Source organism: Priestia sp. FSL W8-0524, assembly GCF_038005965.1.
GTDB lineage: Bacteria > Bacillota > Bacilli > Bacillales > Bacillaceae_H > Priestia > Priestia zanthoxyli.
In genome coordinates, this window is record NZ_JBBOUG010000001.1 from 1,268,771 (window position 1) to 1,326,441 (window position 57,671).

Consider the following 57,671-nt stretch of genomic DNA (forward strand, 5'->3'; position numbering starts at 1 on the left):
TAGTAGGTGTTCCTAACACAAGCCACTGTCGAGAAGAACTCGTGCATAACGAAAGTTACGGACTAACATCCGTTCACATTGAAGTGTGGCACGGCATGGTTTGGGTTAATTTATCAGACAATCCGATATCTGTTGAATATCAGCTAGACGCACAAATTTTTGATCGTTTTGGAGAGCTTTATACGTTTGCTAGGTATGAAATTCAAAATTTAAAATCCGCTCATCGTGAAGAGTACGAAGTCGAGGCAAACTGGAAGCTTATTGTAGAAAACTTTCAAGAATGTTATCACTGTTCCTCTATTCACCCTGAGCTTACGGCAACGCTCCCTGAATTTCGTTCGGGAGTCGGCACTCAAAATTCAGTAGGCGGTGGAGCTAAGTTTGGCAATGAGTTAGAAGGTTTTTCAATTAGCGGGAAAGGAAGCCGTCCTATGTTAAAAGGGTTGCTTCCTGAAGATGACCGCACGTATTTTGGCATTACCGTTCTGCCGCTTGTATTTATCAACTTAACACCGGATCACGTTATTATTCATCGTATTATTCCAATCAGTGCAGAAAAGTCCAAAGTAATTTGCGAATGGTTATTCGACCCGGAAGAAATGGCTAAGCCTGATTTTGACCCAAAAGATGCCGTGGAATTATTTCACCGCGTTAATTTACAAGATTTTGAAGCGTGTGAGTGGTGTCAAGAAAATATGAGCTCAAAATCTTATAAAGAAGGAGGGATTTTAGTACCTATCGAACAGCACGTTTCGCATTTTTACAATTATGTATTAGAAGCAATCGGTATGAAGGTCGAATAGTAAATAGAAGCGGTCTGGCACATTATCTCGGTGTGCCAGACCATCTCTAACAATCTACTTTAAAAATAAGGGGGAAATAAATTGAGTACAAGCTCTAAACTAACAGAACCCATTATCCGCGTTACCGATGTTTCAAAAGTGTTTGGCCGTCAAAAAGAACAGGCTCTTAAGCTGAGAGAGTCTGGACAAAGTAAATATGAAGTCGAACAATCTACTAAGACAACCGTTGCTATTTACAATGCTCATTTCGAAGTGAAAAAGGGAGAAACCTTTGTGTTAATTGGATTATCAGGAAGCGGTAAATCTACTTTACTTCGATGTTTGAACGGACTTATAGAACCAACAGAAGGGACGGTATATCTAGAAAATACAGATATTTCTCATATGCCAAAAAGACAGCTTCAGCAAGTACGAAGAAATAAAATTGGAATGGTATTCCAAAATGTAGGCCTTCTTCCAAACCGCACCGTAATTGACAATATTACGTTCGGTCTAGAAATTCAAGGCGTATCAGCAAGCGAAAGGGAAAAGCGAGGGAAAGAGGCGCTTGAAATGGTGGGGTTAAATGGACAAGCTTATAAAAGAATTTATGAATTATCAGGAGGTATGCAGCAGCGGGTTGGATTAGCGAGAGCCCTTGCTTCTGAACAAGAGATTTTGCTGATGGATGAGCCTTTTTCGGCGTTAGATCCTCTTATTCGAAGAGATATGCAAAAGCTATTTCTTGATATTCAAGGAGAAGTACAAAAAACAGTTATCTTTGTAACGCATGATCTAGATGAAGCATTAACTTTAGGGCACCGGGCTGCCGTAATGAAAGACGGAGAGATTGTACAGCTTGGAACGGCTGAAGATATTTTAAGTCAACCCGCAACCGATTATGTAAAACTGCTTGTTCAAGACGTTAATTATGGCAAAATCCGCCTTGCTAAAGACGCTGTTATTCCGGTAGAAACGGCTGCCTATGAGTATGAATCACCACAAGTTATATTAAGAAGAATGAGAACAAATCATTTATCTACGATTTTTGTTCTTGATAGTTCTGACCGCTTATTAGGTATGATGAGCATCTATACAGTGATGGAGCTTATTGAAGCTCATAAGCATGATTTAAAAGGAAAAGCATTGACACAGCCGCATTGCGTCAATCCTGATATGTCTTTACAAGAAATGATTCCTCTATTTACAGACAGTCATTCGCCTGTAGTCATTGTTGATAATCATCATCGCCTACAAGGTATGATTTCCCCGAGCACTCTTATTGCAAATCTCACTGAACGTATTGCAGTGACCGAGCAGCAAGAAGTTAAATCATATCAAGTGGAGGTTCGATAAATATGATGGTGAATGCTGCGATGATTCCTCGTATTCCTTTAGATAAATGGGCAAATTCATTTGTTGATTACATGATTGATAGTTTTTCAGGTGTATTTACTGGAATCAACCAGATAATGACCAGTTTAATCAGCAGCCTTGAATGGGCATTGACAGCCTCTCCTCCGCTAGTAACTGTCCTTGTTTTTGTTCTATTAGCGCTATGGTTGACAGATTGGAAGATAGCTGCATTTACGTGTTTTGGGTTACTTCTTATTATTAGCTTGGATTTATGGGAAGCATCAATGCTGACCTTATCTCTCGTTTTAGCTTCTACGATTATCTCACTTTTATTCGGCGTTCCTTTAGGCATATTATCACACCGCTTTAACAAAGTGGGGGCAGTCATAAAGCCTATTCTTGATATTATGCAAACGATGCCTGCTTTTGTTTACTTAATTCCTTCCGTACTTTTATTTGGATTAGGGAATGTTACAGCTCTTATTGCTACGTTTATTTTCGCAATGCCGCCTGCCGTTCGTCTGACGCTGCTTGGGCTTCAGCAAGTTCCGCACACCACTTTAGAAGCAGCGGAAGCTTTTGGAGCGACAGAATGGCAAAAATTAATTAAAGTCCAGCTGCCGCTCGCTTTGCCTATGATTATGTCGGGTGTAAACCAAGTTATTATGCTATCTCTTTCGATGGTTGTTATTTCTTCCATGGTCGGTGCGGGAGGCCTAGGTGCAGAGGTATTACGAAGCATCAGTATGCTGGATGTAGGCTTAGGGTTTATCGGTGGGATTGCGGTTGTTATTATTGCCGTTATCTTAGATCGTTTAACGCATCTTTCTACTCGAAAAAGCCAAGATATTCAATCAAGCAAATAAAATGGATAAAGGTGGGATTAGATGAAACATTCAAAAAAAATTTCTTTTATTATGCTAACAATCGTCGTCATGCTGCTTGTCTCTGCATGCGGAAATAGCAATACGGCAAGCGGCACGACGACTAAAAAAGAAATTACAATTGGGTACATACCATGGGACGAAGCCGTAGCCGTTACGTTTTTATGGAAGGAATTATTAGAGGAAAAAGGCTATAAAGTTAAAGCAGTTCAAAGTGACGTAGCCCCGCTTTTCTCAGGAGTTGCTCAAGGAAATATTGATTTATTTTTGGATGTATGGATGCCTACTACCCATAGTTCTTACATGAAAAGATTCGGAAAACAAGTAGACGTTCTCGGCACTTGGTACGATCAAGCAGACAGCGGATTAGCCGTTCCCGACTATGTAGACGCGCAGTCGATAGGTGATTTAAAAAATAAGAAAGGGGAGTTTAACGGAAAGATTATTAGCATTGAACCGGGATCTGGAATCAATGGTCTTACGAAAGACCATGCCATGCCCAGCTATGGGTTAACAGACTGGAATTTAGTAGAGAGCAGTACAGCTGCGATGCTATCGGAATTGGATAAAGCCATTGCTAATAAAGAACCTATTGTTGTTACGTTATGGCGCCCGCACTGGGCTTTTGAAAAGTATAATCTCAGATACTTAAAAGATCCCAAAAATACGATGAATCCAACTGGACCTGAGAAAATACAGTCAATCAGTAAAAAAGCTTTTAAGGAAGATTATCCAGAAGCAGCAAAGTGGCTTAAAGATTTTTCGATTAGCGCTGATCAATTGGCATCATTAGAATCAGAAATTAACAGTGCAAAAGACGAAACAAAAGGCGTGAAAAACTGGATTTCTAAAAATAAGAAAGTGACGGAAAGCTGGGTAAAGTAATAAAAAGGCTGTCTCTTAGGCAAGTTATTGACTAAGAGGCATTTTTTTGTGGTGATATACCTATTTTTGTATAAAGCTTATCTCTTTTATGGAAATGGGCATCCTACATTAAAAGGATGGTGAAAGGCAGTGGCAATCGATAGAATCTGTACAATCGGACCTGTTAGTAATAAGAAAGATGTACTAGAGAGACTGTTGGAAAAAGGAATGACAATTGCTCGGCTGAATTTATCTCATGGGTCGCATGAAAGTCATAAAACAATTATAGATACGTTAAGATCTTTAAATTCCTCTATTCAAATTTTAGGAGATTTACAAGGTCCTAAAATTAGACTTGGAGTGATAAAGTCAAAAGAAATAGTGTTAAAAGAAGGCGCATCTTTTATTTTATATACAGAGCAGATGTCAGGAAATGAAAAAGGAGCCAGCGTTGACTATAAGAGTATCGTGAAGGATGTTCAAACAGGAAGCAAAATCTTAATCAATGACGGTCAAGTAGAACTGGCTGTTGAAGGAGTAGAAGAAGATACACTTGTCACAAAGGTAAAAAAGGGCGGATCTATTTCGTCTCATAAAGGCGTGAATTTGCCAGGTGCTCGCGTCGGTTTGCCGGCCATTACTGAAAAAGACAAAAAAGACATCGTATTCTTATTGAAAGAAAAAGTAGATTTTCTTGCTTGTTCGTTCGTAAGAACCCCTGAACATTTAAAAGACATTAAAGATTTTATCCATTTAAAACATCTAAATGCACCAAAGCTGATTGCGAAAGTGGAAACAATGGAAGCTATAGAAAATTTCAAGCAAATATGTGAAGAAGGCGATGGAATTATGATTGCACGAGGAGATTTAGGGGTAGAGCTACCGTATGAATGGATTCCTTTGCTCCAAAAAATATTAATTCATGAATGCAGCTTGCACGATAAATATGTGATCACCGCGACACAAATGCTTCAATCAATGGTGAGCAGCGCAATTCCTACAAGAGCCGAGGTGACGGATGTGTTTCAGGCAGTACTGGACGGCACGAATGCAGTGATGCTTTCTGCTGAAACAGCAGCTGGGAAATATCCGATTGAAAGCATGGAAACACTTTATAAAGTATCACATCTTGCTGAAACGCTTCAAAATAAAAGAGTTGCGAGCTCCGCAGAGATTTTGGCAATGTTAAAGAGCTCGAGATAAAAAGTACAGCAAGTAGATATGTAAGTTTAAAAAATATATTTAAATTAAAAAAAGTGGCAATGTTTTCTACTATCCAAGTACAATTCAATTAATGAATGCTTTGCATTTTGCATATAAGTATTTATACCTATGTTGTCATAATTTATGTGATTCCCCAAAGCATAAATTACTTTTCATTACCTTATTGTGTACAAATATATTATGAGATAAGCCCATGCCTGTACAGGCATGGGCTTATCTTTATATGGCGTTTTAAAACGTCAATTTCTAATTGGGGAATTAATCTTCACCTCTTGCACAATAAATATTCTTCTGTACAAAAATAGAGTGTATAATAGGAATGTTGACTTGATAGGAAAAAGAGAGAAGCCTTATCAAGCAAAGGAAGATGGAGTGGAGAGTGTGTACTGAAAGTGAAATTGTCCAGCGGCAAAAATAAACATGTTTTTCGAATGCTTCTAGAAGAATATCTAGAATGAAAGTAGGAACATTATGGAAAAGAAAATGAGGTTTGGCATCAAATCCAAAATTATTATTGGATATTTAATTGTTATTGTCTGTTTATTTATTGCATTTATTGTTTTAAACAGTCAAATTTCATCTTTGCAAAAAGAGCGAAATTTTATCATTGATCATGATATTGAAGTCCATGATCTGACCAATCGAATTGAAAAGCACCTGCTTGATATGGAAACAGGACAAAGAGGCTATATTATTACAGGAGAAGCGAGTTACTTAGAACCTTATAACAGTGCAGCAACAAGTTGGGAAAAAGATTATAATGCGCTGTATCAGCTTCTAAATAATAATCCAAATCAGCAGGAGAAACTGGAGAAGATTAAAGGAAGTATTCAAGACTGGATTGAAGCTGCTGGTGAACCGACCATTGCATTAAAAAAAGAAAATAATACAAAAGAGCTTCAGCAATTTTTTGAGAAAGATCCTGGGCGCCAGTATATGGACGATATACGCAGCCAGTTTACTTCTTTTAGAAATGTAGAGAAAAAATCGACTGAAACAAGAGCAACAGAGTTAGACGAGAAAAATCAAAAAATTAAAATTGGACTTTACGGTTTGCTGTTATTCGTTACGCTTATTTCACTTGCTATCGCTATTGTGTTGTCTAATTCTATTGTGAATACGATTAAAGAAGTTACGCAAACGATCAAACGAATTACGGCTTCAAAAGGCGAGCTAAAAGGAAGAATTAAAGTTCGATCTAATGATGAAATTAAAGATTTAGGGCTAGCCACGAACGCGTTGTTAGAAAATATTGAAGAGCGAAACTGGCTTCAAACGAACATTGCTCATGCTGTAACGATGTACCAAGGCATAGCATCTGTAGACAAGCTTGCGGAAAAATTTCTCTTTACGGTTTCAGAAATGACACAAGCTTCTTTCGGAGCATTTTATGTTCGAGAGGAAAATGATAAAGGAAACTTATTCGTCAAACAAGCTGCTTTTGCAGATAGAAAAGGCGACGCGGGAAGAGAGAGCTTTTTGATAGGCGAAGGGCTCATTGGACAAGCTGCTTTAGAGAAAAGAACCTTTGTCATAAACGATGTACCTGACACGTACCAGCTCATTACTTCAGGATTAGGAGACGTAAAACCTAAGAGTATTTTTATTGTACCCGTCTTGTTTGAAGATGAAGTAATTGCTGTTATCGAGCTTGCATCGCTGCACGAGTTTACAGTTTTAGAGCAAGAACTTATTAGTCAAGTGATTGAAACGTTTGGTCTCACTATCAATGGCGTAATTAGACGTATGGAAATTGCTCGTCTATTAAAAGAATCTCAGGCGATGACAGAAGAGCTCCAAGCTCAGTCTGAAGAACTTCAAACACAATCAGAAGAACTGCAAATGCAGTCTGAAGAGCTGCGTATGATTAATGAACAGCTAGAAGAAAGAACAAAAGACGCAGAAGAAAAATCGTTTGAATTAGAGGCTGCAAAAGAAGATTTAGAAGAAAAAGCGCATCAGCTGGAGTTGAATTCTCAATATAAATCTGAATTTCTTGCTAATATGTCGCATGAGCTTCGAACACCACTTAACAGCATTCTTATTCTGTCTGAAATGCTTGAGGAAAACGCAGCTAAAACGCTATCTGAAGATGAAGAAGAATACGCTCGTATTATTCATTCTTCAGGAAAAGACTTGCTCGCGTTAATCAACGATATCTTGGATTTATCAAAAGTAGAGTCTGGAAAACTAGATATTTTACTAGCTGAGATGAATATGAGTGAGCTTCCAGATCAAATCGAACGTAATTTCAGCCACGTTGCTGAACAGAAAAACGTACAATTGAAAATTAATAAAGCACAAGATGTACCGGACATCATTCACACAGATGAAAAGAGATTCCAGCAAATTGTGAAAAATCTTTTATCAAATGCATTTAAATTTACAGAATCGGGATCTGTCACAGTATCCATTCAACGAGTAGCTGACCATCGTCTTACAACAGCTATGCGTACAGTTGATACGGATTGCTGGCTAGAAATAGCTGTAGCTGATACAGGGATTGGTATACCAAAAGAAAAGCATCAGCTTATCTTTGAAGCGTTTCAGCAGGCAGATGGAGCTACGGTCCGCAAGTACGGAGGAACGGGACTTGGCTTATCTATTTGCAGTGAGTTTGCAAAATTATTGGGCGGCTGGATTTCTCTAAGCAGTGAAGTAGGAAAAGGAAGTACGTTTACGCTATACCTTCCTAGCCTCTCTAATGGTCTTATTGACTATGAAAAAGTGAATTTTGCATATGAAGAAGTAGCGGTATCTGTAGAAGAAGCTGAACCTGAAGCAGAAATAACTGAAATTGATCATCCTGTACAACCAGTTGAATCTTCACTGCAAGATGGTGAAAATGTGTTTCAAGATAAGCGAGTGCTCATCGTAGATGATGACCAGCGCAACATCTTTGCCTTAAAAACTGCGCTAGCTAAACAAGGTATGACCATTATGACAGCTCATAACGGAATAGAGTGTCTTGAAATTATGGAAAATAGTGAACCATTTGATCTCATTTTAATGGATATTATGATGCCGCAAATGGATGGATATGAAGCCATGCAGAAAATTAGAGGAGAGCTAAAGCTCGTTGATTTGCCTATTATTGCATTAACCGCTAAAGCGATGAAAAACGATCGTGAAAAATGCTTGGAAGCTGGAGCTTCAGATTATATCAGTAAACCTTTAGATTTAAATCAGCTGTTCTCCGTTATGCGTGTATGGCTAGTAAATTAAGCGGGGTATGAAACATAAATGGATATGAAGCACCTAGATTTAAGTGAAGACTTAGTTATGAATAAAAAAACAGATTTAGAGATCGATTTACTGCTGACGGCTATTTATCGATTAACGGGATTCGATTTCAGACAGTACGCTAAATCTTCTATTTGTCGCCGAGTCTATAATCGAATGAAAATTGAACGTATTCCAACCGTGTCTCGATTGTTAGAAAAAGCGATTCACGAAGAAGAATTTATGAATCAGCTTTTAAATGATTTTTCAATAAATGTAACAGAGATGTTTCGCGATCCAAGCTTTTTTAAAGCATTTCGCACAAAAGTGATTCCGGTATTAAAGGATTATCCGGAAATTCGCATTTGGCACGCTGGCTGTGCAACGGGCGAAGAGGTATTTTCTATGGCGATTCTTTTAGAAGAAGAAGGGTTAATGGATAAAACGGTCATTTACGCAACCGATATGAACGAAGATGTATTAGAAAAAGCAAAACAAGGCGCCTTTTCTTTACGTAAAATGAAGTCATATACAAAAAATTATATTCAAGCCGGGGGAAAGAATGCCTTCTCGGAATATTATCAAACGGATCATCACTATGCATATTTTCATCCGTCGCTGTTAAAAAATATTATCTTTGCTCAGCATAATTTAGTCACGGATCAGTCATTTAATGAATTTCACGTCATCATTTGCCGAAACGTCCTTATTTATTTTACAGCTCAGCTGCAAAATCAAGTGTATAATTTATTTTCAGAAAGCCTGTGTGTAAAAGGGTTTCTTGGGCTTGGCGATAAAGAAACGCTTCGCTTTGCTGAGGGAGCAGCTTCTTATATTGAGTTTGCAGGGAACGAGCGCATCTATCAAAAGCAATAAAAAAAGACCTCATTGTGAGGTCTTTTTTATTATGCTTGTGCTTGAATCATAAGCACGCACATGTCATCAGGCTGATTTAACTTTTGTTCTTCTGAGAAAATTTCATTCATAAATGCCTGCGGATTTGTCCATTTTTGTTCAGTAAGTTGTTGAAGACGAAGAGCAGATTCATTTTCGCAAGGGCCCATCGATTCAAGAGCTCCGTCTGTAAATAGCAAAATTTGCACATCGTTCTCAAAGCTGACAACAGATTTCTGAACGTCCATTTCTTCAAAAAACCCTACAGGGCAGCTTCCTCGTTGAAGAGGAACGAGCGTATGTTCATCCACTAACATATAACCTTCTGGGTGCCCGGCATTCACATATTCTACTGTCTTAGCTTCCGTATCAATCACTAAATAAATAGCAGTGAAATAGTAAGGAATTTCATCTTTTTCGCTGTGCAATAATTCCATGTAGCGATTCAACTCTGTAATAACCTGCTCAGGGTCTATGAGGGACTTGATAGCTTCTCTGAGCACAGACGAAATAAACATACAAACAAGCGAGGCAGAGATGCCGTGCCCCATCATATCAAAAAGAATAATACCGTACCGGTGCTCGTCAATTTTGTGCCAATAGTACATATCACCCGCTAATTTAAAAGAAGGATAATATGAAACTTCCATTTGAATATCTTTCTCTCGTAAAGGGGGGCTGAGTAAGTTTTGCTGTACGTGCGTAGCTAAATCTAACTCAGTTTGAATTTTCTTTTCATGTTCCGTGTGCCAGTCAATTTCTGCTTTAAGGCGTAAGGCTACCCGCATACGAGCCAGCAGTTCCACTTTATTAATCGGCTTTGTGACGTAATCTGTTCCGCCAGCGTCTAGAGCTTCTACTAATTTGCTGCTGTCTTCTAGGGCTGTGACAAAGATAATTGGAATATGTTTTAAGCGTTCTACCTGTTGAATTCGCCTGCAGGCTTCGATTCCATCAATTTCGGGCATCATAATATCAAGTAAAATCAAATCGACCGAATTCGTTTTTGAGTTCTCATCGTCCAGGTTAAGATAGTCAAAAAGCGCATGGGCAGACGTAAGAGACACACAGTTATCGTAGCCAGCGCCTTTTAGAATTTTTTCAATCACAAATAGATTGACTTGATTGTCATCTACGAGAAGAATGGTCATGCTTTATTTCCCCTTATTATGTTTGAAGACTATTGATTGAGTATGTAGTTTTCAAGCATTTTTTATACTTTTTCTGTTTTTCTATTTATCTATTATACAGAAAACACAGCGTTTAGGGTATTTTTTAAGATTATTCTTTTCTATTAAAAAAGTCACTTGTCCCCAGAAAAGGAGACAAGTGACTTTTTATAGCAACTTGTATAACGCAAATATCCCGAAAGTCAGTACCACCGCTCCCGAAATACGATTTACCCAGATCAAGCTGTTATTCGTAAACTTCGACCGGGCAAGACTAATAGCAAAACTGAGCGAAAGCCACCAGCAGGCCGATCCTAAAAATACGCCTGCAACCATTGTCAGCGCAGAAGCAACATCAAATGCTGATTTACTAATGCCTACACCAGAAAACACGCCAATAAAAAATAAGATCGTCATTGGATTCGTAACCGTTAAAAAGAGAACGGATGTATACGAACGAAGCAACCCTTCTCCTTTAGCAGCAGCAGCGTGCTCTGCAGGCTGAGAACGAAAAGTTTGTACACCTAAATAGCATAAAAATAATCCCCCAATCAGCTGAAGCCAAATCTTTTGGGTTAATAAAAAGGTTGTAATGAACGTTAGGCCAAACGCAGCGATGCATCCATAAAGAGCATCTGCTGTAGCTGCTCCCAGCCCGGATACAAACCCGTGTAATCGCCCTTTAGATAACGTGCGATTGATGCATAAAATACCAATGGGACCGACGGGAGCAGCAACGGAAAAACCGATCACTAACCCCTTTAGAAAATAAAATAAGTTCATCTTTTACGTTGCTCCTATGAAGTTTTTCTTTAGTATAGTACAAAAGCAATTATGAATGAAGCTAATTTTGAGAAAGGTGTTAACGCATGTTTTTAGTCTGTTCGGGTACATCATAATGGTGTGATAGAAAACATTATTAGTGATTTTATTTTAATCATTAAAAAGTTCAAAGACTAAATTATTTTACACAGAAAATTAAATGTAGTAAAATAATTCACTGTTACATATATAGAAAGATCTACCACTATAAAGTAGTCATTCGTAATGAGATGAAGAGAGGTTAGTCATCATGAGTAATCTGTTTGCAAAAAAAGATGTTAATAAGCTGTTAGAGGAAAATGCAGCAAAAGAATCAACTAAGACACTAGGGTTATTTGATGTTATTTTGATGGGAGTAGGAGCAACCATTGGGACAGGAGTTCTGGTTATAGCAGGACTAGTTGCCGCCAGGGATGCAGGGCCCTCGGTCTCCGTTTCATTTATTATTTCTGCAATAGCCTGTATTCTTGTTGCGTTGTGCTATGCAGAATTTGGTTCAGCTGTTCCAAGTTCAGGAGGCGCATATACATACATATATGTTTCATTAGGAAAATTTGTAGCGCATTTAATAGGGTGGTCCATTGTAGGATGCTATACGGTGTCTTTAGCGTCTGTAGCAGGCGGATGGTCTTCTTACATAAATAATGTGCTTACTGAGTTTGGTATTAGACTTCCTGAATCGTTAACCGCCATACCGAGCGACGGAGGTATCATTAACCTTCCGGCAGTATTTATTGTGCTGTGCATGTCGTTTTTATTAACAAGAGGGGTAAAAGAAAGTAAAAAAATAAATAACTTAATGGTTTTAATCAAGATAGGTATTGTTCTTTTATTTGTAGCCGTCGGCGTCTTTTTTATTCATACAAATAACTGGCACCCATTTACTCCTTTTGGTGTGAAAGGGATCTTTGCAGGCGCAGCTTCCGTCTTTTTCGCTTATAACGGATTTGATGCCATTTCTACTTCGGCAGAAGAAGTGAAAAATCCGCAAAGAAACTTGCCGCTAGGTATTTTGATTGCACTGAGTGTTTGTGCAGTCATTTACGTAGTCATTGCATTAGTATTAACAGGGATGGTTCCTTATAAAGAGCTAAACGTGGGCGATGCGTTATCATATGCGCTCAATAGCGTTGGACAAGAATGGGCAGCGCTTATTGTATCTATAGGAGCAGTTATTGGTATAATGGCCGTCGTGTTTGCTTATTTGTTTGTTGTGCCCCGCATACTGATGTCAATGAGCCATGATGGATTATTGCCGTCTCTTTTTGCGAAAGTGAACCGAAAAAATAGCGAGCCTGTCATATCTACATGGCTTGTGGGGGCGTTAGGCGCGATCGTAGCTGGTTTTGTTGATTTAAAACAGCTGGCGGATTTAGCAAATATGCTAGCGATTGTTACGTTTGCTGCCGTTTCATTTTCAATTTTGGCTCTGCGAAAAACTCAGCCTAATTTAAAGCGCGGTTTCAAAGTACCTTTTGTGCCATTCATTCCGATTCTTGCTATTCTTTGCTGTATCTTTCTTATGTTTAACTTATCAATGGTAACGTGGATGTACTCAATCGGCTGGATGCTGATTGGCGTCTTTATTTACGTTGGATACGCCAGAAAGAACAAGAGCGTTTAACAAAAAGACTCTAAGCCAACGAGCTAGAGTCTTTTTTGTGTATATATTTCTTTTGAAAGGGATCTATGAACATAACGTAAAAATTAAAATTTTATTCGGGACATATGTCCTTTTTATTTTGGGAAGTGTTATTGTTTAATAAAAAGAAACCGTTATGATGGAGAGGAAAACATGAGGGAAATTACGAGTGAGAAACAACTGCTGGAGTATATAAATACTTATAAATTAGAGTCAGTTTTCAAGAAAGACTTACTACCGCATTTGTCACTGTATGATGTGGAGGCAGGAGAACGTCTTTGTTCTCAAGGAGATGCGTCTCATTGTTTGTACATACTGGTGAAAGGCAAGGTTAAAGTTTATACCATATCGCCCGAAGGCAAGACGCTTGTTCTTTCCTTTAAACAGCCCCTTGAAGTGATAGGCGATATTGAGTATGTACAGGATGTTGATATTATGAATACGGTTGAAGCCGTTTCACCTTTAGTTGTAATTGGTATACCATACAAACAATTAAAACAGCATGCGAGCGATGATCCACAGCTGCTGACGTTTTTACTGGAAATGCTCACAAAAAAGTTTTGCGCAAAATCGAACTCGCTCAGCTTTAATTTAATGTACCCAGTTGAAGTGCGGCTGGCTAGCTACTTGCTCTCTATTTTTTGTGAAGAATCACATTTGGTTATGGATCAAAAAACAGAAAGCCTAAAAGATATAGCCAATTTAATCGGAACGACTTACCGGCATTTAAATCGTGTTCTTCAGAAATTTGTAGCGCAAGGAGTTATTGAAAAACAGAAAGGCTCTATTATTCTCAAAGATAAAGAAAAACTGAGCTGTCTAGCAAACGACAATATATACGAGTAGAAAAAGCAATAGATTAGTTGAAGGGGAGAGAGAAGAATGAAAACATACAGAACGCTTCTATTTGACATTGATAATACGCTTTTAGATTTTAACGCAGCCGAAGAGCAGGCTTTACAGCTTCTTTTTGCTAACCACAATATTCCGCTGACTGATGAAAGCAAAAAACGTTATAGTTTGATAAACCAGGGGTTATGGACAGCTTTTGAAGAAAATAAAATAAGCCGTGAGCAAGTTGTAAATACTCGCTTTTCTACTCTATGTAAAGAATATGGAATAGAGAAAGACGGAAAGCTGCTTGAAGCAGAGTACCGAACGTATTTGAACAATGGCCATCAGCTAATTGACGGAGCAATTGAGGTAATTAAAAAACTGAGCTGTCACTATGAATTATATGTTGTTACAAATGGCGTATCGGCTACTCAATATAAGCGCCTTCAGGACTCAGGTCTATATCCTTATTTTAAAGAAGTATTTGTTTCAGAAGATACGGGCTTTCAAAAACCTATGAAGGAATATTTTGATTATGTTTTTTCACGTATAAAAGAGCTGTCCGTACATGAAACATTAATTGTTGGAGATTCTTTGAGTGCAGACATTCAAGGCGGGCAGCTAGCCGGTATTGATACGTGCTGGTTTAATCCTCAGGAAAAAAAGAATGATACAAATTGGAATTCAACCTATGAAATAGGAAGGCTTCAAGAGCTTTATACCCTGCTGAATGTAAATAATGAAGTAGCTTCGGTACAAGTATAAAAGTGTATAAACGTTAGAAAACGCAAAAAGCGCCAACCCTGTTCTTTAAATAAAACGGTTTGGCGCTTTTTCTGTTTTATAGATTTCAAAGGGCTTAAAATACGCTAGGGATATCGGTCTAGGTAAAGTAATCAATACAAATTTAAACAGTTTTATCCCAAAAGCAATAGGGTATTTTACCAATATCCCAGATAAAGTAAGTAACTAGGAGGTCGTAAAAGATGATTAATGGCAAAAGTTTATCTCGTTCAGGAAAGAGTTCATATAGAAGAGAAACAGCCGTTGGAAAAACAGGAATGGTAGCCAGTGCCCATCCAATTGCAACCGACGCCGGAGAACAGGTACTAAGAGCTGGAGGTAATGCAATTGATGCAGCAATTGCCGTTCAGTTTGGGCTCAACGTTGGAGAACCGATGATGACCGGTATTGGAGGCAGCGGCTTTTTTATGGTATACCACAATGAAAGCAAAACAACTAAAATTTTTGACGGACATTCTCAGGCTCCTAAAGCAGCTTATCCTGAAATGTTTCTTGATGAAAATAAAGAAGTTATTCCGTTTAGAAAGCGTTCTACTCATGCAACGGCAATTGGAATTCCAGGGATTTTAAAGGCGATGGAAGCAGCTCGTAAAGAGTATGGAACAAAACCCCTTGCTGAATTAATTGAACCGGCTGCCAAAGCAGCAGAAGCGGGTGTGGAAACAAACTGGGTGCTTGGAGATATTTTAAAAACATATGCCTATCGACTAGGAGAACATGCTAAGCAGCTATATTCTCCAAACGGCAAGCCTATGCAAGAAGGAGATATGATTAATAAAAAAGATCTTGCTAAAACATTCCGCATTCTTCAAGAAAAAGGTATCGAGGCTTTTTATGAAGGTGAAATTGCAGAAGCCATTATTTCAACGATAAAAGAGCACGGCGGTTTTATGGAACTGTCAGATTTGAAAGAATACCAGATTAAGATTGATGAACCCGTGTGGGGAGATTATAAAGGATACCGAATTGCTTCTTCCAACATGCCTAGTGCAGGAGGAGCTACGGTGCTGCAAATTTTAAAGCTATTAGAGAACTTCGATGTGTCTCAGTACGACGTGAAATCGTGGGAAAAGTATTATTTGTTTGCAGAAGCTATGCGCATTGCATTTTCAGATAAAATTGCATTCTCTGGAGATCCAGCCTACAGTGACATTCCATTAAAAGGGCTTTTAAATGACGAATATATAAAGGAACGTCAAAAATTAATTAATTGGAAGCATAAAAATGAGAAAGTTGATTTTGGCAACCCGTGGGATTATGAGAAAGGCCAAAAAGTGAACGTTGTGCGTCAGCCTTATGAACCTGAACGTGAGCTTAGTGAAACAACTCACTTCACGGTAGTTGACCGCTGGGGCAATATTGTCGCTTGTACATCAACTGTGGAACATCCTTTTGGTACAGGAATTATGGTTAAAGACCATGGATTTTTACTCAACAACGAGCTTACTGATTTTGATGCTATTCCTGGAGGGCTAAACCAAGCGGATGCAGGAAAGCGTCCGGTTAGCTGTAAAAGCCCAACCATCGTTTTTAAAGACAGTGAACCTGTACTCACTTTAGGGTCTCCGGGCGGACCAACCATTGTAGGCTCTGTGTTCCAAACGCTTATGAATGTCTTAGACTATGGAATGGATATAAAAGAAGCGATTGAAGAACCAAGAATTTTTAATAGTACAGGATCACTTATCGGTTGGGAAGCCGGAGTGGATATGAATGCCAAAGGAGAGCTAGAAGCCATGGGGTTTAATTTTGGAGATGAGCCATTCCCAATCGGAAATGTTCAAGGTATTCAAATTGATAAAGAAAACGGCCGTTTATTTGGAGCAGCTGATTCCAGCCGTGAAGGAAAAGCAACTGGCTTAGACTCTTAATATTAAAAAGATGCATCATACGCTCCCTCTTTTATAAGAAGGGATGGCGTATGATGCATTAAAAAAGATAAAAATATGTAGGTAAAAAGAAGGAATATTTTTTTCAGAAAACATACTTTAGACCTTTATTAGCATCATCCTAATCTCCAGAAAGGAAAAAAAATAGAACGTTTTCATGTCCGAATAATAAAAAAGAGTACTGATTTTTCAAGATATTGATGAAAACAAAATGATTGGAAAGCATAAAAAAACGGAATAGCGCTTTCAATGCTAGAAAGATAGAGTATTTAATCGTGTAAAGAGTATAAAACGCAACGGCTGGAAAACGTAGTTTGGAATGTAAAAAAAGTCGTACCCTTTTTTTGAAAAACGGTTACATAAAAAGTCTCTTGCACGTAAACTTTGGTCCTAGTTACAGCTCAATGAAAAAGATGAAAATGAGAAATAGCTACATTTGGCACGTTTGACTTTCGTCATTTATCCAAGTAATCTTTTGGTTGAACGGAACCGGTTCTGTTTTCGGATTTTTAATAGCTAATTGAATTAATAAATTTATATTCTTTACTAACCCAAAAGGAGAAAACATATGAAAATGAAACGAGTTGCTAAGCATACAACTGCTGCTACATTGGCTGCAGCCCTACTAGTAGGCGGGGGATACCAAACATTTGCTAAAGGAAACGACAGCAAAGACTTTAATAACAGCTACGGAATTTCGCATATTACTCGCGATAATATGGTGAAAATTCCACAGCAGCAAAACAGTGATCAGTTTAAAGTTCCTGCTTTTGACGAATCAACTATTAAAAACATTGCTTCTGCTAAGGGAAAAGATGCATCGGGAAATACAATTGACTTAGATGTATGGGACAGCTGGCCATTACAAAATGCTGACGGAACAGTGGCGACTTATCATGGATATCAAATTGTGTTTGCCCTAGCAGGTGATCCAAAAGATTCGAATGACACGTCTGTTTATCTTTTCTATAAAAAAGCTGGAGACAAATCGATTGCCAGCTGGAAAAACGCTGGAAGAGTGTTTAAAGACAGCGATAAATTCGTTCCGAATGACCCGCACCTTAAAAATCAAACACAAGAATGGTCTGGTTCTGCCACATTAACGAAAGATGGTAAAGTTCGTTTATTCTACACGGATTATTCAGGTAAACAATACGGAAAACAAACGTTAACGACAGCTCAAGTGAACATGTCTCAGCCAAACGATAATACGTTAAAAGTTGACGGAGTAGAAGATTACAAGTCAATCTTTGATGGTGACGGAAAGATTTATCAAACGGTTCAGCAGTTTATTGATGAAGGCGGTTATGACACAGGGGATAACCATACGCTAAGAGATCCTCATTACATAGAAGACAATGGACATAAGTACCTTGTTTTCGAAGCTAACACTGGAACAGAAGATGGCTATCAAGGCGAAGACTCTCTATATAACAGAGCATACTACGGAGGAAACAATCCTTTCTTCCAATCTGAAAAGAAAAAGCTTCTTGAAGGATCTAATAAAGAAAAAGCTTCTTTAGCAAACGGGGCTTTGGGCATTATTGAGTTAAATGATGACTATACGCTCAAAAAAGTAATGAAGCCGCTTATCACATCAAATACAGTTACAGACGAAATTGAACGTGCAAACATTTTCAAAAAAGATGGAAAATGGTACTTGTTCACTGATTCTCGCGGATCTAAAATGACGATTGATGGAATCGGACAAGATGATGTGTATATGCTAGGCTATGTTTCAAATACGTTAACAGGAAAATATAAGCCTTTAAATGATACGGGATTAGTTCTTCATATGGATTTAGATCCTAATGATAAAACATTTACGTATTCTCACTTTGCCGTACCGCAAACAAAAGGTAATAATGTTGTTATTACAAGCTACATGACAAACAGAGGCTTTTATGAAGACAACCACTCTACATTTGCACCAAGCTTCTTAGTAAATATTGACGGTTCAAAAACATCTGTTGTAAAAGATAGCGTTCTTGAACAAGGTCAGTTAACAGTGGATGAAGACTAAGCCCTTTGCAATAGCAACAAAAGAAAATGGTGATTGTAATCACCATTTTCTTTTGTTTTATTCGATGTAGACAAAAAAGAGAAAGGCGGGGTTTGTTTGAAGAAAAAAGGTGCTTATAAATGGATAACGCTTGCCGTTCTTTTAGTTGTAATAGCCGGACTCATTATAGCAGGCGTATCCAAAAAAGAGGATACAAAAGATCGAGGAAAAGAAAAAGGAAATAAAAGTGAATCCACTTATCGCCCGGTGTATCATTTTAGCACGCCTGATAAATGGAAAAATGATCCTCAAAAGCCCATTTATTTTGACGGAGAGTATCATTACTATTACTTATACAATCATGATTACCCTAAAGGGAACGGGACGGAATGGCGACATGCAACGTCTAAAGATTTGGTTCATTGGAAAGATAAAGGAGTAGCTATTCCAAAGTATACAAATAAAAATGGCGATATATGGTCCGGATCCGTTGTAGAAGATAAAGAGAACACAGCAGGTTTTGGTAAAGGCGCAATTGTAGCGATTATGACCCAGCCTTCTGCTGATGGACAAAAGCAAGAACAGTATTTATGGTATAGCACCGATAGAGGAAAAACCTTTAAATCATATAGCAAAAATCCTATCATGCCTAATCCAGGCACCAAAGATTTTCGAGATCCCAAAGTAATATGGGATAATGAACATGATAAGTGGGTTCTCGTCATGTCAGAAGGTGAAAAAATCGGATTTTATGAATCTTCTAATCTAAAGGATTGGACGTATACGGGAGGACTTGTCACTAAAGATATTGGCATTACAGAATGTCCAGATCTTTTTCAAATGAAGGCGGATGACGGGACAGTTAAGTGGGTTCTCGGGACAAGTGCAAATGGAAAAGAAAGCGGAAAGCCAAACACCTATGCTTATTGGACAGGAAATTACGATGGAACAACATTCACTCCCGATATGGATGAGCCGCAATGGCTAGATCATGGTTTTGATTGGTACGGAGCAGTCACGTTTAAAGACGGTAAAAATGAGGATTCTTTAGAAAAACGCTACGCTTTTGCATGGATGAACAACTGGGATTATCCAGATAAGACACCAACGATGAAAGATGGGTTTAACGGATTCGATTCAATAACCCGTGAAATTACGCTTTTAAAACAAGACGACGATCAGTACAGCCTGTTATCAAAGCCTGTCGAAGAATTAAATCAGCTAACTGATTCAACAAATTCTCTCAAGCAAGTAGAAGTAAACGGAGAGAAAAAGTTAAAGGTAAAAGGTGAATCTTATCAGCTTGATACAGATATTTCATGGTCAGATGCAGAAAATGTAGGCTTACGACTTCGAGAGTCCGCAGATCAAAAGCGGCACATTGATGTCGGGGTTTTTGCAAAAGATAACGTCTCATATGTGAATAGAAGCTATAGTAATCAGCCTGATCAAAGCAAAAAATATGTGGAAAGCCGCGATTACTTTGATGCAGGCAAGAAAAATGTTCATTTGAAGATATTGGTAGATAAAACAAGTATTGAAGTCTTTATTGATGATGGAAAAACAGTGCATTCTAGCGAGGTGTTTCCTCGTCACAACGACCAAGGAATTACACTTTTTTCCCAAGGAGGAACGTCTTTCTTTAAGAACATAGAAATCAAACATTTTCGTTCCAGTCAGTAAATTCCCTATTTTTAAAAAAGGGAGCAGAATATCACCTTATTATGGTTTAGGACTCGTTAAAAAGGGTATATGCCTACTAACAGTAAATGAAAGGGTGTTTATTCAAATGGAAGAGAAAATGAGACAACTAATAGAGGGACTTAATACCGATTTAGCGGGTGAATATTCGGCGGTTATTCAGTACACTTACTATGCGTCTACAGTAACTGGCCTAGAATATCAAATTTTAAAACCTTTCTTTGAAGGAGAAATTCCTGACGAGCAAGGGCATGCCCTTTATTTATCAGAAAAAATCAAAAACCTTGGCGGTGAGCCAACAACAAAGCCAGCTGAGGTGAAGCACGTCTCAAACGTGACGGAAATGCTTAAAGAAGCGAGCAAGGCTGAAAAAGAAACGATCCAGCGCTACGAAGAGCGTAAAAAACAAGCAGAAGAGTTAGGATTAACAGAGCTTGTTGTCAAACTTGAGGATATGATTGCAGATGAAACAAATCATATGGAAGAAATGGAACGTTTATTAAAAGATCCCCGACTAAGTTAATCATACAAAATACGTAAAAAGCATCCCGTAACACCTGTTACGGGATGCTTTTTGTGGTTTGAAAAAGAAATAAAACATCATGTACGCATGTTTTTATAAATGAGAGGAAAGTCATATTTTTGAAATTCTCTATCGCTTTGAAAAATTTTATAGTAAAATAATTATTTGGCTGCATATGGCAGTAACTATATGCGGAGCATCACATACATATAAAGGCTAAAAGGGTATAAGTATATTGAAACCGCTTTTATCTTCTGTAAAAAAAACGATGGTATGCCCGCAGTTGCAAGGAGAGAAAGAGATGAGGAAACGAATCATGACAGCGCTGCTGCTTGTCACTGTTTTAGCTGCAATGGAAGGAACCATTGTCAGTACGGCTGTTCCAAGAATTACAAGTGATTTGTCGGGTATTGAGCTAGTTAGCTGGGTATATGCCATTTATATGCTGACAACCGCTGTATCTACACCTATATACGGAAAGTTAGCGGATTTATTCGGCCGCAAAAAAGTTATGCTTGTTGGAATTATTATTTTCTTAATCGGATCTATACTTTGCGGGCTTAGCTTTTCGATGCAACAATTAATTGTCTACAGAGCAATCCAAGGGCTAGGCGCCGGGGTCGTTATGCCCCTTACAATGATTATTATTGGCGACTTGTATGAAGAAGCAAAAGAAAGAGCCAAAGCCCAAGGTTGGATTAGCGCAGTTTGGGGAATTGCTGGAGTTCTCGGTCCTCTTCTTGGGGGATTTTTAGTCGATACGCTGTCTTGGCGCTATATTTTCTTTTTAAATATACCGTTTGGACTAATGGCTTTTATTGTTCTTCTAGTAAACTATAAAGAAGAAGTGGTAAAAGAAAAACGCTATATCGATTACAGTGGAGCGGTGACGTTTTCAGTTGGAACCATTGCATTTTTATACGCGCTTTTAACCGGAAGTCAGCATCAAAACTGGGGAGATCCGATCATTATAGGATTATTTGTTCTAGCTGTTCTGACATTCATGGGCTTTATTTATATCGAAAAGAAATCGCCGGAACCTCTTATTCCGCTTGAGCTGTTTTCTATTCGAAGTGTATCTGTTATAAACTTATTAACACTTCTTGTCGGGTCAGTAGTTATTAGTATTACGGTTTACCTTCCAATTTGGAGCCAAGGAGTGATGGGAAAAAGTGCAACCGCTGCCGGTTTTGTGTTAATGCCCATGCCAGTATGCTGGACAATTGGTTCACTGCTTTCAGGGAATTTAGTAGGGCGTCTTAAAACGCACTCCATCCTTACGCTAGGAACGGCAATCGTAAGTACGGCATGTTTTATGCTGTTTTTAGTCTCCACGCACTCACCCGTATTTTTAATTTATGTAGCCGTTGGGGTTCTTGGGTTAGGAATGGGGATTATTACGCCTATCTTTATGTTAGTTATTCAATCAGCAGTCCCAGCTAGCAAAAGAGGAGTAGCGGTGGCTCTTAATACGTTTACAAATACATTTAGTCAAACGCTAGGTTCCGCAGTGTTTGGTACAATCTTTAACTTAGTGACGCTTTCACAGGCAAAGAAATTAGGGCAAGAAAATTTAAATGCTTCGTTTGAGACAGGCGGAGTACCGTCAGAAGAACTGTCAAAGCTGCATGAAATTCTTGCATCAGGTGTTCACATTATTTACAGTGGAACGTTTTTAGCTGCTTTATTAAGCTTTGCTGTCTCATGCTTATTAGTAAAAAACGGCCATAAAAAAATAAAGAACATATCTGTGCAAAAGTAACGGAAGAGACTGTTACAAAAGTAGTTTAATTGAAGGACAATCCGAACGAGTTTGATTAAGGACCAAACTCGTTCGGATTTTTTTATTGGTAGGTGAATGTAGGTGCTTTTAGCTGTTGAATTAGTTATGCATTAGTCTCTTTTCTAAAAGAATTATCAAAGAGAGAAAAGAAAAAAGATATTGTCTAATAACGTTCGGGAAAAATCGTTAACAGAAGGACGGATTTTTATTATTGCCGAAAATTTCTTATTTTTTGTTTTTTTAGTATGGACATTTACTTGGTTGTTGATTATTATAAATTCTATAAGTATTGAATTTTAAGCGCTTACAAAAGAAACATTTGTCTTTCTCAGGAATACACTTGATTTTTAATTCATATACTACAAGTGCTTAGATTAATCTTTTAATGGGGAAAAGAGAAGTTTATAAGACGTGTTGAACAACAATGAGGGGGTATGGAAGATGACAAGCAGACGTTTAAAAGAATTCTTGAATAATAATTTAGAAGATTTAAAAGATAAAGGGCTATACAACGTCATTAATCCAGTAGAGGGACCAAATGGACCTGTGATTCAAATTGATGGAAAACAATTAATTAATTTATCATCCAACAACTATTTGGGGCTTGCTACAGACGAAAGGCTTATTAACGCGTCCAACGAAGCCACTGAAAAATACGGGGTGGGAGCTGGAGCTGTCCGAACGATTAATGGAACTCTAGATATTCATATTAAGCTAGAGGAAAAGCTTGCCGAGTTTAAGCATACGGAAGCAGCTATAGCTTACCAATCTGGCTTTAACTGCAATATGGCAGCCATCTCTGCAGTTATGGATAAACATGACGCGATTTTATCAGATGAGCTGAATCACGCTTCAATTATTGACGGGTGTCGGCTATCAAAAGCAAAAATTATTCCTTACAAACATTCGGATATGGAAGATCTCCGTGCAAAAGCAGGCGAAGCACAAAAGTCCGGTGCCTATAATAAAATAATGGTAATTACCGACGGTGTATTCTCAATGGATGGAGACATTGCTAAGCTTCCGGAAATTGTAGAAATCGCACAGGAATTTGATTTAATCACATACGTAGATGATGCTCACGGATCGGGCGTATTAGGTAACGGTATGGGGACAGTCAAACATTTTGGCTTATCTGAAAAAGTAGACTTCCAAATTGGAACATTGTCAAAAGCGATTGGAGCTGTAGGCGGATACGTAGCTGGAAAAAAAGACTTAATTGACTGGTTGAAAGTACGAAGCCGCCCGTTTTTATTCTCGACTGCTATTACACCAGGCACGGCTGCTGCATGTATTAAAGCGATTGAAATTCTAAGCACAAGTACAGAGCTGCAGGATCAAATGTGGGAAAACAGCCGTTATTTAAAGCAAGGATTAAAAGAGCTGGGCTTTGATACCGGCGAAAGTGAAACACCTATTACTCCGTGCATTATAGGAGATGAAAATCAAACGCAGATTTTTAGTGAGAGATTAATAGAAGAAGGGGTATACGCTAAATCAATTGTTTTCCCTACCGTTCCAAGAGGAACAGGACGCGTTCGCAATATGCCAACGGCTGCTCATACAAAAGAAATGTTAGATGAAGCACTTCGTATCTACAAAAAAGTAGGCAAGGAAATGAAATTAATCTAAACGTTGAATCTAAGCAGTACATGAGGAGGATATTGAGATGAAAAAAGTATTAATAACGGGGTCTCTAGGACAAATCGGTTCTGAATTAACAATGAAAATGAGAGAGATATATGGTTCAGAAAATATTATTGCCACTGATATTCGCAAGACGACGAGCGATGTTGTGACTTCAGGTCCATTCGAGATTTTAGACGTAACGGATCAGACTGCGTTATTTACGATCGCCGAAAAGCATAAAGTCGATACGGTTATTCACTTGGCTGCGCTGTTATCAGCGACAGCCGAGCAAAAGCCGCTTCTAGCTTGGAATCTAAATATGGGCGGATTAGTAAACGCGCTCGAAGTAGCTCGAGAGCTGAAGTGCCAATTTTTTACTCCAAGTTCAATTGGTGCATTTGGTCCAACGACTCCAAAAGACTGGACGCCGCAGGATACAATTCAACGTCCTACCACGATGTATGGTGTTAATAAAGTAGCGGGTGAATTACTTTGCGATTACTATCACCATAAATTCGGAGTAGATACACGAGGGCTACGTTTTCCAGGCTTAATTTCATACGTAACGCCTCCAGGTGGAGGGACAACGGACTACGCTGTTGAAATTTATTATGAAGCCGTTAAACATAAGCGCTATACGTCTTATATCGACAAAGGAACCTATATGGATATGATGTATATGCCTGACGCACTAAACGCTGTCATCCAACTAATGGAAGCAGACGGTTCTAAGCTGAAGCATCGAAATTCATTTAACGTTTCTGCCATGAGCTTTGATCCAGAACAAATGGCAGCTGAAATCAGAAAAACAATTCCGGAATTTATGCTGAATTACCAAGTAGATCCTGTTCGACAAGCAATTGCTGAAAGCTGGCCCAACCATATAGATTCCAGCTGTGCGAAAGAAGAGTGGGGATTTAAAGCAGAATATAACCTAGAAAAAATGACGAGAGAGATGCTGGGAAAGTTAAAAGTTGAATCACAGCTTGTCTTAACGTAAGTAGAGAAAAATGATTTCTTCCTTGACAATAAAGTAAGCGCTTACTAAAAGATGAGTTACTTGTTGCAAGTTCTACTTCGTAACAGTGGTGGACAGTACACATAGATTCTCTGACCCTTTAAGTGAGCGCTCGTTCGCTGAATAATCAGCACCCTTTTAGGTACCGTCTGTTAAAATAATAAGGGGATAGAAGGGAGGGAATGACAGTTGAGCAATAAATTTCAACAAGTTAATGATTTTTCAATGGGAAGATTAACATCTTTACTCGTTCTTTTACATAATACGGAACTAGCTGAAGGTATTGAAAAGGAAATCAATGAGAGAGGATATAGCTATACAGTTGGAAAAGTCGGAGCGATGGAGCTGTCTAAAGTTGTGGCCGCAATTGAAACGAGCGCCAAGACAAACAACATTATTAATGCCCAGTCGTACCGGGAAGTCCACGCTCTTTATCATGCTATACTTGAAGCTATTCAAGGAGTTAGTCGAGGAACGCTGCAGCTAGGTGATATTTTACGGACGGTAGGACTCACATTTTCAATTGTGCGCGGAAAAATTGAGTTCTCAGGATCAAGCGACGAATGGATTAGCGTTTGTGTGTATGGAACGATAGGCGCACCGAAAAAAGGCTTTGAACATGATACGTTAGGTTTTGGTTTTAACCATATTTAAAAATAATGGACAAAATAGTATGAACGTAAAAAGTGAGAGATGCACATAGCTGCTTTAAAAAAGATATTTTTCTTATTGAAAGCTTTTGTGCGGCGTGTTAACATAATGATTAATATAATAATTGCCTTTAAGACGGTCCAGAGAGGCCGAAAAGGACGGATCACTTATTTACTGCTTCTATGCCTATCTGTGCCCTTTTGCCCTCTGCGACAAAAGGGCTTTTATGCGTTGCGTACCTCTTTTAAACGAAGTCCAGAGAGGCTTCAAAAGAGAATGGACATATGTTATTTTATCCATTCCTTCAAAAAAGAAAGAGCGTTGATACAGAAAGAATACAGTGGAGGGTGGAACAACATGAATTATCGTAACAAGACAGTTGTAGCATCAGTAGCAGGTTTGACGTTAGAAGGGATGGACATTATGTTTATCTCGTTTGCTATGTCAATGATTATCGCTGAATTTCACATTGATTTAGCAACGGGTGGACTTATTTCTTCTATTACGAATATAGGAATGCTGATAGGCGGAGTCATCTTCGGAATTTTAGCAGATAAATTTGGAAGAGTGCGGGTTTTTACCTACACGGTTCTTCTATTTGCAGTCGGAACGGCATTAACAGGTTTTGCAGCAAATGTTGAACAAGTGTATGCTTCACGATTTATTGCCGGAATTGGGGCTGGAGGAGAGTACGGAATCGGTATGGCTCTTGTTGCAGAAGCGTGGCCGAAACATAAGCAAGGAAGAGCTTCATCTTATGTTAGTATTGGCGCACAATTTGGAGTTATTCTTGCGGCGCTTTTAAGTTCTCTGATCCTGCCGATTTTCGGATGGAGAGCGCTGTTTTTTGTCGGAATTATCCCCGTCATTTTTGCTTTTATCGTACGAAAAAATTTAAACGAATCTCCTGAGTGGCTAAAAGCTCAAAAAGAGAAAACAGCCGTTGTTAAAAATAATGGCAAGCTACGTCAACTATTTGCTACGCCTAAGACGGCGATGACGACTATTTCTCTGGCAGTGATGGCTACCGTTCAAATTGCAGGCTATAACGGACTCATGATATGGCTTCCGTCTATGCTTCAGCAATCACAAGGACTCTCTGTTTCAAGTTCAGCTCTTTGGACAATCAGTACAGCCGTTGGAATGATTATAGGCATGCTAACATTTGGTCAATTTATGGATCGTTTTGGTTCGAAACGTACTTTTGGAATTTTTCTTCTCGCTTCAGCGTGTGCGGTATTTTTATACTCGTATGCCGAAGGAAGTGCAGGGCTGCTTATAGGAGGGGCTGTTGTCGGATTTTTCTCAAACGGAATGTTCGCAGGATACGGAGCCTTGATCAGCAGTCACTATTCGGTAGAAGTTCGCAGTACTGCAACGAACACCATTTTTAACTTCGGGCGAGCGCTCGGAGGGTTGTCACCCATTCTTGTCGGCTATCTTTTGCAAAACTATGATATGACGGTAGCGATGACGTACTTGGCGGGGCTGTACTGTATTTCGTTTATTTTTATGGTGAGTCTAAAAAAAACGGGAGAAAAAAACGTGAAACAAATGAACGCTCAATCTGCTCTTTAACATAAAAAATAGATTCTATGCTTTTCTGGAAAAAACCGCGCTTACTCAAAAGGGCGGTTTTTTTGAGTGTTTCAAAAAATAAGTTCAGGTGTTAGATGATTGTTTCTTTCACAGATGCTTTATTAACAAAGACGTCCACAGTATCTATAAAAATATTTATGGATAAGCAGATATTTTCTAATTTGTATTATAGTAATTCCTCTCTTACAATATGATGTGTAAGTCGGAAACAGAAAATACTATCTTTATTTACAGGAGGACGTTACTATGTCTAAACATATATTAATGGTCGTAACAACGGCTGACAAAATGAAAGAAAATCATCCAACAGGCCTTTGGCTTTCAGAATTTGGTGAAGCGTACGTAGAGTTTGAAAAAGCTGGATTTACGATTACTGTAGCAAGTCCTCTAGGAGGAAAAGCGCCGGTGGATGCTCGCAGCCTTGAAGGAGAGACTTCTCAAGAAATCTTAAATACAGCTAAGCATCTAGAGAATACCCTAAAACTTGATACAATTACAGACAGTGCTAAATTTGATGCTGTTTTCTTACCAGGCGGTCATGGCACAATGTTTGATCTGCCAGATAATCAAACGCTTCATGCTTTAATTCGTGAACTATACGAAGGAGACAAAGTAGTAGCCGCTGTATGCCATGGACCCGCAGGCTTAGTAGGTGTTACATTATCAGATGAAAAGCCGTTGGTGGAAGGAAAAGATGTCGCTGCGTTTACAGATGATGAAGAACGTGAAACAACATTAGACCGCTTCATGCCGTTTCTTTTGGAAACACGCCTGCGTGAACTTGGTGCAAATGTAGTAACTGCTCCAAACTGGACCGATAATGTACAAGCAGATGGCAACCTAATAACAGGTCAAAATCCTCAGTCAACAATCAGTGTAGCAAAAGCAGTCGTGAAACAATTATTAAACTAAGATGTAAAAAAGCCTGTAGGACTACAGGCTTTTTTATTAACAGCATCAACAAAGACCGCCGTAGATAATGTGTATGTTTTGCTGTTTTGGACTAGAGAGATCCATCATCATACAAAAAATATGATGGTCAGTGTAATGAATACAAAAAGAGGGAAGCTTTTTATGGAGACTATTTTTTAAAAGAAATGAGGAAAAACGATGTCAGAAGTTATTATTAACGCCATTTTACAAGCCAAGCCAGGAAAAGAAGAAGAGCTTCGATCAGAGTTAGTAAAAGTTATTGAACCATCAAGAGAAGAAAAAGGATGTATTCAATACATTCTCCACCAGGATACAGACAAAGCAGGCACATTTGTTTTTTATGAGAAATGGAAAAGCAAAGAAGATGTTGAAGCTCACATTGAAACACCTCACTATCAACAATACAGACAGCAAACAGAACCGTTAATTGAAAGCAGAGCAGTACATCGTTTACAAGAAGTACGTTAATAAAAAGAAGCTGGAACAAAAGTGTTTTAGTTGAAGGAAGATCCGAACGAGTAATCGAGATTCTTGATGGAGAATCAAACTCGTTCGGATTTTTTTGTGGTTATGGTGAATATGAGTTTCATTTAGTGAGACCAAGCAGAAGCGTAAGCGATGAGGAGGCTAATCGACCGCACGCAGAAAGAAAAGGCTTGCAGGGAAATCAACAGCGGAATAACAAATAACCCATACTAAGTCCTTTATCCCATTTGTTTATCTTTAGATAGGATTGATTTCGTTATGACTCAATCTCTGTTTGTTATAAAGAACTAAAAAGCTGCAGAGGAAAAAAATTTCAGCTGCAAAAAGCCGATTGGAAAAGGGATAAGGCTGTGGAAGAAACAAAAAATAATACCAGTGGTGTTTGAGAAGCAGACAGGCGGGTAGATAAAAACTAGATGACATAGTTCAATAATTAACAAACTAAAAGGAGAGATCAAATCAATGCGTACAAATTTAAAACACTTTATTAACGGAGAATGGGTTGAATCAACAGGAAGCGAAACGTCAGATGTGATCAATCCTGCTACTGAAAAATCAATTGGTAAAATTAGCTTAGGTACAAAAGAAGATCTAGATAAAGCCGTGGCAGCAGCTAAAGCAGCCCTTCCCACATTTTCAAGAACAACAAAAGAAGAGCGAATTAAAATGCTTCGCAATATTGCAAAAGGATATGAAAAGCGTAAACAGGAGCTTATTGAAGTTATGACTGAAGAGCTTGGCGCTCCTTTAAAAATTTCAGAAGAAGTGCACTATGAAATGGGACTTAGCCACTTTAAAGAAGCAGCTAATGCGCTTGAAGATTACACATTTGAAAAAGATCATGGAAGCTACAAGGTCGTAAAAGAGTCTATTGGAGTAAGCGGACTTATTACACCATGGAACTTCCCAACAAATCAAACGTCTACTAAAATTGCAGGAGCTATCGCAGCAGGAAGTCCAATGGTATTAAAACCATCAGAACTTACACCGTATGCAGCGATGATATTAGCAGAAATCATTGATGAAGCTGGTGTACCAAAAGGTGCCTTTAACCTTGTAAACGGAACGGGAAGCACAATCGGTGACGGTATTAGTTCTCACCCGGACATTGATTTTGTATCATTTACAGGATCAGGTGCTGTAGGCGAGAAAATTATGCAAAACGCTGCTAAAACAATCAAAAAAGTAGCCCTTGAGCTAGGCGGGAAATCACCGCTAGTTGTATTAGAGGATGCGGATGTAGAAGAAGCGGCTAAAATAGCAGTTTCACACATTGCAATGAATACAGGGCAAGTATGTACGGCAGCAACGCGCATTATCATTCCTGCCTCTATGAAAGAAAAATTTGAAGAAGCAGTGAAGAAAGTTCTACCATCATTCCCAGTTGGTGATCCGTTAGATAAAGACAACGTAACTGGACCGCTCGTAGCGGAAAAACAGTGGGATCGCGTACAGGATTATATTCAAAAAGGAATGGATGAAGGTGCAAAGCTTCTTACTGGCGGAACGGGCAAACCGGACGGCTTAGAGACAGGGTACTTTGTTAAACCGACAGTCTTTACTGACGTTTCAAATGATATGGTTATTGCACAAGAAGAAATCTTCGGACCTGTAACAACTATTATTACGTATGATGATCTAGAGCAAGCTCTTGAAATTGCAAATGATACAGTTTATGGACTTGCAGGCTATGCGGTCGGAAAAGACCAAGAAACACTTGACTATGTTGCTAAAAACATTAGAGCTGGTCAAATCATCGTTAACGATGCCGAGCAAGACAGAGCTGCGCCATTCGGCGGATTCAAACAATCTGGTATTGGACGCGAGTGGGGAGCATTTGGTATTGAAGAATATCTAGAGCCAAAAGCGATCATGGGCGTTAAAGTTCCGGCAAAAGTATAATTAATGTAAAAAAAGAAGGGAGTTTTTCTCCTTTCTTTTTTTAGGATAAAGGATTAAAAGCTCTAAGAACGCAGTGTGTTCTTAGAGCTTTTTCAGATTTGTTTATCTGGAAGTGAGAAAACAGTTATGTTTATTACTCTTATTAAAAATTTTGCTGAATAGCTTGCTGTGCTTCGCGTAAATGTCTTAAGTGTTCTTCCATTCGTTTTAATTCTTTATCACCAGACGCCGCTTCTTTTTGTTCATTAATTTGCTGCTGAACCATATTCAACTGCATTTGAGCTTTTTGAAAATTGGCTGCATCCAAATTCATCTGCCCTTGACAAACAGCCTGTTCAGCTAATTGTAATGCTTCTTTAATATGAGTGTATGAATTCATGCTTCTCACCCTTCTGTATAGTATTTACAGTTAACATGCGCTGGTTCTTCGTAGCTATACAAAAGGATTTAGAAATAAAATAAAAATTACGTAGTACAAGCTAAGCAGGTTGCATAGATTTATCATAGTTCAATTTATAAAATCTTAGAAGTGATAGAGGGTGGATGTATGTGGGGGCTTTTTTCAGCTATGTATTATTAGGGCTATCATTAGCTGCGCCAATCGGTCCAATCAATGCAGCTCAGCTTGATAAAGGAATTAAAAGTGGTTTTTTGCATGCTTGGTTCTTAGGTATAGGAGCAACATCGGTTGACGCTCTTTATATGCTTGTAGTTTATTTTGGATCCGTTCATTTTTTAAGTAGCGATTTTATGAAAACGTTTCTTTTTTCGTTTGGGTGCTTTGTATTAATTTATACAGGTGTTGAGGGGCTAATGGGTGCAGGGAGGATTACACAGCATAGAAAAACAAACGGTGATTCTGTGTTAAAGTGTTTTTTCTCAGGTTTTTTGCTGTCATTAACGAATCCGCTTACAATTCTCTTTTGGCTTGGCATTTATGGCTCTGTTTTAGCAAAAACGGCTAATACATATGAAACTGAACAGCTTATCTTATATAGCTGCGCTATTTTTACGGGAATTCTGGCCTGGGATATTGCGATGGCAGCTTTAGCAAGCACGTTTCGACGATACTTAGCTGCGACGTTTTTAATTGCCGTGTCCGTTGTATCGGGGTTATCTTTAATAGGGTTTGGCCTATATTTCGGCTGGCAAGCCGCACAGCAATTAGGCTAAAAGAAGTGCTGAATCTAAAGTGTTTTCAGTACGTTGAAAAATAATAGAAAAGATGCTTCTTTTTACGCATAAATTTTTCAAACTATCACACACTACATCGAAGTGTGAGGAGTGATAGAGTGAAAAAGAAAATAGGCTGCGGAAGTCAAGTTGAAGGGAAATTAAAATGGTGGCAGCTGTCTTTAATCGGAGTAGGATGCATAATCGGCACAGGCTATTTTTTAGGATCAAGTATTGCCATAAAAGCAGCCGGGCCCTCTGTTTTAATTGCTTTTTTACTAGCAGGAGTATGCACATTTATTGTATTTGAGGCGCTTGCTAAAATGAGTGCTCAAGATCCTCAAAAAGGTTCGTTTCGCTCCTATGCTAAAAAAGCTTATGGAAGATGGGCAGGATTTAGCAGCGGATGGGTGTACTGGAGTTCAGAGATGCTGATCATGGGGAGTCAGCTCACGGCTTTATCTCTTTTTACACGTTTTTGGTTTGAAGATATTCCACTGTGGGTCTTTGCCTCTATTTATGCTGTTTTAGGCATTAGTGTTGTATTAATCGGGACAAAAGGCTTTGAACGAATGGAAAATGTATTTGCTGTCACAAAAGTGGCTGCTATTTTAATGTTTATTGTATTAGCTAGTCTCGCTTTATTTGGATTTCTTGACGAAGGTGCAAAACAAGGAGTGCCGCGAACGATAAGTGAAGTATTTCCTCATGGATTTTTAGGTTTATGGGGCGCTTTGCTTTATGCCTTTTATGCTTTCGGCGGCATCGAAGTCATGGGAATCATGACGGTTCGTTTACAAAAAAAAGAAGACGCACCGAAAGCGGGAAGAAGTATGCTTATTCTTCTTGGAATTATTTATATTGTTTCACTGAGTTTAGCTATTTTAATTGTGCCATTTCATGATTTCCATGGAAATCAAAGTCCATTTATAAAGGCTTTAGAAACATATCATCTTCCATTTTTTCCTCATGTTTTTAATGGAGCAATGATTATTGCGGGTTTCTCAACGATGTCAGCGTCTTTTTTTTCCGTAACAACAATGATTGTCACTCTTTCAGAAGATGGAGATGCTCCTGCATTGTTTTCAAAACAAAAACAGAAAAAGCTGCAGTTTCCTTTACCGGCTTTACTTTTAACAACAGCGGGATTAGTTATTTCTATTGTCCTTTCCTTGCTATTGCCCGGGAAAATTTATGAGTACATTACAACAGCAGCTGGACTGATGCTGATTTATAACTGGTTTTTTATTTTAATTTCGTTTCATCGCTTAATTAAACAAACCGTTTGGGATAAAGTAAAACAAGCTGTTGGCCTCTTATTAATCCTGCTAGCAGTAAGCGGTACGCTGTTAGAATCTGCAAGCAGACCAGGTTTCTTTGCAAGCTTAGGCTTTTTAATTGTTATAAGCCTTGTTATTTTAAAACTGCGCCATAAGTGGAAAGAAGAAGAAGCCGCTAGTTAACATATATTTAATCTTTATGAGGGACACTATGCACGTTGTACAATTACAAAATAAAAGGTGGTTATGATCATGCCAAAAAACAAGCAGACTCCTTCTTCACAAGTAGATCAAAAACAAGTAGTAGATGACAAAGCAAAAGCGCTACGAGAAAATAATTATGAAGATGGTCATATTCGCAAGATAACTCAAAGCGGGGCAGACGGCCAATAACAAAAAAAGACGCGTTCGCGTCTTTTTTTTGTTGAAGTGTATCCTTACCAACGATGAGCTTTTGCATTACTTCGCAAGATGATGTTCGTTTGAGACATCTCTGTATGTCCATTTACTTGGGACTTTGAACGCTTCGGTCTCGTCCAGTTGTGGCGGAATAGTTCTGAATGCTGATCTACATGATTTTTATCATTCATCATAATCACCTCAAGGATAGGATACTTTCACAAGATATTTGCGGTGAAATATCTCTCTTATAGAATGGGGTAAAAAAGAAGAAATACACCTAACACTTTTAACCATACATATAAAAGCAGTGCCTATTCATAAACTACAGAAGGCAACTTCTAACTTTAGGTTAAGCTTCGGATTTATAAGGGAAAAACTGCCTTAGTGGGGACTAAGGCAGTTTTTGCTGGAGGGATTAAACTTCAATAATGATGGGAAGAATCATAGGTCTTCTTTTCGTTTGGTTATATAAGAACTGTCCAAGGGTGGTCTTAATTTCTTTTTTCATGATGTTCCATTGGTGAACGTGCGCTTTTTGCAATTGATTTACAATTTTAGTCACTTGTCGATTAACGTCTTTTAATAGCTGCTCTGAGTCTCTTGTATAAACAAAACCTCGCGAAATTGTATCTGGACCCGACACAATTTTTCCTTCCGTTTTATTTAAAGTAATCACAATAACCAGCATGCCATCTTCTGAAAGCTGTTTGCGGTCACGTAAAACCGCATTTCCAACATCCCCAATGCCAAACCCATCTACATATACATTGCCTGCAGAGATTTTTCTTGTTTGAACAGCTGTTCCGCCCTTGATGTCGACAATATCACCGTTATTTATAATAAAAATGTTCGCTTTTTCCACCCCTACGGATTCTGCTAATAAGCTGTGGTGATGAAGCATTCGAAACTCACCGTGAATGGGGATAAAATACTTTGGCTTCATCAATGTAGCCATTAATTTTAGCTCTTCTTGATAGCCATGTCCTGATACGTGCATGCCTGTTGCGCTTCCTGAACCGTAAATCACATGAGCCCCGAGTATGAAAAGACTGTCGACAATACGAGAGATATTACGTTCATTGCCAGGAATAGGCCCTGCTGATAAAATGACCGTGTCTTCAGGAAGAATCTCTACTTGTCGATGATTTCCGCTGGCTAATCTAGATAGAGCGGCCATCGGCTCGCCTTGGCTTCCAGTGCAGAGAATAGCGACTTGTTCAGGCGCAAGTGAATGTACTTCATAAGGTTCAATCAGCATCCCTTCAGGAATGGTTAAATATCCTTTCTCTAAGGCAACTGATACAACGTTAACCATGCTTCTTCCTAGCAGCGCAAGCTTTCTGTTCGTTTTAATCGCTGCATCGACAATTTGCTGTACGCGGTTAACATTCGAGGCGAAAGTAGAAATAATCACTTTTCGCTTTGCTTTACGAAAAGCTTCTTCTATATGTTTGCCAACTAGCTTTTCTGAAGGTGTAAATCCGGGGCGTTCAGCATTTGTACTTTCTGATATTAAAGCCAGTACACCTTCACTGCCGATTTTCGCCATTTTATGAAGATCTGGATATTGGTCGTTAACAGGAGTTAAATCAAACTTAAAATCTCCCGTATGTACAACAGCTCCTTCAGGCGTATGAAAGACAATTCCAAGGCAATCTGGAATGCTGTGATTCGTTTTAAAAAAAGAAAGCGGAATATTGCCTAATGTAATTTCTGACTCTTCGTTGATTTCAATAAGCTCCGTCTCAGCAGATAATTGATGTTCCTGCAGTTTAATATCGATTAATCCGAGTGTAAGGCTTGTTGCATAAATGGGGAGGCTTAACTGTTTTAGAAGATAAGGAATACCTCCGATATGATCTTCATGACCATGCGTAACAACCAGTGCTCGAACTTTTTCTCGGTTCTCTTGCAAGTATGTAATATCAGGTATGATCAAATCAATTCCTAATAAACTTTCGTCAGGGAATTTAGAGCCACAGTCAATTACAATGATGTCATCATCATATTGAACGGCATACATATTTTTTCCTATTTCATTAATGCCCCCTAAAGCAAAAATGGATAGTGTGTTTCTATTTATACTCACACTTAGTTCCTCCTATATTTTCAAAATGAATATGCAGAATTTCTACTCTTAGTATGAACATTTATTTCTGGTGCATTCTGTTAAATATGGAGATTTTATTTTTATTCAATATGAGGATGCAAGCAAAAAGAAAAGAAAGTCATTTTCCTAATACTACCTCTTATTTTCTTTTTATAACTCCATAAAATATAGACGTTATACATGGAGGTGGATGAAATGAGTAAACAAAATAAAAGCACAAACCAAGGAGTCAGCAGCAGTGCAGCAGCTTCTGTTGATAATGTGAATAAAAATATTTTATCAAACGATATTCATACAGATGAGCTTCAAAAAGCAAAAGCAAGTCGTCATAACAAATAAAAGAGTGACAGACAAAAGAGCAGCTTTGAGCTGCTCTGGATAAAATAGAGATAGGGAAGTGAAAAAACGTGTCAGAACACAAAAATTCTCAGTATAAAGAAGAAAATAAGTCAACGCCTAGTCGTCCTCTTGAATATAAAGAACGCGCAAACGAATCAAAGAGTACACGTCAAATGCTGCGCAGTATTCTCGAATATTCAAGTCGTTATCGTTAACAAATTTTACATATAATCATGGGCATATTTAAAAGGGAATGTCTCGACAAATATAAGGTATAAAGAACCTTTTTTGAAAAAATATATATTATTTACAATAAATTTAAAAAAATCATAAATGAACCTGCTATAATCCTCTTGAAAAGACAAGCGTTGCAAAAATTTGAGGGGAGCATTTTATATGCGGAAAAAATATAATCGCGTAGGTTATGCCGTTTTGACAATGTGTACAGCTTTATCTATCTCACTGCCTTTTACTACTCATCCAGCATCAGCAGAAAGCGCTGCTGACCCTGCACCAGAAATTAAAGCTTCTGTTGTAAATGAAAACAATGGTAAAAAAATCTTGTTTGATAATACCCATGGTCAAACGGCGGGTACAGCAGATTGGGTTATTGACGGAGGTTTTTCTGATTTTGGGAAAGGGCTGGCTGGCAGCGGGTTTGATGTAAAAGAGCTGCGGAAATCTACGCCGATTACATACAGTGACCTTAGCGGTTATAGTGTGTTTGTTGTGCCAGAAGCAAATATTCCGTATAAATCTTCTGAACAAGCTGCCCTTTTACAATATGTTCAGAACGGGGGAAGCGTCTTCTTTATTGCTGATCATTACAATGCAGACCGAAACAAAAACCGCTGGGATTCTTCAGAAGTTTTTAACGGGTACCGTCGTGGAGCATGGACAAACCCAGCAAAAGGCATGACAACGGAAGAAGCAAACTCTGAGGCAATGCAAAACGTAACAAGTTCTGACTGGTTAGCAAGTAACTTTGGTGTTCGCTTTCGCTATAATGCCATTGGTGATGTGACAGCCAATGATATTGTATCTCCTTCTCAAGCATTCGGTATTACGCTAGGTGTTTCCACCGTTGCTATGCATGCTGGTTCTACGGTTGCAATTACGGACCCAAACAAAGCAAAAGGAATTGTGTATCTTCCTAAGACAACGGCAAAATGGTCAAATGCTGTAGATCAAGGAGTGTATAACGGAGGGGGAAGAGCAGAAGGTCCTTTTGCTGCTGTTTCAAAAGTAGGGGCAGGTAAAGCTGCTTTTATAGGAGATTCTTCACCGGTTGAAGATGCTACACCAAAATATAAACGAGAAGATACAGGATCTTCTAAAACCACATATGACGGATTTAAGGAACAAGACGATTCTACACTGCTTGTAAATATGGTCAATTGGTTAGCGAAGCAAGAAAGCTATATTTCTTTGAATCAAGTATCAGGACTTCAATTGGATCAAGCTACAGCATTACTTTCGTCGGAAACGCCAAGTCAGTCCACTGAGCCTCAGCCAGAACCATGGTCAGCACCTACAGCAGGGTATAAATGGTACGATACGTCAACTTTTGCATCTGGTTCATATGGTTATAAAGGTGGAACTACGCAACCACCAACTGCTAGTGCTTACACATTTGAACATCAAGCCATTTTACCAACGAGCGGCGTATTCCAAATACGCGTAAAGGTAAGCGGGCTTTCAGCTAACACTGCGTACAGCACGTTTAATCTAGGTGTATATAACGGATCGGGAACTCAAATTGCTAAAGTCCAAAACGCAGATGGAAGCTGGCCGTCATCCTATGGATACAGCAGCAATTTTTCAATTACAACGGACGCAGATGGAAATGGAGAAAAGGTTGTAAATGTCCAACTAAATCCAAGTGCAGCGGGGAGTGCTAATCTCCGTTTACGCCAAAGCAGTACGAACGCATATACAGAAGCTGTAACGGTAGGGAACGTAGCGGTTGAACCACTGCCTTAATAATAGTGAAAGCAAGCACTTGTGCTTGCTTTTTTGTTGTTGTATTTCCTATCTTTGAGGTTAAAGAAACGTCAGAGGAGAGGCTTATCCATAAAGGAGAAATATGATATCTTAGAAGAAAGAATGAAGTAAAAGGAGTCAGCTAATATGTCTAAATATAAAGAATTAGAGACAGGTTATCTAATGGATAAAATTAAAGAATACAAAGAATTAATTTGGAGAGTAGGGCCAGGAAGTGAAAGAACAATAGAAGCTGTTCAAGAGATTCAAGGAATGGAAAAAGAGTTAAAAGCACGGGATGCGGAATTTGAAGCTACGGATTGGAAAGCTTTTACTCAGGAAATAAGAGAGAACTACGATTTTATTTATTAAGAAGACACATTTATCATAATGTGCTTGAGATAAATATCTCCAAGTAGAAGGCTTTCTGTTTTCTACTTGGAAACGATAAAAGTAGTATGAAGACGATTAAGAAAAATGATCCAGTATCAATGAAGCAAGTAATCCAAGTGCAGCAATCAATCCTGTAATAGAACCTCCTTCTTCATAGGCCTCTGGCATCATTGTAGAACCTACCATAGCAATAATACCACCGCCGGCAAAAGCAGCAATAGCAGCCATAAGTGTCTCAGATGCATGATCTAAAAAAACAAAGCCTGTCCATGAACTAAAAGCTGAAATGAACAAAACAGCTGCCCATAGTAAAAAAATTTTCCTCTTAGAGAATCCGCTTTTTACTAGACCGGTCGTACTGGACAGTCCTTCAGGAATATTACTTATAAAAATAGCGATAACAAGAAGCCAGCTAACGGTTGCTTTTTCAATTAAGCTAGCTCCAATCATAATGGACTCTGGGATTGCATCCATGACGGTTCCTATAAATATAGCAATTCCAGAACTATTCGCGGCCATTTGTTTTGTAGACCTCTTTCTTTTATTCGCTCCTTGACGTGAAATTAGATAGTCTAAAAAAGTAAAAACGACAGCCCCCGCAAGGAACCCAAGAGAAGTAGCTTTTAACCCGCCGCTATGAACCGAGTCTCCAAGCAGCTCATAGGTAGATGCTCCAATTAATACACCCGTCCCAAAAGCCATAATATAACCAATTATCTTTTTGCCGATAGGCAAAAAAACTGCTGCCAAAGCACCAAGAAGGACAGCTGATCCTGAAATTCCGCCCCACATCGCAGCTTGCCACATGAAAAATCCCTCCTCATCTCTATTTTCTATGGATACTTTCCCTAAGAAAAGAAAGAAAAAACGTAAAAGTAGAAAAAAGGAATTTATTCGATTAAGTAATGGTTTCATTTCGTTATCCTTGTGAAAGAGAGTGTTCCAGCATCCAAGCTGAGACTATATTTATTTTAATATTCATAAAATTTTAATTATACTGAAATAAAAAACTATTTTACGAAAATGACTGATTTGACAGAGGTAAATGGTTTACTTAAGTGTTTTTCTGAAAAAAACAATTGTATTTCTGAGGAAAATTTATTATTATAAAATAAGTAATTATACAGTCGAATAGCTAAAAATAGAAAAAATAGTTTAGTTGTAAAGGTACTAGGTAAAAATGGAATGATTTAAAAACGACAGCTGTTCCATCAGAAACAGAAAGTATCTTTCCTAACAGAGCTATAACAAGTTTAGGAGGAGGAAATGGAATGGCAGACAAAGAGTTAAAAAGAGGCTTAGAATCTCGTCACATTCAAATGATCGCGCTTGGTGGAACAATTGGCGTTGGATTATTTATGGGATCAGCAAGCACGATTCAATGGACAGGTCCATCGGTATTGCTTGCTTACGCAATTTGCGGAATGTTTATTTTCTTTATTATGCGTGCTATGGGCGAAATGCTGTACATGGAACCAAGCACAGGTTCATTCGCTACATTTGGCCACAAATATATTCATCCATTAGCAGGTTATATGGCTGCTTGGAGTAACTGGTTTCAATTTGTAATCGTAGGGATGTCCGAAATTATAGCGGTAGGAGCATATATGCATTACTGGTTCCCTCATTTACCAGCTTGGGTGCCTGGTATTATCGCCATGTTGATTTTAGGCACAGCAAACTTAGTTTCAGTGAAATCATTTGGAGAGTTTGAATTTTGGTTTGCGATGATTAAAATTGTAACAATTATTTTAATGATTATCGCGGGACTTGGATTAATTTTCTTTGGATTTGGAAATGATGGAGACGCAATCGGGTTATCAAATCTTTGGGCACACGGAGGCTTCTTTGCAGGGGGATGGTCAGGCTTTTTCTTCGCGCTATCTCTTGTTATTGCAGCTTATCAAGGAGTCGAGCTAATTGGGATTACAGCTGGTGAAGCAAAGGATCCTAAAAAAACGTTAACAAGCGCAATTCAAAGCATCATCTGGCGCATTTTAATTTTTTATATTGGCGCTATTTTCGTCATCGTGACGGTATATCCTTGGAATGAGTTAGATTCTTTAGGAAGTCCATTTGTATCTACATTTGCTAAAGTTGGTGTTACGGCAGCTGCAGGTATCATTAACTTTGTAGTCATTACGGCAGCGATGTCAGGCTGTAATAGCGGAATCTTTAGTGCAGGACGCATGCTTTATACGCTCGGTGTAAACGGTCAAGCACCTAAATTCTTTACAAAAATTTCTCGCAACGGCGTTCCAATTTACAGTACGCTCGCTGTTATGATTGGATTAGTAATTGGTGTTATTTTAAACTACATCGCTCCACCTAATGTATTTGTTTATGTATACAGTGCTAGCGTGCTTCCTGGAATGATTCCTTGGTTCATTATTCTTATCAGCCAAATTCGTTTCCGTAAAGCTAAAGGTGCTGAAATGGATAGTCATCCTTTCAAAATGCCTTTTGCGCCTGTAACGAACTATGTAACCATTGCTTTTCTACTAATGGTGCTCGTAGGCATGTGGTTTAATGATGAAACGCGTATTTCACTTATTGTAGGGGTTATTTTCCTCGCTCTCGTTGTCATTAGTTTTTACGCATTCGGAATCAATAAACGTATGATACCTGATACAGAGAACGGTCAAATAAAGAAATAAATATGCTTTTTCATAATCGAAAAGCAAAACAAAAAAACGGCTGATAAAAGCCGTTTTTTTGTTTTGCTTAAATAAAAGACATAAGAAAAAATGTCATTAAATGCACAAAACGAAATACTCGTTCAAATGCAGGAGGAGAACGAGGAAGCAGGAGATGTTATTGATGTATTTATGAAAGAGTATAAAACAGAAGAAATTATTAAATAGCACGTAATTGAGAAGAATATTGAGTGGTTTTGTTGAATAAATAAAAAGAAAACACCTTTATTTTTTATTGAAAAAGAAACGGACGTAAGAAAACTTCTTGTTTATCAAGAAGTTTCTTTTGTATCTGAACATTAGTTTGTATACGCAGGTAGGGGAGAGGTGATGAAGGTGAAAAAAATTGGTGAAGGTCACGTCTTTTTTATTATTCTCGGAGGCCTGTTTATTTTAATAGGTACACTCTTTGCAAATACTTCTGTTTATTTTCTCATCTCCGGATGGATAGCAGCTGTCTGTTGTTTAGGAATCAGTGCTGTACTAAAGAAAGGAAAAACAAAATCAGTCAGTAAAGAAGATGAGCAATAATAATTTTTATATAAAGATGGAAATTAAATATATGAAAAGGAAGAATGGATATCCATTCTTCCTTAAGTCATGGTGTGTATGAAATTGTCTTAGAAACGTCCGCCGCCAAGTTGTTGCTCAGCTAATTGTACAAGACGTTTTGTGATTTCGCCGCCTACTGATCCGTTTGCACGTGCAGTAGTGTCAGCTCCTAAATTTACTCCGAACTCGCTAGCGATTTCATATTTCATTTGATCGATTGCTTGTTCAGCTCCGTATACTAATAATTCATTATTATTGCTGCTTTTATTGTTTGCCATTGTATTCAACTCCTTTCTGTAACGTTAAGGTGTGAATAAAGGAAGAAGAATATGCAACAAACTGATATTTATTTTATAAAAAACATATTTTTACGTCGTTTGCCCTTCTAGAAGCTTAACAGGAAGACAGATTTCACGGGGGACATTACTAAATTCTCCTTCAATTTCTTTTAGTAAAATATCAATGGCTGTTTGAGCAATCGATTCGATTGGCTGTTGAATTGTAGTTAGGCCAGGTAACAAAGTCTGACTGGCTTCTGTTCCATCATAGCCCACGATTTTTAAATCTTTTGGGATGCATTTTCCTCTTTTTTGTGCTTCAGCAACTACTAAAGCTGCAAGTAAGTCATCGCTTGCAAAAATACCGTCTACTTCCGGATGTTCTTCAAAAACCTTAGAAATAGTTTCTCGCTGAATGTTGCGGTCAAAGGTATTTGAAATCTCATACGTGATAGGCTGTTTTCCGTACTGTTTCATCACGTTTTCATATGCTTTCCTTCTTAAGTTAGCTGGAGTTTCAAGTTTAAGGGGACCGTTAATATGAATAATATGCTTACAATCTTTTGAAATAAGCAATTCCGTGGCTTGTTCTCCTCCAGAATAGTTATCAGAAGATACGGTAGGAATATCTTTTGATAAATAATGATCGACTGCTACTACAGGAAGGCTTTGACTTTCGGAATCAAAAATACCTCTATTATAAGTAACGGCAATAACACCGTCTACCTGATTTCTGATAAGCATTTCTACATATTTTTTTTCTTTATCAATGCGATTCAGACTGTTACAAAGAAGTACTTTGTAGTTAAGGGAAGCACATATACTTTCAATATGAAAGGCTAACTCTCCGAAAAAAGGGTTGCTCGTTTGCGGGACAATCATCCCGATTAAATTTGTTCGCTTATTAAATAATGAACGCGCAATATCATTTGGGAAATAATTAATTTCTTTCATTGCTTTATAGACATTTTCTCGCGTTTCTTTGCTTATGTAACCACGGTTATTTAATACACGAGAAACTGTAGTCGGTGAAACACCTGCAATTTTTGCTACATCACTAATTTTGGCTTTCATCTAGTTTCCTCCTAATTTCTCCAAAACCTTGCTTTTATAGTATATATCTGCTGTGGAAAAGCCTTAAAATAAATACAATCAAGCGAGCAGCTTTCCAGTCGCTACGTTTTATTTTGATACATAAAAATCTATGTAAGGATTGTAAACGGTTTATTGAACAACTTAAACATACCACAAAGCCCACTTTTACGCCTAATACAAGCTTTTTGCAATATAAAATGTGAAACCGGTTGACATATGAAACCGGTTGACATAAAATCAAGTTGAAAGTGCTTTCATTTTGTTAGATAAAAGATTTTATATCTTAAGCTAAAGGGGTAACTAAAATGAAAAGTTCAAAAAGTTTATATTGGAAGCTGAGTGCATATTTTTTCTTCTTCTTTTTTACGTGGTCGTCGAGCTACTCTTTATTTTCTATCTGGTTAGGGCAAGAGATTAAGTTGAACGGATCAGCTACAGGCTTAATCTTTTCTGTAAACGCTATCTTTGCATTGTGTATGCAGCCTTTGTACGGATATATATCTGACAGGATAGGTTTAAAGAAGCACATTTTATTTTTTATTAGCTGTCTTTTAGTGTTTGTAGGACCATTTTATATTTTTGTTTATGGGCCCTTACTTCAATACAATGTGTTGATAGGAGCTATTATTGGAGGCTTATATTTAGGAGTAGCGTTTTTGGCGGGCATCGGAGCGATTGAAACATACATAGAGAAAGTCAGCCGAAAATATAAATTTGAGTACGGGAAATCTAGAATGTGGGGGTCATTAGGCTGGGCTGCAGCTACATTCTTTGCAGGACAACTATTTAACATTAATCCTCATATTAATTTTTGGGTGGCATCCGTTTCAGCGGTTATCCTAGTGGCTATTATTTTTTCTGTGAAGGTAGAAATGAGCAGCTATGAAATGGAAAAAGCTGAATCCGTCACGCTGAGAGATGTAGGTAATTTATTCTTATTGAAGGAATTTTGGTTTTTTATGATTTATGTTGTTGGCGTTACGTGCGTGTATGGGGTATACGATCAGCAATTTCCTATCTATTACGCATCTTTGTTTCCTACTGAATCGATAGGTAATCAAGTATTTGGCTACTTAAATTCGTTTCAAGTATTTTTAGAAGCCGGAATGATGTTCGCAGCACCGTTTATTGTAAATAAGATCGGTGCAAAAAATAGTTTGATTTTAGCAGGATTTCTAATGGGATTTCGTATTATTGGGTCAGGACTTGTGGTTGGTCCAATTGGAATATCTTCGATGAAGCTTATTCATGCATTAGAACTTCCTATTATGCTCATTGCCATCTTTAAATATTTGGCAGCTAACTTTGACACGCGCCTATCTTCTATCCTTTATTTGGTTGGATTCCAATTCGCTTCACAAATAGGTGCTTCAGTTCTTTCACCCATAGCGGGAGGATTATATGATAGCGTAGGCTTTTCCCGTACCTATTTAATTATGGGAGGTATGGTTTTGGTATTTAACGTTATTTCCATGTTTACACTACTAAACTCTAAAAAACATAAGTTTATAAGAAAAGATGTACAAGAAAACACGCAGATTATATAGGGGGATATGATGATGTTAACGATAAATAAAATCGAGCAAGCTCAACGTTCATTAAATGAAGCAGAGAAAAAGGTAAATCATCAATATCGGTTAGGGTATCATATTATGGCGCCAGCGAACTGGATTAATGATCCGAATGGGTTGGTTCAGTATAAAGGAGGATATCATGTTTTTTATCAACATCATCCTTATGACGAGAATTGGGGACCGATGCATTGGGGACATGTCAAAAGCAAAGATCTTGTTCATTGGCAGCATTTACCGATTGCTTTAGCTCCTGGAGATACATTTGATAAAGATGGATGTTTTTCTGGAAGTGCCGTGGATAACGAAGGAGAGCTTACGCTAATTTATACAGGACATAATTATATAGACAAAGAGCTGGATACTTTTTTTCAAAACCAAAATATAGCTGTTAGTAAAGACGGCATTACCTTTGAAAAAGCAGAGGTCAACCCAGTTATTGCGGAGCCGCCAGCAGATAGTTCTCATCATTTTCGAGACCCTAAAGTATGGAAGCACGAGGATTTCTGGTATATGATTCTAGGAAACTCAACAAAGAAACAAGAGGGACGCGTTATTTTATACCGGTCTTCAAATTTACGAAAATGGGAATATGTTGGCGTCCTTGCTAAAAGCGATGGAGATCTAGGATATATGTGGGAGTGTCCGGACTTCTTTGAGTTAGACGGAAAGCATGTGTTAATGATTTCTCCTCAAGGGATAGAAGCAAAAGGTGATTCCTATCACAACCTTTTCCAAACGGGATATTTAGTTGGAGAGTATAGTTATGAAACCAATACTTTTCATCATGGGTCATTTATTGAATTAGATCACGGCCACGATTTTTATGCTGTTCAAACGCTTTTAGATGATAAAGGAAGACGAATTGCAATCGGGTGGATGGACATGTGGGAAGCTAATATGCCAACGAAAGAGGATGGATGGTGCGGTGCGCTAACGCTTCCGAGAGAACTAACTTTAAGAGAGGATAAAGTGTTAATGAACCCCGTCCAAGAGCTGACATCACTTCGGAAAACTCAATATAATATGCTAACCAATAAAGCTCTTTCTGAAAGCTATGTAGTAGAAGTAAATGAAGATTTGCTAGAGATACAAGCTGTATTTGATTTAGCGGACTGCCAAGCTTCATCAGTAGGAATAAAAATTTGTGGAATAAACAATGATGAAACGCTTATGTGTTATAACCTTAATGAGCAAAAGCTAGTGCTTGACTGTACTCACTCGGGAAAAGAAGATGGAGTGAGGAAAGTAGCGTTGCAAGCAGGTGAGACACTAGCTTTACGAATATTTGTGGATCGTTCTTCCATCGAAGTATTTGCAAACGAAGGACAAGCTACCATGACAAGCCGCATTTATCCAAAAGAAAGCAGGCTTGGAATTGAGTTATTTACTGAAGGAGGAGACGTAATCGTAAAAGAGTTAACGTATTGGAATTTAAAAGATATTTGGGGGTAAAATACAGAGGAAGAAGTATATTAATACTTCTTCTTTTTTGAGCATTTAATAGCTCGTCAACAAAGTGGCGGTATATAAATGGATAAGGCACTTTAGATTAAAAGTACGAGCAAATACGATATAATAGTAAAAGAGATAATGAATGAAAGAGAAACTGTCCTGCTCTAAGATGCCCAAAAGAAAGCAGGATAGAGCAGGGCTGCTGCACTTATAAAACCACGATCAGTAAAGAAAAGAGTTATGTTTTAAGACACAAGAAGAAAAGGAGATACGATGACTAATCAAAAAGAAACAGGATGGAATTTACGTAATAGCTATGCGGAGTTACCAAACATTTTTTTTACGCCTCTTGATCCTAATCCAGTGAGTTCACCTAAAATAGTCAAATTTAACGACTCTTTAGCCGCATCTTTAGGGTTACAAAAAGAACAGCTGCAAAGCCAAGAAGGAGTTAGCATTTTGGCTGGAAACAGTGTTCCAAAAGGTGCTTTCCCACTTGCACAGGCTTATGCAGGACATCAATTTGGCCACTTTAACATGCTAGGAGACGGACGGGCTATGCTGATAGGGGAGCAAGTTACGCCTTCGGGTGAACGAGTGGATCTTCAGCTTAAAGGCTCAGGCCGAACTCCGTATTCCCGGGGTGGAGACGGTCGTGCAGCTCTGGGACCTATGCTGCGTGAGTATATGATTAGTGAGGCGATGCAGGCCCTTGGTGTTCCGACTACTCGGAGCCTGGCAGTCGTAACAACAGGCGAATCCATTGTTCGCGAAAAAGAACTGCCGGGGGCGATTTTGACGCGTGTAGCTTCCAGTCACCTTCGTTTTGGCACATTTCAATTTGCTGCAAAATGGGGAACAGTCGAAAACCTTCAAGCTTTAGCTGACTATGCATTAGAACGTCACTTTTCCCACATAGAAAAGAATGAAAAAAAATATTTATCATTGCTTCAAGAAGTGATTAAGCGTCACGCTACCCTAGTTGCTAAATGGCAGCTTATTGGTTTTATTCATGGCGTCATGAATACGGATAATATGACAATTAGCGGAGAAACAATTGATTATGGGCCATGTGCATTTATGGATACCTATGATCCAGAAACTGTATTTAGTTCAATTGATGTACAAGGGCGCTATGCATATCAAAATCAACCAGGCATTACAGGGTGGAATCTTGCGAGGTTTGCTGAAGCTTTATTACCTCTGTTGGATCAAGATATAGAAAAAGCAGTTGAAATAGCACAAAACGCCGTGACGGAATTTCCAAAATTCTATCGAGAAAACTGGCTGGCGGGTATGCAGGCTAAACTTGGACTTTTTAACGAAGAAAAAGAAGATGAAGCATTATTCCAAGAGCTTCTTACCATGATGAAAACCTATAAAGCTGACTATACAAATACATTTCGTGCATTAACTTTCAATAAGCTAGGAAAGAGTGACCTGTTTGAAAGCGAAGAATTTGCACAGTGGCAGGAGTTATGGCAGAAAAGACTAGGCAGACAAAAACAATCTAAAGCAGAGTCGGAAGAGCTTATGAAACATAACAATCCCGCTGTCATTCCTCGAAATCACCGAGTAGAAGCAGCGCTAGATGCAGCACAAAAAGGAGACTACAGCGTTATGGAAAATCTTCTAGAAGTGCTTTCTAGCCCATATGAATCGCCGGATCAGTTAGAGTATTGTACACCGTCTGCTCCGTCTAATCAGCCTTATCAAACGTACTGCGGCACTTGATTTATTTAGATAAGAACAGCTATTTAAAGACAGCATAAATGAAATCAAAAAGAGCTCTTTATAAAGAGCTCTTTTTGATTTCCTGAAAAATGTATGATTGATTAATTGAAATGATAGCGATTCCTTGGGAAGAGCTGCATAAAATTTAACAGTATAAAAGAATCAAAATAAAAAGAGATTACCTAATTCTTTTGTCTCTTATTATTACCAGTAGAAACTATTATATAATAAATTATTCCACTATTTCACAAAAAATACATTAACGATATTTTCTTGAAGCTTGGGTACTTTAACAGCTGTAGAAAAGCTTATAAAAGAATAGTAGGTTAAATATGATGATGAATTTGCCGATTTAATTAAAAAGTTAAAGATTTAAGACTTTATAACTAAATTAAAAAAACAAAGGGATAAAAAAGGGTATGATCACTCCATTTTACCTATTTGACTTTTCAATATTATGCAAGTAATCTTGGAAAGGTAATGGAACCGGTTCTGTTATTTCACCAGATGGATATGACTTCTCGATACATAGAAAATGGATCACTTGTGAGTAACACAAGAAAAAGTATGATACAAAAGGGAGAAAACAGATGAACATTAAGAAAATCGCAAAGCGAACAACAGCATTATCTTTTGCTGCAGCTATGTTAGTAGGTGCTGGATCTCAAACATGGGCAGCTGAAAGCAATCATAAAGATACAAATAATAATTATAGAGTTTCTCATATTACACGTGATAACATGCTGAAAATTCCTCAGCAGCAAAAAAGCGAACAGTTTAAAGTTCCAGCTTTTGATAAAGCAACAATCAAAAATATTGCCTCTGCAAAAGGGTATGATAAATCGGGTAATTTAATTGACTTAGACGTATGGGACAGCTGGCCTCTGCAAAATGCTGACGGAACAGTAGCCAACTACCATGGTTACCAAGTTGTATTTGCGCTAGCAGGCAATCCTAAAGATGCGGATGATACATCTATTTATGTGTTTTATAAAAAAATAGGTGAAGAGTCGATTGACAGTTGGAAAAATGCAGGAAGAGTGTTCAAAGACAGTGATAAATTTGTACCGAATGACCCTCATTTGAAAAAACAAACACAAGAATGGTCAGGATCTGCTACTTTAACATCAGACGGAAAAGTACGCTTATTCTATACTAATTTTTCAGGTGCAAACTATGGAAAACAAACTTTAACAACAGCTCAAGTAAATGTATCTCAGCCAAGTGCAGATACGTTAAAAATTGAAGGTGTTGAAGATCATAAATCCATTTTTGATGGTGATGGTAAAAAATATCAAAATATTCAGCAGTTTATCGACGAAGGCGCATATGGTTCAGAAGATAATCATACGTTGAGAGATCCTCACTATGTAGAAGATAAAGGGCATAAATACCTTGTGTTTGAAGCAAACACAGGAACTGAAGATGGTTATCAAGGGGAGGATTCTCTTTACAATCGAGCTTACTACGGTGGAAACAATCCATTTTTCCAATCAGAAAAAGAGAAATTACTGCAGAGTTCTAATAAAAAGAAAGCCTCTTTAGCAAACGGCGCATTAGGCATTGTAGAACTAAATAACGACTATACCTTAAAAAAAGTAATGGATCCACTGATTACCTCAAACACGGTAACAGATGAAATTGAACGCGCAAATGTATTCAAGAAAGATGGAAAATGGTACTTATTCACAGATTCTCGCGGGTCTAAAATGACCATTGATGGTATCGGCCAAGATGACGTATATATGCTAGGATACGTATCAAATACGCTGACAGGAAAATACAAACCGCTAAATGATACAGGACTTGTTTTACATATGAACCTCGATCCTAATGACAAAACGTTCACGTATTCACATTTTGCAGTTCCACAAGTTAAAGGAGACAATGTCGTGATTACAAGTTACATGACAAACAGAGGCTTCTATTCAGAGGAACACTCTACGTTTGCTCCTAGCTTCTTGTTAAGTATTAAAGGATCAAAAACAGCTGTTGTGAAAAATAGTATTTTACAACAAGGACAATTAACTGCAGATAAATAATTTTTAAAAACGAAAGAGAATGGCGACAACTGCTGCTGTTTTCTTTCGTTTTATTATGTAAGCAAAAATATGCTGTAACTGCAGTGCTAAGTAAAATGAAAAAGTAGTATATACAGATTCACAGTTATTCAAAGAAAATGAAACATTCAGACAGACTATAACTTTAAGAATGAAACCGGTTGACATGCAAGGTTGACTAACTTAATATATTTACATATAATGGCTTGAAACGCTTTCATAGATTAGTATGACATGATGGTACTTATAGGTGAAATAACTTGTAGTAGTAGGGAATGTCTCATTTCTTTGAAAGAGAAACTTCCGATCGTGAACTGAAAATAAAGAAGGTGCTTCTAATGAAACGAATTGATAAGGTATACAATCAGCTGTTGAGTAATTTTCAGGAGTTTACAGAAGTGGAACTTTTACATAAACAAGGAAGCTCAGCGATTGAAATTGCTGAACAATTAGATTTAGAGAGATCTAATGTAAGTCTTGAACTGAACAAACTTGTCCGCATGCAAAAAGTAATTAAAATTAAAATGTTCCCCGTTCGCTACGCTCCGCTAGAGATTGTCGAAACCATTTTTCGTCAAAAGTGGGATACGAATAAGATGGAAGTGGAAAAACTAGAGCAGCTATCTAATGGGGGAAAAGAAGAAGCACTTTCTGCTAATCCTTTTGAATTAATGATTGGAGCCACAGGCAGTTTGAAAAAATCGATTTCTCAAGCAAAAGCTGCTGTTCTTTACCCGCCCAATGGGTTACATATGCTGCTATTAGGTCCCACGGGATCAGGCAAATCTCTTTTTGCAAAACGAATCTATCAATTTGCTATATATTCAGAGAGGTTAAAAACAGGGGCCCCGTTCATTACCTTTAACTGCGCTGATTATTACCATAATCCTCAATTACTTCTTTCTCAGTTATTTGGTCATAAGCAAGGGAGTTTCACTGGAGCAACTGAAAGTAAAGTAGGTTTAGTAGAACAAGCAAATGAAGGCATTCTCTTTATGGATGAAATACACCGGCTTCCTCCTGAAGGTCAAGAAATGCTTTTTTACCTCATTGATCAAGGTACGTACAATCGTCTAGGGGAAACAGATCATAAGCGAATGTCTAAAGTATTAATTATTTGTGCTACAACTGAAAATCCCGGTTCAGCCTTACTGCAAACTTTCTTAAGAAGAATTCCGATGACTATCCATATTCCGTCATTAGAAGAGCGATCTCTCAAAGAAAAGATTCGTCTCACAACGTTTCTTTTAGAACAAGAAGCTAAACGAATTAATAAAAAGCTAAGTGTCCACATTGATGTATTAAATGCTTTAATCCACACTGAAAAATTCGGGAATGTAGGGCAGTTAAAGTCCAATGTACAGCTCGTGTGCGCACACGGATTTTTAAATAACCTTGATAGTAAACATATGGTGGAACTTACAGTGAGAGATTTGCCTGATGATATTAAACGAGATTGGATTTCAAATAGTAAAAATATGGAGCGCAGCAGAAAAATTTCTGAATATGTAAATCTCAAAACGATCATTTCTCCGGCTATGGAGAGCCAAGAAATAAAAATAGAGGAAGACGTATCGTTTAATTTATATCAGTTAATAGAAGAAAAAGTAGATGTTTTAACAAAAGAAGGTTTATCTCAAGAAGACATCAATCAATATATTCTTACCGACATTCATTTGAATGTTCGGAGCTTTTTTAATCAAAAAAATGGCCAGAGTTCTAATTTAATGAAATTCGTAGAAGACGACGTAATTCAGCTTACAAAAGAATTAAAACATTTAGCAGAAAAAGAATTGAACTGTAAATTTGATCGCAGATTTATTCATTTTTTGAGTATGCATATGGAATCCTTTTTAAAGCGAAAAAAACAAGTAGACGTATTAAATACAAAGGAGATAGATGAAATTCGCGAAACGTATCCAAAAGAATATGCGGTAGCCCTGCTTTTTAAAAATCGAATCGAAAAGTGGTTTAACATCAGCGTGCCAGAAATAGAAGTTATTTATCTCACAATGGTTATTCAATCAATTCGAACGTTAAAAGAAAATAAACGAGTAGGAATTATAGTTGCTGCCCATGGAAACAGCACGGCAACTTCTATGGTAGAAGTGGCTACGGAGCTTTTAGGAAGTACTCCTATTATAGCTATTGATGTGCCTTTGACGGTATCTCCAGTCGAAATTGTAGATAGATTAATCCAGGGAATTAAGAAAGTAGATGAAGGAGAAGGCGTATTAATGCTTGTAGACATGGGCTCGCTTGCCATGTTAGAAAGCAAGTTAGAACAAAAAACAGGGACTAAGATTAAAACAATCAGCAACGTGACGACGTCTATGGTGTTAGACACCGTTAGAAAAGTAAATTATTTAGACTTAAATTTATATGCCATATTTGATTCGGTGCAAAAAGACTTTATGGAATTTATAGATAAGCAGCAGCATGTGTTTGGGAAAAAGAAAGCCCTTGTTTCTATTTGTACAACAGGAAGCGGTACAGCAAAACAATTAGAAAAAATCTTAACGATTATTTCACGGAAAGTATCTCAAGAGCCTATTAAAATTCTAACCGTTTCTTCTATTAAATTAGCAGCAAACATTCGGGAAATTCAAAAAGAATATGAAATTGTCGCAACAGCAGGTACCAAAAACCCTAAGATTGATGCGCCTCATGTATCACTAGAAGTCCTTATTGAAGGGCAGGGAGAGCGAATACTTCAACAGGCAATTACAAAAGAAACGATACGCTATGATGAGGAGAAGACTGAAGGGAATATTGTAGTGCGTGAACTTTGCGAAGAAAACTTGCGAAAGTACCTTCTATTTATTAATCCGTATCTCATAAGTGAAATTCTGTTAGAGTGGTTAAGTCACGTACAAGATGAGTTAGAAATGGAATTAAGCAACACCGTTATGATTCGAATTGTGATGCATACAGCCTTTGCTTTAGAAAGAATGATAAAAAACGAACCCCTTGCTTTTCCGGAGGATGAAGAAATCACTCATCAGTTAGAAAGTATTTATCAAAAAACGGAAAAAACATTACAAGCCGTCGAAAAAAAGCTTAAACTTACCTTAACAAGAGATGAAAAATTATTTATTGCCACCATTTTTGCGGATGAAATGTAAAAATCATATGATAATCCCAAGAAACTAGTTTAATTTATATGCCGCTAGTTTCTTTTTTTATCCCATTTTTTAAATAACAGAAAAACCTGTATTAAAACGCATGACGTTTTGATACAGGTTTGTTTATTTTAAGGAACCTGTATCAACAACATAGAAAAAGGTATTGAAAAATAAATGAAAGCGCTTAATACTCTTTGTTGGCACGATACTTGCAATAAATAAGTGTAGAACGTAAAAGAGAGGAGCAAGTGTACATGATTTCAGTCATTATTAGTGGGCATGGTGATTTCGCACCAGCATTAGAGGGGGCTTCCAAAATGATATTTGGTGAAGAGAATCACGTAGTAGCCGTACCTTTTCTAAAAGGAGAGGGTATCCAAACGCTTGAAGCAAAATATAAGCAAGCATTAGAGGAGATGCCCTTAGAAAATGAAGTGCTTTTTCTAGTCGATATTTTTGGAGGTACACCTTACAATGCGGCTACTCCATATATCCTTAAAAACAAAACAGCGGATATGGTATCCGGAGTTAACTTGCCTATGTTATTAGAAGTGTTAGCCATGAGGGAACACGTTACATTAAAAGAGATGCTAGGGAGATTAAAGCAAGTGAATGAAGAAAGTTTTCAAGTGTGCAGTGAACATTTGGAGAAAGTCCAGCAAGCAAACCAAATCGGAGAGGATGGATTATTATGAAAATCGTTTTAGCAAGAATTGATGACCGCTTTATTCACGGGCAGGTATTAACAAGATGGATCAAAACAAATGCAGCAGATCGAATTATCATTGTTTCAGATGAGGTGGCAGCGGATGAAATGCGAAAAACGCTTATTCTTTCTGTGGCTCCTTCGAATATAAAAGCAAGTGCTGTCTCAATTTCTAAAATGACAAAAGCATTTCACAGCCCTCGTTATCAGGATACAACAGCCATGCTGCTGTTTGAAAGTCCCGCAGATATTGTTGCTCTTGTTCAAGCTGGAGTGCCTATTGAGACAGTAAACGTAGGCGGCATGCGTTTTGCTAATGACCGAAAACAAATCACCAAATCTGTAAGCGTTACCGAAAAAGATATCGATGCTTTTGAGAAACTGCAGGAACTAGGCGTAAAGCTTGAGCTGCGCCAATTACCTTCAGATTCTAGCGAAAATTTTATTCAACTACTGAGAAATGAAACAAAAATCAAATAAGGAGATGAGTTTATGTCTTCCATACAAATTATTTTATTATTAGTCATTGCAGCGGTAACTGGCATCGCAAGCGTATTGGACGAAGGGCAATCCCATCGTCCTCTCATTGCCTGCACATTAGTAGGCTTGGTGCTTGGAGATTTAAAAACGGGCATTATTTTAGGCGGAACGCTGGAATTAATGGCTCTTGGATGGATGAATGTTGGATTGGCGATGGCACCTGATACGGCTATTGCTTCTGTTATTTCAACTATTTTGGTTATCACAGCTGGTCAGGGGATTGGTGAAGGCATTGCGGTAGCTATAGCTTTAGCAGCTGCAGGGCAAGTACTCACCATTTTTGTTCGTACCATCACAGTATTTTTAATTCATCGAGCTGATAAGTACGCGGAAGAAGGGAACTTTAAAGGAATTGAAATTATGCATATTACTGCTATGGGTTTTCAGGCTCTCCGCGTTATGATTCCAACGTTAATTGTTACATTAATCAGCGTAAGCGCCGTGCAAACTTTCCTCGGAAATATTCCGGAAGTTATTACAAAAGGTCTGCAAATTGGGGGAGGCATTATCGTGGTCGTAGGATATGCCATGGTTATCAATATGATGAACATTCCTCATTTAAAGCCCTTTTTCTATATCGGGTTCTTATTAGCGGCATTTACAGGGTTTAACCTGGTAGGATTTGGGGCGTTAGGTCTTTGTTTAGCCCTTCTTTATCAGCAAGTAATGCAGCAGCGAAATCAAATGCAGCCGGCAGGCGTTCCCGCAGCTACAGGGAGCGAACAAGTATATGACGACGATGATGATTTAGATGCCTAAACGGCGAACTTAAGGGAGGGATAGAGATGGAAAATGAAAAAAGATTAACGAAAAAAGACATCTTTAGCATGTTTATTCGCTCGAATTTTTTACTCGGTTCATTTAACTTTGAGCGTGTTCAGGCAATGGGCTACTGTTACGTGATGATTCCAGCAATTAAACGTTTATACGGACCAGGGGCACAGCGAAATGCAGCACTAAAGCGTCATTTAGAATGGTTCAATACACATCCGTGGATTTCTGCACCTATATTCGGCGTCACGGCAGCAATGGAAGAAGAAATGGCAAACAAAAAAGATTTTGATGAAAAAGCCATCAGCGGAATGAAAATTGGATTAATGGGACCGCTTGCTGGCGTAGGAGACCCTATTTTCTGGGGAACGCTGCGACCAGTCCTCGCAGCACTAGGCGCATCTCTTGCGTTAGGCGGGAATATTGCCGGGCCACTGCTGTTTTTCATCTTAATTAATGCCATTCGATTAAGTACAAAATATTATGGATTAAAATATGGTTATTTAAAAGGAACAGAAATTTTAAAAGATTTAGTAGGCAATCGAATTCAAAAACTGACGGAAGGTGCATCCATTTTAGGACTGTTTGTAATGGGAGCATTGGTTTCGAAATGGACCACTATTAATATACCAGTGGTTGTTTCTAGGATCAAAGATGATTCTGGTAAAGTTGTCGTGAAAACCGTGCAAGACGTACTCGACAGTATTTTACCGGGACTGCTTCCTTTAGCGCTAACTTTATTAGTAGCATGGATGCTTCGAAAAGGTACAAATCCGCTGCTTATTATTTTCGGTATTTTCTTAATCGGTATAGGAGGTTATTGGATCGGCTTTTTAGGCTGATAAATAAGAGGAGTCATCTATTCTTCTAGCATCCGCTGGTGAACATGTTTTGCATAGCCAGTATGCCAATAAAGGAGGAAAGAAAGATGAAAAGAACCGTCAAAAAGTTATTGATGATTGGAGTCGCTTGTTCCATAAGTATGTTTTCTGTATACCCTGTATTAGCTGATAATACAGGGTATTATCAAGAAAAATACCGGAATCAATTTCATTTTTCTCCAGAAGCGAACTGGATGAACGATCCAAATGGAATGGTCTATTATAACGGGGAGTACCACCTTTTTTATCAGTATTATCCTTACGGTACCACCTGGGGACCTATGCACTGGGGGCATGCAGTTAGTACAGACTTAGTGAAATGGAAACACCTTCCGATTGCTCTTTCGCCAGATGAGAACGGAGAGATCTTTTCAGGAAGTGCCGTTATCGATTGGAATAATACCGCAGGATTTGGAAAAGAAGCGATGGTAGCTATCTTTACGCACTCAGGCAGTAAAGGGCAGGTGCAAAGTCTAGCATACAGCACGGACAGCGGAAGAACATGGACCAAATATGAAGGAAATCCTGTTATGCCAAATCCCCCAGTTCCTGACTGGCGGGATCCAAAAGTGTTTTGGCACGAGCAAACCAAGCAGTGGATGATGTCTTTAGCTGCTAAAGATAAAATTATGTTTTATACATCACCTGACTTGAAAAATTGGAAATACGCAAGTGAGTTTGGACCTGATGGAGGCATCCAAGCAAACGGTCAAAGCGGTGCCTACTCATATACTTTGTCTGAACAAAAAGGTCAATCTTTTACTCTAGAGGGAGAAATTATGCTTGTAGAAAAGAATGGACGCGAAGGTGCAGGAGGCCTTGTTTTTCGTTCTAATAAAGATGCAACAAACGCATATACCGTCAATTTAGATGCTGAAAAGAACCTCTTAACACTTAACAAAGTAGAGAAAGGAAGCGTAACGACCGTTGTTTCAAAGCCAATGAGGCTGGATACGTCACAAGCGTATCACGTGAAAGTAGAAGCAAACAGTCACCACTTTAAGATACTGCTAAATGGAAAACAGGTTTTAGAAGGCAGTGATGCATCTTTTGAAAACGGTCAGTTTGGACTAACAGCATGGAATTCCACAGCTGTCTTTCGTCATGTTAAATTTACGAATCAATCTAATTTCATAACCAATCTATCTAACTGGAAATCTATTACGGGAACGTGGAATGATACTGCTGCTGGAAAAATCGGTAAATCTAACAGCGACGGATATATTATGAGTGAAGAACAGGGAGATCAGTTCATTTACGAGTCAAATATGACATTTTTAGATGAAAACCATGGTTCAGGTGCGCTACTTTTCCGAGCAGACGCGGAAGCCAAAAACGGATATATAGCTAGCGTAGATGCTTCTAAGGATACAATCAAACTAGTAAAACTTCAAAATGGCATTTCAACTGTCCTTGCTGAAACAAACGAAAAAATTGATACGAGCAAATCACATCAAGTAAAAGTAACTGCATCGGGAAATGAACTTGATTTGCATATAGACGATAACTTCACCCTTACTGCAAAAGATGAAACTTTTTCAAAAGGATTGTTTGGACTACATGTTAATCAATCTTCAGTCCGGTTTCAAGACGTTAACATGACAAAGTTTATTGATACAGATGAAAAAGAAATTAAAAATAAAAGTTTTGAAACAGGAGATCTCACCGGCTGGAAAACGATAAAGGGAAATGCATTCACAAACGATCATGTAACGGATGCAACCGCAAATTGGAGCGGTCTTTTTGAACAAAAAGGAAAGTATCATTTATGGGGTTTTTCTGATAAGCAAGATGGCGATAATGCCACTGGAGAATTACATTCGTCTTATTTTAAATTGAGCGGTTCAGGTGAAATTAATTTGTTAATGGGAGGCGGAAACGACCCCACAAACCGCTATGTAGCCTTAGTCCGGG

At 38.2% G+C, this 57,671-nt stretch carries 49 protein-coding genes (2 of these 49 running past the window's edge); 41 read left to right on the forward strand and 8 right to left on the reverse strand.

What is annotated here, in order from left to right; translation table 11 throughout:
- The 7 genes from NST66_RS06300 to NST66_RS06330 form a co-directional block, all read left to right on the forward strand.
- Positions 1 to 803 carry the 3' portion of an aromatic ring-hydroxylating oxygenase subunit alpha gene (locus NST66_RS06300; RefSeq protein WP_047751332.1) on the forward strand. 346 nt of this gene lie to the left of the window's left edge, so the window shows 803 of its 1,149 coding nt (coding positions 347-1,149); the start codon falls outside the window, past its left edge; its stop codon occupies positions 801 to 803.
- A gap of 81 nt (positions 804 to 884) precedes the next feature.
- A complete protein-coding gene (locus NST66_RS06305; RefSeq protein ID WP_033578490.1) occupies positions 885 to 2,138 on the forward strand; it encodes a quaternary amine ABC transporter ATP-binding protein in 1,254 nt (417 codons plus the stop codon).
- A 2-nt stretch (positions 2,139 to 2,140) separates the two neighbouring features.
- A complete protein-coding gene (locus NST66_RS06310) occupies positions 2,141 to 3,004 on the forward strand; it encodes an ABC transporter permease (protein WP_028413966.1) in 864 nt (287 codons plus the stop codon).
- Positions 3,005 to 3,025: 21 nt separating this feature from the next.
- Complete coding sequence (locus NST66_RS06315; RefSeq protein ID WP_028413965.1) at positions 3,026 to 3,907, forward strand: glycine betaine ABC transporter substrate-binding protein; 882 nt, start codon at positions 3,026 to 3,028, stop codon at positions 3,905 to 3,907.
- 129 nt (positions 3,908 to 4,036) lie between these two features.
- A complete protein-coding gene (locus NST66_RS06320) occupies positions 4,037 to 5,089 on the forward strand; it encodes a pyruvate kinase (protein ID WP_033578492.1) in 1,053 nt (350 codons plus the stop codon).
- 492 nt (positions 5,090 to 5,581) lie between these two features.
- Complete coding sequence (locus tag NST66_RS06325; protein ID WP_033578493.1) at positions 5,582 to 8,335, forward strand: CHASE3 domain-containing protein; 2,754 nt, start codon at positions 5,582 to 5,584, stop codon at positions 8,333 to 8,335.
- A gap of 18 nt (positions 8,336 to 8,353) precedes the next feature.
- Entirely contained in the window at positions 8,354 to 9,208 is an 855-nt protein-coding gene (locus NST66_RS06330; RefSeq protein WP_028413962.1) for a CheR family methyltransferase, read from the forward strand.
- Between the two features lie 29 nt (positions 9,209 to 9,237).
- On the opposite strand, the gene NST66_RS06335 is transcribed toward NST66_RS06330, so the two are convergent.
- Both NST66_RS06335 and NST66_RS06340 read right to left on the reverse strand, forming a co-directional pair.
- Positions 9,238 to 10,377, reverse strand: a complete 1,140-nt coding sequence (locus NST66_RS06335; RefSeq protein WP_028413961.1) for a SpoIIE family protein phosphatase — start codon at positions 10,375 to 10,377, stop codon at positions 9,238 to 9,240.
- 186 nt (positions 10,378 to 10,563) lie between these two features.
- On the reverse strand, positions 10,564 to 11,178 hold the full coding sequence (locus tag NST66_RS06340; protein ID WP_028413960.1) for a LysE family translocator: 615 nt from the start codon (positions 11,176 to 11,178) through the stop codon (positions 10,564 to 10,566).
- Between the two features lie 289 nt (positions 11,179 to 11,467).
- Between NST66_RS06340 and NST66_RS06345 the strand changes: the two genes are divergently transcribed.
- The 15 genes from NST66_RS06345 (at position 11,468) to NST66_RS06415 (ending at position 30,613) form a co-directional block, all read left to right on the forward strand.
- Positions 11,468 to 12,841: an amino acid permease gene (locus NST66_RS06345; RefSeq protein WP_154991519.1), complete on the forward strand. Its 1,374-nt coding sequence runs from the start codon at positions 11,468 to 11,470 to the stop codon at positions 12,839 to 12,841.
- Between the two features lie 171 nt (positions 12,842 to 13,012).
- The gene (locus NST66_RS06350) at positions 13,013 to 13,705 is read left to right on the forward strand and encodes a Crp/Fnr family transcriptional regulator (RefSeq protein WP_154991518.1); all 693 of its coding nucleotides are present in this window, start codon (positions 13,013 to 13,015) and stop codon (positions 13,703 to 13,705) included.
- A gap of 36 nt (positions 13,706 to 13,741) precedes the next feature.
- Positions 13,742 to 14,458, forward strand: coding sequence for a YjjG family noncanonical pyrimidine nucleotidase (locus NST66_RS06355; RefSeq protein WP_033578496.1), 717 nt, complete (start codon positions 13,742 to 13,744; stop codon positions 14,456 to 14,458).
- 221 nt (positions 14,459 to 14,679) lie between these two features.
- On the forward strand, positions 14,680 to 16,368 hold the full coding sequence (ggt, locus tag NST66_RS06360) for a gamma-glutamyltransferase (RefSeq protein ID WP_033578497.1): 1,689 nt from the start codon (positions 14,680 to 14,682) through the stop codon (positions 16,366 to 16,368).
- A 586-nt stretch (positions 16,369 to 16,954) separates the two neighbouring features.
- Positions 16,955 to 18,409, forward strand: a complete 1,455-nt coding sequence (locus NST66_RS06365) for a glycoside hydrolase family 68 protein (protein WP_033578498.1) — start codon at positions 16,955 to 16,957, stop codon at positions 18,407 to 18,409.
- Positions 18,410 to 18,505: 96 nt separating this feature from the next.
- Complete coding sequence (locus tag NST66_RS06370; protein WP_340843206.1) at positions 18,506 to 20,071, forward strand: glycoside hydrolase family 32 protein; 1,566 nt, start codon at positions 18,506 to 18,508, stop codon at positions 20,069 to 20,071.
- Positions 20,072 to 20,177: 106 nt separating this feature from the next.
- Positions 20,178 to 20,612, forward strand: coding sequence for a ferritin-like domain-containing protein (locus NST66_RS06375; RefSeq protein ID WP_013056263.1), 435 nt, complete (start codon positions 20,178 to 20,180; stop codon positions 20,610 to 20,612).
- Between the two features lie 301 nt (positions 20,613 to 20,913).
- Positions 20,914 to 22,374 carry an MDR family MFS transporter gene (locus NST66_RS06380; protein WP_033578500.1) on the forward strand — a complete coding sequence of 487 codons (1,461 nt, stop codon included), beginning with the start codon at positions 20,914 to 20,916 and terminating at the stop codon, positions 22,372 to 22,374.
- Positions 22,375 to 22,836: 462 nt separating this feature from the next.
- Positions 22,837 to 24,027 carry a glycine C-acetyltransferase gene (locus NST66_RS06385; protein ID WP_028413952.1) on the forward strand — a complete coding sequence of 397 codons (1,191 nt, stop codon included), beginning with the start codon at positions 22,837 to 22,839 and terminating at the stop codon, positions 24,025 to 24,027.
- 37 nt (positions 24,028 to 24,064) lie between these two features.
- Complete coding sequence (locus NST66_RS06390; protein ID WP_049163748.1) at positions 24,065 to 25,024, forward strand: L-threonine 3-dehydrogenase; 960 nt, start codon at positions 24,065 to 24,067, stop codon at positions 25,022 to 25,024.
- A gap of 207 nt (positions 25,025 to 25,231) precedes the next feature.
- Positions 25,232 to 25,696 carry a hut operon transcriptional regulator HutP gene (hutP, locus tag NST66_RS06395; protein ID WP_028413950.1) on the forward strand — a complete coding sequence of 155 codons (465 nt, stop codon included), beginning with the start codon at positions 25,232 to 25,234 and terminating at the stop codon, positions 25,694 to 25,696.
- 354 nt (positions 25,697 to 26,050) lie between these two features.
- Entirely contained in the window at positions 26,051 to 27,271 is a 1,221-nt protein-coding gene (locus tag NST66_RS06400; protein WP_033578503.1) for an MFS transporter, read from the forward strand.
- 267 nt (positions 27,272 to 27,538) lie between these two features.
- Positions 27,539 to 28,204, forward strand: a complete 666-nt coding sequence (locus tag NST66_RS06405; protein WP_028413948.1) for a type 1 glutamine amidotransferase domain-containing protein — start codon at positions 27,539 to 27,541, stop codon at positions 28,202 to 28,204.
- Between the two features lie 198 nt (positions 28,205 to 28,402).
- Positions 28,403 to 28,693, forward strand: a complete 291-nt coding sequence (locus NST66_RS06410) for a putative quinol monooxygenase (RefSeq protein WP_098627159.1) — start codon at positions 28,403 to 28,405, stop codon at positions 28,691 to 28,693.
- Positions 28,694 to 29,173: 480 nt separating this feature from the next.
- Entirely contained in the window at positions 29,174 to 30,613 is a 1,440-nt protein-coding gene (locus tag NST66_RS06415) for an aldehyde dehydrogenase family protein (protein WP_034266655.1), read from the forward strand.
- Between the two features lie 142 nt (positions 30,614 to 30,755).
- Here the strand turns inward: NST66_RS06415 and NST66_RS06420 are convergent, their stop codons facing one another.
- A complete protein-coding gene (locus NST66_RS06420; protein ID WP_098627160.1) occupies positions 30,756 to 30,992 on the reverse strand; it encodes a hypothetical protein in 237 nt (78 codons plus the stop codon).
- Positions 30,993 to 31,162: 170 nt separating this feature from the next.
- Here NST66_RS06420 and NST66_RS06425 point away from each other — a divergent pair, with 170 nt between their 5' ends.
- The 3 genes from NST66_RS06425 to NST66_RS06435 all read left to right on the forward strand — a co-directional run bounded on the left by NST66_RS06425 (position 31,163) and on the right by NST66_RS06435 (position 33,459).
- Positions 31,163 to 31,786, forward strand: a complete 624-nt coding sequence (locus NST66_RS06425) for a LysE family transporter (protein ID WP_340843207.1) — start codon at positions 31,163 to 31,165, stop codon at positions 31,784 to 31,786.
- A 119-nt stretch (positions 31,787 to 31,905) separates the two neighbouring features.
- The gene (locus NST66_RS06430; protein ID WP_033578508.1) at positions 31,906 to 33,249 is read left to right on the forward strand and encodes an amino acid permease; all 1,344 of its coding nucleotides are present in this window, start codon (positions 31,906 to 31,908) and stop codon (positions 33,247 to 33,249) included.
- A 69-nt stretch (positions 33,250 to 33,318) separates the two neighbouring features.
- On the forward strand, positions 33,319 to 33,459 hold the full coding sequence (locus NST66_RS06435) for a hypothetical protein (RefSeq protein WP_013082476.1): 141 nt from the start codon (positions 33,319 to 33,321) through the stop codon (positions 33,457 to 33,459).
- Positions 33,460 to 33,503: 44 nt separating this feature from the next.
- Here the strand turns inward: NST66_RS06435 and NST66_RS06440 are convergent, their stop codons facing one another.
- Together NST66_RS06440 and NST66_RS06445 are read right to left on the reverse strand one after the other, a co-directional pair.
- Positions 33,504 to 33,656 (reverse strand): YpzG family protein, encoded by a 153-nt coding sequence (locus NST66_RS06440; protein WP_014460817.1) that lies wholly within the window; start codon positions 33,654 to 33,656, stop codon positions 33,504 to 33,506.
- 227 nt (positions 33,657 to 33,883) lie between these two features.
- Positions 33,884 to 35,557 (reverse strand): ribonuclease J, encoded by a 1,674-nt coding sequence (locus tag NST66_RS06445; protein ID WP_154991514.1) that lies wholly within the window; start codon positions 35,555 to 35,557, stop codon positions 33,884 to 33,886.
- Between the two features lie 216 nt (positions 35,558 to 35,773).
- Between NST66_RS06445 and NST66_RS06450 the strand changes: the two genes are divergently transcribed.
- The 4 genes from NST66_RS06450 to NST66_RS06465 all read left to right on the forward strand — a co-directional run bounded on the left by NST66_RS06450 (position 35,774) and on the right by NST66_RS06465 (position 38,272).
- On the forward strand, positions 35,774 to 35,917 hold the full coding sequence (locus NST66_RS06450; RefSeq protein ID WP_165573353.1) for a hypothetical protein: 144 nt from the start codon (positions 35,774 to 35,776) through the stop codon (positions 35,915 to 35,917).
- A 68-nt stretch (positions 35,918 to 35,985) separates the two neighbouring features.
- The gene (locus NST66_RS06455) at positions 35,986 to 36,132 is read left to right on the forward strand and encodes a hypothetical protein (protein ID WP_155017158.1); all 147 of its coding nucleotides are present in this window, start codon (positions 35,986 to 35,988) and stop codon (positions 36,130 to 36,132) included.
- Between the two features lie 181 nt (positions 36,133 to 36,313).
- Entirely contained in the window at positions 36,314 to 37,900 is a 1,587-nt protein-coding gene (locus NST66_RS06460; RefSeq protein WP_049163765.1) for a DNA-binding protein, read from the forward strand.
- 147 nt (positions 37,901 to 38,047) lie between these two features.
- Positions 38,048 to 38,272, forward strand: coding sequence for a hypothetical protein (locus tag NST66_RS06465; RefSeq protein ID WP_028413940.1), 225 nt, complete (start codon positions 38,048 to 38,050; stop codon positions 38,270 to 38,272).
- Positions 38,273 to 38,368: 96 nt separating this feature from the next.
- On the opposite strand, the gene NST66_RS06470 is transcribed toward NST66_RS06465, so the two are convergent.
- The gene (locus tag NST66_RS06470; protein ID WP_033578511.1) at positions 38,369 to 39,100 is read right to left on the reverse strand and encodes a ZIP family metal transporter; all 732 of its coding nucleotides are present in this window, start codon (positions 39,098 to 39,100) and stop codon (positions 38,369 to 38,371) included.
- A gap of 464 nt (positions 39,101 to 39,564) precedes the next feature.
- Between NST66_RS06470 and NST66_RS06475 the strand changes: the two genes are divergently transcribed.
- Both NST66_RS06475 and NST66_RS06480 read left to right on the forward strand, forming a co-directional pair.
- Positions 39,565 to 40,950, forward strand: coding sequence for an amino acid permease (locus NST66_RS06475; RefSeq protein ID WP_033578512.1), 1,386 nt, complete (start codon positions 39,565 to 39,567; stop codon positions 40,948 to 40,950).
- Positions 40,951 to 41,319: 369 nt separating this feature from the next.
- Positions 41,320 to 41,520, forward strand: coding sequence for a hypothetical protein (locus NST66_RS06480; RefSeq protein WP_028413937.1), 201 nt, complete (start codon positions 41,320 to 41,322; stop codon positions 41,518 to 41,520).
- A gap of 89 nt (positions 41,521 to 41,609) precedes the next feature.
- Here NST66_RS06480 and NST66_RS06485 read toward each other — a convergent pair whose 3' ends face one another.
- Both NST66_RS06485 and NST66_RS06490 read right to left on the reverse strand, forming a co-directional pair.
- On the reverse strand, positions 41,610 to 41,819 hold the full coding sequence (locus tag NST66_RS06485) for an alpha/beta-type small acid-soluble spore protein (protein ID WP_013058452.1): 210 nt from the start codon (positions 41,817 to 41,819) through the stop codon (positions 41,610 to 41,612).
- 90 nt (positions 41,820 to 41,909) lie between these two features.
- Positions 41,910 to 42,893, reverse strand: a complete 984-nt coding sequence (locus NST66_RS06490) for a LacI family DNA-binding transcriptional regulator (RefSeq protein ID WP_028413936.1) — start codon at positions 42,891 to 42,893, stop codon at positions 41,910 to 41,912.
- 326 nt (positions 42,894 to 43,219) lie between these two features.
- On the opposite strand from NST66_RS06490, the gene NST66_RS06495 reads away from it, so the two are divergent.
- The 10 genes from NST66_RS06495 to NST66_RS06540 all read left to right on the forward strand — a co-directional run.
- Entirely contained in the window at positions 43,220 to 44,461 is a 1,242-nt protein-coding gene (locus tag NST66_RS06495) for an MFS transporter (protein ID WP_028413935.1), read from the forward strand.
- Between the two features lie 21 nt (positions 44,462 to 44,482).
- Complete coding sequence (locus NST66_RS06500; RefSeq protein WP_186807938.1) at positions 44,483 to 45,940, forward strand: glycoside hydrolase family 32 protein; 1,458 nt, start codon at positions 44,483 to 44,485, stop codon at positions 45,938 to 45,940.
- Between the two features lie 273 nt (positions 45,941 to 46,213).
- Entirely contained in the window at positions 46,214 to 47,674 is a 1,461-nt protein-coding gene (locus NST66_RS06505) for a protein adenylyltransferase SelO (protein ID WP_154991512.1), read from the forward strand.
- Positions 47,675 to 48,264: 590 nt separating this feature from the next.
- Entirely contained in the window at positions 48,265 to 49,716 is a 1,452-nt protein-coding gene (locus NST66_RS06510) for a glycoside hydrolase family 68 protein (RefSeq protein ID WP_028413932.1), read from the forward strand.
- 356 nt (positions 49,717 to 50,072) lie between these two features.
- A complete protein-coding gene (locus tag NST66_RS06515; RefSeq protein ID WP_340843208.1) occupies positions 50,073 to 52,859 on the forward strand; it encodes a sigma 54-interacting transcriptional regulator in 2,787 nt (928 codons plus the stop codon).
- Between the two features lie 254 nt (positions 52,860 to 53,113).
- A complete protein-coding gene (locus NST66_RS06520; protein ID WP_033578518.1) occupies positions 53,114 to 53,554 on the forward strand; it encodes a mannose/fructose/sorbose PTS transporter subunit IIA in 441 nt (146 codons plus the stop codon).
- Complete coding sequence (locus tag NST66_RS06525) at positions 53,551 to 54,045, forward strand: PTS system mannose/fructose/N-acetylgalactosamine-transporter subunit IIB (protein ID WP_155008588.1); 495 nt, start codon at positions 53,551 to 53,553, stop codon at positions 54,043 to 54,045. Before NST66_RS06520 ends, NST66_RS06525 begins: the two co-directional genes overlap by 4 nt.
- Positions 54,046 to 54,057: 12 nt before the next feature.
- Positions 54,058 to 54,864: a PTS mannose/fructose/sorbose transporter subunit IIC gene (locus NST66_RS06530; RefSeq protein WP_013056297.1), complete on the forward strand. Its 807-nt coding sequence runs from the start codon at positions 54,058 to 54,060 to the stop codon at positions 54,862 to 54,864.
- Positions 54,865 to 54,890: 26 nt separating this feature from the next.
- Entirely contained in the window at positions 54,891 to 55,718 is an 828-nt protein-coding gene (locus NST66_RS06535) for a mannose/fructose/sorbose PTS transporter subunit IID (RefSeq protein WP_013056298.1), read from the forward strand.
- Between the two features lie 86 nt (positions 55,719 to 55,804).
- A protein-coding gene (locus NST66_RS06540; RefSeq protein ID WP_155008587.1) for a GH32 C-terminal domain-containing protein crosses the window boundary here: on the forward strand, positions 55,805 to 57,671 show its 5' portion. Its footprint extends 1,712 nt past the window's final position; only the first 1,867 of its 3,579 coding nucleotides appear in the window; it begins with the start codon at positions 55,805 to 55,807; the stop codon falls past the right edge of the window.

Bases quoted from the DNA above. Each gene is read 5' to 3' on its own strand.
- NST66_RS06380 (WP_033578500.1), top strand. From the start codon at position 20,914: ATGAGGAAACGAATCATGACAGCGCTGCTGCTTGTCACTGTTTTAGCT.
- NST66_RS06510 (WP_028413932.1), top strand. From the start codon at position 48,265: ATGAACATTAAGAAAATCGCAAAGCGAACAACAGCATTATCTTTTGCT.
- NST66_RS06470 (WP_033578511.1), bottom strand. From the start codon at position 39,100: ATGTGGCAAGCTGCGATGTGGGGCGGAATTTCAGGATCAGCTGTCCTT.
- NST66_RS06410 (WP_098627159.1), top strand. From the start codon at position 28,403: ATGTCAGAAGTTATTATTAACGCCATTTTACAAGCCAAGCCAGGAAAA.
- NST66_RS06355 (WP_033578496.1), top strand. From the start codon at position 13,742: ATGAAAACATACAGAACGCTTCTATTTGACATTGATAATACGCTTTTA.
- NST66_RS06505 (WP_154991512.1), top strand. From the start codon at position 46,214: ATGACTAATCAAAAAGAAACAGGATGGAATTTACGTAATAGCTATGCG.
- NST66_RS06485 (WP_013058452.1), bottom strand. From the start codon at position 41,819: ATGGCAAACAATAAAAGCAGCAATAATAATGAATTATTAGTATACGGA.
- NST66_RS06330 (WP_028413962.1), top strand. From the start codon at position 8,354: ATGGATATGAAGCACCTAGATTTAAGTGAAGACTTAGTTATGAATAAA.
- NST66_RS06450 (WP_165573353.1), top strand. From the start codon at position 35,774: ATGAGTAAACAAAATAAAAGCACAAACCAAGGAGTCAGCAGCAGTGCA.
- NST66_RS06415 (WP_034266655.1), top strand. From the start codon at position 29,174: ATGCGTACAAATTTAAAACACTTTATTAACGGAGAATGGGTTGAATCA.
- NST66_RS06535 (WP_013056298.1), top strand. From the start codon at position 54,891: ATGGAAAATGAAAAAAGATTAACGAAAAAAGACATCTTTAGCATGTTT.
- NST66_RS06465 (WP_028413940.1), top strand. From the start codon at position 38,048: ATGTCTAAATATAAAGAATTAGAGACAGGTTATCTAATGGATAAAATT.
- NST66_RS06310 (WP_028413966.1), top strand. From the start codon at position 2,141: ATGATGGTGAATGCTGCGATGATTCCTCGTATTCCTTTAGATAAATGG.
- NST66_RS06340 (WP_028413960.1), bottom strand. From the start codon at position 11,178: ATGAACTTATTTTATTTTCTAAAGGGGTTAGTGATCGGTTTTTCCGTT.
- NST66_RS06385 (WP_028413952.1), top strand. From the start codon at position 22,837: ATGACAAGCAGACGTTTAAAAGAATTCTTGAATAATAATTTAGAAGAT.
- NST66_RS06515 (WP_340843208.1), top strand. From the start codon at position 50,073: ATGAAACGAATTGATAAGGTATACAATCAGCTGTTGAGTAATTTTCAG.
- NST66_RS06460 (WP_049163765.1), top strand. From the start codon at position 36,314: ATGCGGAAAAAATATAATCGCGTAGGTTATGCCGTTTTGACAATGTGT.
- NST66_RS06530 (WP_013056297.1), top strand. From the start codon at position 54,058: ATGTCTTCCATACAAATTATTTTATTATTAGTCATTGCAGCGGTAACT.
- NST66_RS06315 (WP_028413965.1), top strand. From the start codon at position 3,026: ATGAAACATTCAAAAAAAATTTCTTTTATTATGCTAACAATCGTCGTC.
- NST66_RS06420 (WP_098627160.1), bottom strand. From the start codon at position 30,992: ATGAATTCATACACTCATATTAAAGAAGCATTACAATTAGCTGAACAG.
- NST66_RS06495 (WP_028413935.1), top strand. From the start codon at position 43,220: ATGAAAAGTTCAAAAAGTTTATATTGGAAGCTGAGTGCATATTTTTTC.
- NST66_RS06490 (WP_028413936.1), bottom strand. From the start codon at position 42,893: ATGAAAGCCAAAATTAGTGATGTAGCAAAAATTGCAGGTGTTTCACCG.
- NST66_RS06365 (WP_033578498.1), top strand. From the start codon at position 16,955: ATGAAAATGAAACGAGTTGCTAAGCATACAACTGCTGCTACATTGGCT.
- ggt (WP_033578497.1), top strand. From the start codon at position 14,680: ATGATTAATGGCAAAAGTTTATCTCGTTCAGGAAAGAGTTCATATAGA.
- NST66_RS06435 (WP_013082476.1), top strand. From the start codon at position 33,319: ATGCCAAAAAACAAGCAGACTCCTTCTTCACAAGTAGATCAAAAACAA.
- NST66_RS06440 (WP_014460817.1), bottom strand. From the start codon at position 33,656: ATGAATGATAAAAATCATGTAGATCAGCATTCAGAACTATTCCGCCAC.
- NST66_RS06350 (WP_154991518.1), top strand. From the start codon at position 13,013: ATGAGGGAAATTACGAGTGAGAAACAACTGCTGGAGTATATAAATACT.
- NST66_RS06480 (WP_028413937.1), top strand. From the start codon at position 41,320: ATGAAGGTGAAAAAAATTGGTGAAGGTCACGTCTTTTTTATTATTCTC.
- NST66_RS06405 (WP_028413948.1), top strand. From the start codon at position 27,539: ATGTCTAAACATATATTAATGGTCGTAACAACGGCTGACAAAATGAAA.
- NST66_RS06325 (WP_033578493.1), top strand. From the start codon at position 5,582: ATGGAAAAGAAAATGAGGTTTGGCATCAAATCCAAAATTATTATTGGA.
- NST66_RS06345 (WP_154991519.1), top strand. From the start codon at position 11,468: ATGAGTAATCTGTTTGCAAAAAAAGATGTTAATAAGCTGTTAGAGGAA.
- NST66_RS06335 (WP_028413961.1), bottom strand. From the start codon at position 10,377: ATGACCATTCTTCTCGTAGATGACAATCAAGTCAATCTATTTGTGATT.
- NST66_RS06375 (WP_013056263.1), top strand. From the start codon at position 20,178: ATGGAAGAGAAAATGAGACAACTAATAGAGGGACTTAATACCGATTTA.
- NST66_RS06525 (WP_155008588.1), top strand. From the start codon at position 53,551: ATGAAAATCGTTTTAGCAAGAATTGATGACCGCTTTATTCACGGGCAG.
- NST66_RS06390 (WP_049163748.1), top strand. From the start codon at position 24,065: ATGAAAAAAGTATTAATAACGGGGTCTCTAGGACAAATCGGTTCTGAA.
- NST66_RS06475 (WP_033578512.1), top strand. From the start codon at position 39,565: ATGGCAGACAAAGAGTTAAAAAGAGGCTTAGAATCTCGTCACATTCAA.
- NST66_RS06400 (WP_033578503.1), top strand. From the start codon at position 26,051: ATGAATTATCGTAACAAGACAGTTGTAGCATCAGTAGCAGGTTTGACG.
- NST66_RS06520 (WP_033578518.1), top strand. From the start codon at position 53,114: ATGATTTCAGTCATTATTAGTGGGCATGGTGATTTCGCACCAGCATTA.